The 57,671-nt window shown below is 34.5% G+C and carries 55 protein-coding genes, 7 pseudogenes and 1 riboswitch (1 of these 63 only partly in view); of the genes and pseudogenes, 13 read left to right on the plus strand and 49 right to left on the minus strand.

Annotated features, from left to right (window positions below; all coding sequences use genetic code 11):
- Positions 1-116 precede the first annotated feature (116 nt).
- A complete protein-coding gene (locus CQ058_RS18640) occupies positions 117-1,400 on the minus strand; it encodes an aminopeptidase P family protein (protein WP_002012280.1) in 1,284 nt (427 codons plus the stop codon).
- 223 nt (positions 1,401-1,623) lie between these two features.
- Here CQ058_RS18640 and CQ058_RS18645 point away from each other — a divergent pair, with 223 nt between their 5' ends.
- Positions 1,624-2,616 (plus strand): F510_1955 family glycosylhydrolase, encoded by a 993-nt coding sequence (locus tag CQ058_RS18645; protein WP_002189218.1) that lies wholly within the window; start codon positions 1,624-1,626, stop codon positions 2,614-2,616.
- Positions 2,617-2,635: 19 nt separating this feature from the next.
- Positions 2,636-3,504, plus strand: a pseudogene (locus CQ058_RS18650) (urease accessory protein UreH domain-containing protein).
- Positions 3,505-3,558: 54 nt separating this feature from the next.
- Here CQ058_RS18650 and CQ058_RS18655 read toward each other — a convergent pair.
- On the minus strand, positions 3,559-4,431 hold the full coding sequence (locus tag CQ058_RS18655) for a LysR family transcriptional regulator (protein ID WP_002141303.1): 873 nt from the start codon (positions 4,429-4,431) through the stop codon (positions 3,559-3,561).
- A 142-nt stretch (positions 4,432-4,573) separates the two neighbouring features.
- On the opposite strand from CQ058_RS18655, the gene CQ058_RS18660 reads away from it, so the two are divergent.
- Complete coding sequence (locus CQ058_RS18660) at positions 4,574-5,281, plus strand: alpha/beta fold hydrolase (protein ID WP_002189214.1); 708 nt, start codon at positions 4,574-4,576, stop codon at positions 5,279-5,281.
- A 71-nt stretch (positions 5,282-5,352) separates the two neighbouring features.
- Here the strand turns inward: CQ058_RS18660 and CQ058_RS18665 are convergent, their stop codons facing one another.
- Complete coding sequence (locus CQ058_RS18665; RefSeq protein ID WP_142396372.1) at positions 5,353-6,267, minus strand: HPP family protein; 915 nt, start codon at positions 6,265-6,267, stop codon at positions 5,353-5,355.
- 246 nt (positions 6,268-6,513) lie between these two features.
- On the opposite strand from CQ058_RS18665, the gene CQ058_RS18670 reads away from it, so the two are divergent.
- Complete coding sequence (locus tag CQ058_RS18670) at positions 6,514-6,744, plus strand: DUF896 domain-containing protein (protein WP_002035023.1); 231 nt, start codon at positions 6,514-6,516, stop codon at positions 6,742-6,744.
- A gap of 50 nt (positions 6,745-6,794) precedes the next feature.
- Here the strand turns inward: CQ058_RS18670 and CQ058_RS18675 are convergent, their stop codons facing one another.
- From CQ058_RS18675 to deoC, 6 genes are all read right to left on the minus strand, one after another.
- Positions 6,795-7,277 (minus strand): CcdC family protein, encoded by a 483-nt coding sequence (locus CQ058_RS18675; RefSeq protein ID WP_002189212.1) that lies wholly within the window; start codon positions 7,275-7,277, stop codon positions 6,795-6,797.
- A 15-nt stretch (positions 7,278-7,292) separates the two neighbouring features.
- Positions 7,293-7,688 carry a DUF2871 domain-containing protein gene (locus tag CQ058_RS18680; RefSeq protein ID WP_000737878.1) on the minus strand — a complete coding sequence of 132 codons (396 nt, stop codon included), beginning with the start codon at positions 7,686-7,688 and terminating at the stop codon, positions 7,293-7,295.
- Positions 7,689-7,854: 166 nt separating this feature from the next.
- Positions 7,855-8,250 carry a cytidine deaminase gene (locus CQ058_RS18685; protein WP_000358532.1) on the minus strand — a complete coding sequence of 132 codons (396 nt, stop codon included), beginning with the start codon at positions 8,248-8,250 and terminating at the stop codon, positions 7,855-7,857.
- A 33-nt stretch (positions 8,251-8,283) separates the two neighbouring features.
- Positions 8,284-9,585, minus strand: a complete 1,302-nt coding sequence (locus tag CQ058_RS18690) for a pyrimidine-nucleoside phosphorylase (RefSeq protein ID WP_002189211.1) — start codon at positions 9,583-9,585, stop codon at positions 8,284-8,286.
- A 36-nt stretch (positions 9,586-9,621) separates the two neighbouring features.
- The gene (locus tag CQ058_RS18695) at positions 9,622-10,803 is read right to left on the minus strand and encodes a NupC/NupG family nucleoside CNT transporter (protein ID WP_002035026.1); all 1,182 of its coding nucleotides are present in this window, start codon (positions 10,801-10,803) and stop codon (positions 9,622-9,624) included.
- A gap of 105 nt (positions 10,804-10,908) precedes the next feature.
- Positions 10,909-11,580: a deoxyribose-phosphate aldolase gene (deoC, locus tag CQ058_RS18700; RefSeq protein ID WP_002012110.1), complete on the minus strand. Its 672-nt coding sequence runs from the start codon at positions 11,578-11,580 to the stop codon at positions 10,909-10,911.
- Between the two features lie 156 nt (positions 11,581-11,736).
- Between deoC and CQ058_RS18705 the strand changes: the two genes are divergently transcribed.
- The gene (locus tag CQ058_RS18705; protein ID WP_002086260.1) at positions 11,737-12,099 is read left to right on the plus strand and encodes a hypothetical protein; all 363 of its coding nucleotides are present in this window, start codon (positions 11,737-11,739) and stop codon (positions 12,097-12,099) included.
- Positions 12,100-12,147: 48 nt separating this feature from the next.
- Here CQ058_RS18705 and CQ058_RS18710 read toward each other — a convergent pair whose 3' ends face one another.
- The 6 genes from CQ058_RS18710 to CQ058_RS18735 all read right to left on the minus strand — a co-directional run bounded on the left by CQ058_RS18710 (position 12,148) and on the right by CQ058_RS18735 (position 18,554).
- A complete protein-coding gene (locus CQ058_RS18710; RefSeq protein WP_000356572.1) occupies positions 12,148-13,095 on the minus strand; it encodes a DNA-binding transcriptional repressor DeoR in 948 nt (315 codons plus the stop codon).
- Positions 13,096-13,749: 654 nt separating this feature from the next.
- Positions 13,750-14,640 (minus strand): Vgb family protein, encoded by an 891-nt coding sequence (locus tag CQ058_RS18715; protein ID WP_002189210.1) that lies wholly within the window; start codon positions 14,638-14,640, stop codon positions 13,750-13,752.
- Positions 14,641-14,755: 115 nt separating this feature from the next.
- Positions 14,756-15,151 (minus strand): DUF3224 domain-containing protein, encoded by a 396-nt coding sequence (locus tag CQ058_RS18720; protein WP_002141295.1) that lies wholly within the window; start codon positions 15,149-15,151, stop codon positions 14,756-14,758.
- Positions 15,152-15,702: 551 nt separating this feature from the next.
- Complete coding sequence (locus CQ058_RS18725) at positions 15,703-16,233, minus strand: GNAT family N-acetyltransferase (protein WP_002126830.1); 531 nt, start codon at positions 16,231-16,233, stop codon at positions 15,703-15,705.
- Between the two features lie 241 nt (positions 16,234-16,474).
- On the minus strand, positions 16,475-16,918 hold the full coding sequence (locus tag CQ058_RS18730) for a carboxymuconolactone decarboxylase family protein (protein WP_002189207.1): 444 nt from the start codon (positions 16,916-16,918) through the stop codon (positions 16,475-16,477).
- A 685-nt stretch (positions 16,919-17,603) separates the two neighbouring features.
- The gene (locus CQ058_RS18735) at positions 17,604-18,554 is read right to left on the minus strand and encodes a nucleoside hydrolase (RefSeq protein WP_002189206.1); all 951 of its coding nucleotides are present in this window, start codon (positions 18,552-18,554) and stop codon (positions 17,604-17,606) included.
- Between the two features lie 340 nt (positions 18,555-18,894).
- Between CQ058_RS18735 and CQ058_RS18740 the strand changes: the two genes are divergently transcribed.
- Entirely contained in the window at positions 18,895-19,161 is a 267-nt protein-coding gene (locus CQ058_RS18740) for a hypothetical protein (RefSeq protein WP_002189205.1), read from the plus strand.
- A 144-nt stretch (positions 19,162-19,305) separates the two neighbouring features.
- On the opposite strand, the pseudogene CQ058_RS18745 reads toward CQ058_RS18740, so the two are convergent.
- The 6 genes and pseudogenes from CQ058_RS18745 to CQ058_RS18775 form a co-directional block, all read right to left on the minus strand.
- A pseudogene (locus tag CQ058_RS18745) lies at positions 19,306-19,536 on the minus strand (GNAT family N-acetyltransferase); the annotation flags it as partial.
- 223 nt (positions 19,537-19,759) lie between these two features.
- Positions 19,760-20,386, minus strand: coding sequence for a LysE family translocator (locus CQ058_RS18750; RefSeq protein ID WP_002031156.1), 627 nt, complete (start codon positions 20,384-20,386; stop codon positions 19,760-19,762).
- 234 nt (positions 20,387-20,620) lie between these two features.
- The gene (nheC, locus tag CQ058_RS18755; RefSeq protein ID WP_002189203.1) at positions 20,621-21,700 is read right to left on the minus strand and encodes a non-hemolytic enterotoxin subunit C; all 1,080 of its coding nucleotides are present in this window, start codon (positions 21,698-21,700) and stop codon (positions 20,621-20,623) included.
- 107 nt (positions 21,701-21,807) lie between these two features.
- Positions 21,808-23,016 (minus strand): non-hemolytic enterotoxin NHE subunit B, encoded by a 1,209-nt coding sequence (gene nheB / locus CQ058_RS18760; protein WP_000162968.1) that lies wholly within the window; start codon positions 23,014-23,016, stop codon positions 21,808-21,810.
- Positions 23,017-23,053: 37 nt separating this feature from the next.
- Positions 23,054-24,214, minus strand: a complete 1,161-nt coding sequence (nheA, locus tag CQ058_RS18765; protein ID WP_002031160.1) for a non-hemolytic enterotoxin NHE subunit A — start codon at positions 24,212-24,214, stop codon at positions 23,054-23,056.
- A 604-nt stretch (positions 24,215-24,818) separates the two neighbouring features.
- Positions 24,819-26,645: an APC family permease gene (locus tag CQ058_RS18775; protein ID WP_002141290.1), complete on the minus strand. Its 1,827-nt coding sequence runs from the start codon at positions 26,643-26,645 to the stop codon at positions 24,819-24,821.
- 144 nt (positions 26,646-26,789) lie between these two features.
- Positions 26,790-26,936, minus strand: a riboswitch (cyclic di-AMP (ydaO/yuaA leader).
- Positions 26,937-27,075: 139 nt separating this feature from the next.
- On the opposite strand from CQ058_RS18775, the gene CQ058_RS32330 reads away from it, so the two are divergent.
- A complete protein-coding gene (locus CQ058_RS32330; RefSeq protein WP_000031870.1) occupies positions 27,076-27,204 on the plus strand; it encodes a hypothetical protein in 129 nt (42 codons plus the stop codon).
- Between the two features lie 61 nt (positions 27,205-27,265).
- Here CQ058_RS32330 and panE read toward each other — a convergent pair whose 3' ends face one another.
- Positions 27,266-28,210, minus strand: a complete 945-nt coding sequence (gene panE, locus CQ058_RS18780; protein WP_002189202.1) for a 2-dehydropantoate 2-reductase — start codon at positions 28,208-28,210, stop codon at positions 27,266-27,268.
- Between the two features lie 175 nt (positions 28,211-28,385).
- On the opposite strand from panE, the gene CQ058_RS18785 reads away from it, so the two are divergent.
- A complete protein-coding gene (locus CQ058_RS18785; RefSeq protein WP_002189201.1) occupies positions 28,386-29,861 on the plus strand; it encodes a hypothetical protein in 1,476 nt (491 codons plus the stop codon).
- Positions 29,862-29,909: 48 nt separating this feature from the next.
- Here CQ058_RS18785 and trhO read toward each other — a convergent pair whose 3' ends face one another.
- On the minus strand, positions 29,910-30,869 hold the full coding sequence (gene trhO / locus CQ058_RS18790; RefSeq protein WP_002086277.1) for an oxygen-dependent tRNA uridine(34) hydroxylase TrhO: 960 nt from the start codon (positions 30,867-30,869) through the stop codon (positions 29,910-29,912).
- 493 nt (positions 30,870-31,362) lie between these two features.
- Between trhO and CQ058_RS18795 the strand changes: the two genes are divergently transcribed.
- A complete protein-coding gene (locus CQ058_RS18795) occupies positions 31,363-32,658 on the plus strand; it encodes an Nramp family divalent metal transporter (protein ID WP_001030684.1) in 1,296 nt (431 codons plus the stop codon).
- 59 nt (positions 32,659-32,717) lie between these two features.
- On the opposite strand, the gene CQ058_RS18800 is transcribed toward CQ058_RS18795, so the two are convergent.
- The 3 genes from CQ058_RS18800 to CQ058_RS18810 form a co-directional block, all read right to left on the minus strand.
- Positions 32,718-33,578 carry a M23 family metallopeptidase gene (locus tag CQ058_RS18800; protein WP_002165971.1) on the minus strand — a complete coding sequence of 287 codons (861 nt, stop codon included), beginning with the start codon at positions 33,576-33,578 and terminating at the stop codon, positions 32,718-32,720.
- Between the two features lie 82 nt (positions 33,579-33,660).
- On the minus strand, positions 33,661-34,728 hold the full coding sequence (locus tag CQ058_RS18805; protein ID WP_002165972.1) for a sensor histidine kinase: 1,068 nt from the start codon (positions 34,726-34,728) through the stop codon (positions 33,661-33,663).
- Positions 34,718-35,416 (minus strand): response regulator transcription factor, encoded by a 699-nt coding sequence (locus tag CQ058_RS18810; protein ID WP_002141282.1) that lies wholly within the window; start codon positions 35,414-35,416, stop codon positions 34,718-34,720. The genes CQ058_RS18805 and CQ058_RS18810 overlap by 11 nt, the downstream gene beginning before the upstream one ends.
- 143 nt (positions 35,417-35,559) lie before the next feature.
- Here CQ058_RS18810 and CQ058_RS18815 point away from each other — a divergent pair, with 143 nt between their 5' ends.
- Entirely contained in the window at positions 35,560-36,084 is a 525-nt protein-coding gene (locus CQ058_RS18815; RefSeq protein WP_002189200.1) for a GNAT family N-acetyltransferase, read from the plus strand.
- Positions 36,085-36,250: 166 nt separating this feature from the next.
- Here the strand turns inward: CQ058_RS18815 and CQ058_RS18820 are convergent.
- The 15 genes and pseudogenes from CQ058_RS18820 to CQ058_RS18900 form a co-directional block, all read right to left on the minus strand.
- A pseudogene (locus tag CQ058_RS18820) lies at positions 36,251-36,397 on the minus strand (radical SAM/SPASM domain-containing protein); the annotation flags it as partial.
- A gap of 27 nt (positions 36,398-36,424) precedes the next feature.
- Positions 36,425-38,470: a class I SAM-dependent methyltransferase gene (locus CQ058_RS18825; protein WP_078176846.1), complete on the minus strand. Its 2,046-nt coding sequence runs from the start codon at positions 38,468-38,470 to the stop codon at positions 36,425-36,427.
- Between the two features lie 327 nt (positions 38,471-38,797).
- Positions 38,798-39,178 (minus strand): BA_1872 family lipoprotein, encoded by a 381-nt coding sequence (locus CQ058_RS18835; RefSeq protein ID WP_002189199.1) that lies wholly within the window; start codon positions 39,176-39,178, stop codon positions 38,798-38,800.
- A gap of 59 nt (positions 39,179-39,237) precedes the next feature.
- Positions 39,238-39,447: a hypothetical protein gene (locus CQ058_RS18840; RefSeq protein WP_002189198.1), complete on the minus strand. Its 210-nt coding sequence runs from the start codon at positions 39,445-39,447 to the stop codon at positions 39,238-39,240.
- 14 nt (positions 39,448-39,461) lie between these two features.
- Positions 39,462-39,575 (minus strand): annotated as a pseudogene (locus CQ058_RS32735) (WXG100 family type VII secretion target); the annotation flags it as partial.
- Between the two features lie 315 nt (positions 39,576-39,890).
- Positions 39,891-41,519 (minus strand): peptide ABC transporter substrate-binding protein, encoded by a 1,629-nt coding sequence (locus CQ058_RS18860; RefSeq protein WP_002189197.1) that lies wholly within the window; start codon positions 41,517-41,519, stop codon positions 39,891-39,893.
- Between the two features lie 182 nt (positions 41,520-41,701).
- Positions 41,702-41,924: pseudogene (locus CQ058_RS18865) on the minus strand (replication-relaxation family protein); the annotation flags it as partial.
- A 170-nt stretch (positions 41,925-42,094) separates the two neighbouring features.
- On the minus strand, positions 42,095-42,259 hold the full coding sequence (locus tag CQ058_RS32880) for an N-acetylmuramoyl-L-alanine amidase C-terminal domain-containing protein (RefSeq protein WP_369811979.1): 165 nt from the start codon (positions 42,257-42,259) through the stop codon (positions 42,095-42,097).
- A gap of 99 nt (positions 42,260-42,358) precedes the next feature.
- Positions 42,359-42,868 (minus strand): annotated as a pseudogene (locus CQ058_RS18870) (N-acetylmuramoyl-L-alanine amidase); the annotation flags it as partial.
- Positions 42,868-43,144, minus strand: a pseudogene (locus tag CQ058_RS18875) (phage holin family protein); the annotation flags it as partial. The pseudogenes CQ058_RS18875 and CQ058_RS18870, both read right to left, overlap by 1 nt.
- Entirely contained in the window at positions 43,141-43,275 is a 135-nt protein-coding gene (locus CQ058_RS32335; RefSeq protein WP_255256129.1) for a hypothetical protein, read from the minus strand. The gene CQ058_RS32335 and the pseudogene CQ058_RS18875, both read right to left, overlap by 4 nt.
- Before the next feature lie 284 nt (positions 43,276-43,559).
- Positions 43,560-44,885, minus strand: a complete 1,326-nt coding sequence (locus CQ058_RS18885; protein WP_012260737.1) for a bifunctional S-methyl-5'-thioadenosine deaminase/S-adenosylhomocysteine deaminase — start codon at positions 44,883-44,885, stop codon at positions 43,560-43,562.
- A gap of 53 nt (positions 44,886-44,938) precedes the next feature.
- On the minus strand, positions 44,939-45,298 hold the full coding sequence (locus CQ058_RS18890; RefSeq protein WP_002189193.1) for a YunG family protein: 360 nt from the start codon (positions 45,296-45,298) through the stop codon (positions 44,939-44,941).
- 122 nt (positions 45,299-45,420) lie between these two features.
- Positions 45,421-46,026: a pentapeptide repeat-containing protein gene (locus CQ058_RS18895; protein ID WP_002189192.1), complete on the minus strand. Its 606-nt coding sequence runs from the start codon at positions 46,024-46,026 to the stop codon at positions 45,421-45,423.
- A gap of 56 nt (positions 46,027-46,082) precedes the next feature.
- Entirely contained in the window at positions 46,083-47,006 is a 924-nt protein-coding gene (locus tag CQ058_RS18900; RefSeq protein WP_002189191.1) for an alpha/beta fold hydrolase, read from the minus strand.
- 209 nt (positions 47,007-47,215) lie between these two features.
- Between CQ058_RS18900 and CQ058_RS18905 the strand changes: the two genes are divergently transcribed.
- On the plus strand, positions 47,216-47,977 hold the full coding sequence (locus CQ058_RS18905; RefSeq protein WP_002189189.1) for a DODA-type extradiol aromatic ring-opening family dioxygenase: 762 nt from the start codon (positions 47,216-47,218) through the stop codon (positions 47,975-47,977).
- Between the two features lie 55 nt (positions 47,978-48,032).
- Here CQ058_RS18905 and CQ058_RS18910 read toward each other — a convergent pair whose 3' ends face one another.
- The 3 genes from CQ058_RS18910 to CQ058_RS18920 form a co-directional block, all read right to left on the minus strand.
- Positions 48,033-49,247 carry a multidrug efflux MFS transporter gene (locus tag CQ058_RS18910; protein WP_002086285.1) on the minus strand — a complete coding sequence of 405 codons (1,215 nt, stop codon included), beginning with the start codon at positions 49,245-49,247 and terminating at the stop codon, positions 48,033-48,035.
- Between the two features lie 116 nt (positions 49,248-49,363).
- Positions 49,364-50,230 (minus strand): GNAT family N-acetyltransferase, encoded by an 867-nt coding sequence (locus CQ058_RS18915; RefSeq protein ID WP_002126793.1) that lies wholly within the window; start codon positions 50,228-50,230, stop codon positions 49,364-49,366.
- A gap of 14 nt (positions 50,231-50,244) precedes the next feature.
- Positions 50,245-50,964 (minus strand): DUF554 domain-containing protein, encoded by a 720-nt coding sequence (locus tag CQ058_RS18920; protein ID WP_000236011.1) that lies wholly within the window; start codon positions 50,962-50,964, stop codon positions 50,245-50,247.
- Between the two features lie 213 nt (positions 50,965-51,177).
- On the opposite strand from CQ058_RS18920, the gene CQ058_RS18925 reads away from it, so the two are divergent.
- Positions 51,178-52,281, plus strand: a complete 1,104-nt coding sequence (locus tag CQ058_RS18925) for a CapA family protein (RefSeq protein ID WP_002189184.1) — start codon at positions 51,178-51,180, stop codon at positions 52,279-52,281.
- A 52-nt stretch (positions 52,282-52,333) separates the two neighbouring features.
- Positions 52,334-52,561, plus strand: a complete 228-nt coding sequence (locus CQ058_RS18930; RefSeq protein WP_078176844.1) for a hypothetical protein — start codon at positions 52,334-52,336, stop codon at positions 52,559-52,561.
- Between the two features lie 99 nt (positions 52,562-52,660).
- On the opposite strand, the gene ilvA is transcribed toward CQ058_RS18930, so the two are convergent.
- The 5 genes in view from ilvA to ilvB are tightly spaced (at most 46 nt apart) and all read right to left on the minus strand, a layout consistent with a single transcriptional unit that may run on beyond the window.
- Complete coding sequence (ilvA, locus tag CQ058_RS18935) at positions 52,661-53,923, minus strand: threonine ammonia-lyase IlvA (RefSeq protein WP_002189182.1); 1,263 nt, start codon at positions 53,921-53,923, stop codon at positions 52,661-52,663.
- A 32-nt stretch (positions 53,924-53,955) separates the two neighbouring features.
- On the minus strand, positions 53,956-55,629 hold the full coding sequence (gene ilvD, locus CQ058_RS18940; RefSeq protein ID WP_002012150.1) for a dihydroxy-acid dehydratase: 1,674 nt from the start codon (positions 55,627-55,629) through the stop codon (positions 53,956-53,958).
- 46 nt (positions 55,630-55,675) lie between these two features.
- Positions 55,676-56,683 carry a ketol-acid reductoisomerase gene (gene ilvC / locus CQ058_RS18945; RefSeq protein WP_002189180.1) on the minus strand — a complete coding sequence of 336 codons (1,008 nt, stop codon included), beginning with the start codon at positions 56,681-56,683 and terminating at the stop codon, positions 55,676-55,678.
- Positions 56,684-56,697: 14 nt separating this feature from the next.
- Positions 56,698-56,928: an ACT domain-containing protein gene (locus CQ058_RS18950; RefSeq protein WP_002165980.1), complete on the minus strand. Its 231-nt coding sequence runs from the start codon at positions 56,926-56,928 to the stop codon at positions 56,698-56,700.
- Positions 56,925-57,671: the 3' portion of an acetolactate synthase large subunit gene (gene ilvB, locus CQ058_RS18955; protein WP_002189179.1), read on the minus strand. It continues 969 nt past the right edge of the window; only the last 747 of its 1,716 coding nucleotides appear in the window; its start codon lies beyond the right edge, outside the window — the gene reads right to left on this strand; its stop codon occupies positions 56,925-56,927. Before ilvB ends, CQ058_RS18950 begins: the two co-directional genes overlap by 4 nt.

The following is a 57,671-nucleotide window of genomic DNA, read 5'->3' on the forward strand; positions in this document are numbered from 1 at the left end:
AAAATCCCTCCTTTTTCTTTTTCAAGATTATTATAGAAGACAATTTTCAAGAAAATATGGAGGTTTAAAATGGCCCAAATAAAAAGACGCCCAAAATTGAGCGCCTCTTCTAATAATTATTTCGTAACAACTTCATCTTCTTTTACATTCACATTATTTTCACTCATAAACTCTTCAATCTCTTCAACTTCTCTAATGATATCTTTTGACAAGTTTTCATACCCATCTTTTGTTACAAGGATATCATCCTCAATACGAATTCCAATTGATTCTTCTTCAATATAAAGACCAGGTTCGATTGTTATAACCATACCTTCTTCTAACACTCTATCTTTGTATGTTCCTACATCGTGAGTATCTAAACCAAGGAAATGGCTGACGCCATGATAATAGTATTTTGATAACTCTTCATCTTCTTGAATTAAACCAATTGCTTTACACTCTTCTGCCAGTACCTTTTTTGTATGCTCATTTAATGCAGTAAACTTTAATCCTGGCTTAATAAGCTCAGTTGTTTCTTTCAATGCTTTTAACACTATATTATATATTTGTTTTTGGCGACTAGAGAATGTTCCACTAGCTGGGAATGTGTAACTAATATCAGCGTTGTAGTAATCTTTTTGAGCACCTAAATCGAGCAGCACTAAATCACCATTTTGAATTTGTGCATCATTATCTTCATAATGAAGGACTGTAGCATTTTTACCACTCGCCAAAATTGTATTGAATGCATGATGTTTAATTCCAGATGATTTAAGCGTAAAATCAAAATGAGCTTCTAATTCATATTCCATCACATCTGCTTTTGCATGCTTCAGCACGTTATAAATACCCTCTTTAGTTACAGCAATCGCTTCTTTAATGATTTCAATTTCTTCTTCCGTTTTAAACACTCGTAATTCACAAATATGCGGATATACATTACCAATTAAAACGTGTGGATACTGTTCTCTTACATATTTAGCAAACGCTAACGTTTTCGTCTCAGTACCCTTCCACTCACGACGCTCTAAATCTAAATACAGATGCTTCACATTTTCTGTGAAAAGTGTATTTGCCATTGTCTTCTCAAAGCTTTCTATATATACAACTTTTTTTATGCCTGAAATTTGTTCTGCATCTTCTTTAGAAACTGTTTTACCGTCCCATTTTTCCATTACTGGATCTGATTTTTCAATGAAAAGAGTTTCTTCCACACTATTTCCAAACTTTTTCAACATGAAAATAACATTTGGCTCATCGATTCCCGTTAAATAGTAAAAATTTCGATTCGGCACAAATTTATAATGTGCATCGGCTGACATATGAGGTGCTTGCCCAGCAAATAAAATAGTAATAGATTCATCCGGTAATGTGTTTACTAATCGTTCTCTATTTTGAGCAAAAAATGTTGATTTCATAATAATCCCCCTAGCGTTCTATGTATAATTTTGAAACTGATTATCCAATATAATTCATTCTATTATTGTTATAATTTTTCGTCAATTAATAGTGCTCATAGAGAAAAGAAAATCTTCATTACTAGGGCCCCTTCCACTCTAAATTATGCATACCACTCCACAATTTATTGACATTTATTTCATATACTTAAAATCTCATATATATGGAAAGGAGTCTACAAAAGTGAAACATTATGTAGCAACAGGGTTAGCAATTACTTCTTTATTAATAATTACAGGATGTTCTAGCAATGCTGAAACAGCACCAGCTAAAAAAGAAACGGTGCAATCTCAGCCCAAAAATAAAGAAACAGCAAATACGATTCCGCAAAACTTCTATAAAGAAATTACCTCTGGAAAAATCGAGCACATTCATGGAATTGGCTACGCGGGAAATATGCCTGGGGTTTCTATCGCAACTCACAGTGGTATAAAAGTTTATCAAGATGGTAAATGGTTTGAAACTACGACTGAGCTACATGATTACATGGGATTTCAGGCAACAAAGAATGGATTCGTTGCCAGCGGTCATCCTGAACCAGGTGCAAATTTAAAAAATCCTTTAGGGCTAATGAAAAGTTCTGATGGCGGTAATACCCTTGAAAAGCTAGCGTTTTATGGAGAATCTGATTTTCATAACCTTGCTGTCGGATATAATACGGAAGCAATTTATTTATACAATGAGCGTCCAAATTCTAAATTACAACAAGGTTTTTATTTCAGTACGAACAACGGACAAGATTGGAAAAATAGTAAATTAAACGGTCTTTCAAGTACAATCCATTCCTTTTCAGCACATCCAGATCAATCTAGTGTAGTCGCGGTAAGTGCTAAAGACGGTGTATATTTGTCTACAGATTATGGAAATACATTTGAACTATTTTCTAAACCAGTTGAATCGACCGCAGTTACATTAAGTAATGAAGACATTATCTATGCCTCTATTAATAAGCAAACTGAGCAACTGATTACGAAGAAATCAATTGCTACAAATGAAGAAACAAACTTACAGATTCCATCTTTAGATTCTAAAGATACAATTATGTACATATCACAAAATTCTCAAAATTCAGCTGAAATAGTTTTTGCTACAATGAAAGCAAATGTCTTTCTTTCTATGGATGACGGTAAAACGTGGAAGCAGATTACTAAAAATGGAACATTACAATATAACTAGTTAGAAAGGTGAATATAACGTGTTTTCAACAGTTAGCGAGTGGAGTTATCAACTCATGTCTCCTTTAATGGATATCGCGAATGCTACGAAATCAATTCCTCTTTTATTTGCGTTTTTATTAGGCATTGTAGGTACCCTTGCTCCTTGCCAATTAACAGGAAACATTAGCGCTATTACACTTTATCCCGCATTAACGGGCAGTAAAACTCCCACCTCAAAATTCGGATAGTACAAAGAAGTTAGGTGGGATATCAACTGCCCGTAAATGCCCGATTGGTTCAACTAATAATCAGTGGGGGATGAACAAAACCCCCACTGATTAAAGTTTCACTTTATGGCAATCAATCTTTACAAAAGGGACATGCATGGAAACATATATTGTTATTCATTTTAGGAAAAATAATAGCTTTTACGACACTTGGACTATTAGTATGGTTCTTAGGAAAAGAGATTCAGCAAATATTAACTTTGTATTTCCCATGGTTACGAAAAATAATTGGACCTTTATTAATTTTAATGGGGCTAATGTTGGCAGGTATTATAAAAGGAAGAAGTTTCTTCTCAATCAAATTTATACGAAAACAAAATGAGGTTGGCTCATTTTTACTTGGATTCTTTTTTTCCTTAGCCTTCTGTCCGACTATGTTCGTTCTATTTTTCGGAACGTTAATCCCTTTATCTTTCTCATCTAATTATGGATACTTGTTTCCGACATTCTTTTCGATAGGAACTGCTCTACCTATCGTTGTACTTATGTTCATCATCTCCTACCTTGGATTAAATGGGACTTTACTGAAAAAGAGCCGAAAAATAGGAAAAAACATTCAGCGTATAGCCGGTGTTCTCCTTATATTAATCGGGCTTTATGATACTGTCCTATATTGGTAATACACACAAAAGGTAAGCTTCAGTGAAATGAGCTTACCTTTTGTATCATTTTATTCATTTTTTCTTTTGTTGTAGTTGGCTTAGTAAATTCGTAACAAACGCCAGAAACAGTGAGTCATTTTCTTTTTTAGGTGACCATTGCATAATAAGTTGTCGTGCGATTTTAATTTCTATCGGTTGCACAATGAATTCATGAATAATTTGCTTATGTAGTCCTGATACTGGAACAATTGTTATACCGTTAACCTGTAAGGCAAGTGCTAATGCTGAACTAATGGTCTCTGATTCCATCACTTTATTAACTACTATTTCATTTTTCGTCAAATATGGTTCAAGTACTTCTTTACAACCAGAGAGCGGCATTATAAAAGGATAATTTTTCAACTCTTTCATTGTAAGACCAGATGGAACTGACTTAGAAGAAACCATAACATACGGATCTTCACCAATTACATCATAATGAAATCCTGGTATTAAATTTTCTTTTATAGAAATAGAAAAATCTGCACTTCCAGAAGACAGCCAATCTAACACTTCTTGATAGCTTCCTTCTCGAACTGCAAGCACATACTGACTTTGATCAAAATTACCTAGTTCGATACACTCCGCCAAACAATATACAGTAACTGAAGGATATGTAGCTAATACAATCTTATACAAGTTATTATTTTTTAATTGTAAAGCTGTTTCTTCAAGGTTTTCATACTCCATTAGAAGTCGATCTACACAAACTAAAAATTCTTTTCCATTTTCAGTTAAAACAGTTCCTTGTCTAGAGCGATCAAATAATGTTATAGCATATCGTTTCTCTAATTTGTTTACGATATGAGTTATAGCCGGCTGTGTCATATGTAACTCCTTAGCTGCTAAACTAATGCTGTTCAAACGAGCCACGTATTTAAAAACTTTAAAATCAAAAACGTTCATTCTGTTCTCCTTATATAAAAGTTATTTATATCATCTATAAATAAGCTTCATTATATTTATCAACCCACTTCATATACACTAATTATACATCATCAATATTACGAAAAAATAAACATATAAACATTAGAGGAGTGTTGATTAAATGAGTACTTACGTTTTAGTACATGGAGCATGGCAAGGTGAATGGGCATGGGATTTAGTAAAACCTCAACTAGAGGCTTTCGGACATACAGTTATTACACTAGACTTACCTGGAAGTGGGAAAGATACAACTCCATCACAAAATATAACATTAGATTCCTATGTTAATGCAGTAACAACTATTATAAATCAACAAAATGAAAAAGTTATTCTTGTTGGACATAGTATGGGGGGAATTGTGATCACTCAAACCGCTGAGCTTATACCAAATAAAATCGATAAATTAGTATATCTTTGTGCATTCTTGCCACAAAATGGAGAAAGTCTTGGTAGTAAGTTAGACGGAGAAGCTGGCCCACAATTCTCTATAAATGAGAATGACATGACCGCAGAACTTATACCAGAGTTGATTGAACAAACATTTTTAAATGCTACAGAAGACGGTTCTATTAAAGGAGCATCTTTTAATCAAATGCGTCCTCAACCACTAGGACCGTTCCAAAAAGAGCTGAAAATATCAGAAGAGAACTTTGGAACTGTAAATCGTATTTATATCGAAACAACTCTAGATAGAGCGATTCCGATTGATTTTCAGCGCCGAATGCATACAGAAACTACTTGCACAAAAATAATTACTTTGGAAGCTGATCATTCACCATTCTTTTCTAAAACAACAGAACTTGTGAATTGCTTAAATGAGTTAAGCTAAATTTCATTTAATGAAAATAGACACCCGCGGGTGTCTATTTATTATGCTAACTAGGGATTGTATTTTCCTCTCTACATTTGCGTTCCCTTTTTCTTCATCTCCCACTTTTTATACAGTAGTACTGCCCCAAATAAGAATACCCCCGCAATGAATGAGCCTACAAGTAACATTTTTATCATTTCATCAGGAAATACGAGCGGAAGTAATGGAAATGCATAAGCTGCTGGAATACGTACTCCAACGATTTTTAATAAAATTAGCATTAATATCATATTTAATAAAGTAACTACAATCCATGAATCCATCGCAAAGTACAATAACGTTCCAACAGTTGCTGATGTAGTTAATACTAGTATTTGTTTAAATGCCATTTTTTCATTGTACATCGGTTTTTGAAGTGCTTCATACACAACGACTAGAATTGGCGGAATAACCGCTAATTGTTCATAACCAGTTATCCAACATAAACTGATCCATACAAAATTTAAAAATAGAAATACAACCATATATTTATATTGGATTTTAACTTTTCTCTCAATACCGTTATTCAATTTAAAAATAAGAACACCAATCATTAAAATAAATGTCAAAACGAAGACTGAGATAACAAATGACCATTCCGTCGCATTTGTTACTAATGGTAATAAACCTGTCGCAATAGATGGTGCTAAATTGGATTGAATAACACGTAAAAACAACATCATTAATATAAGTGTTAAGCTAACTTTTCCTATATAGGAAATATCCATTTGATTCACTGCAAAACCAATAACAGCTGTTATTGACGGCGCAATAAAGATTTTTTCTGGTTGTCTTAGCCATCCCGGCTCACGATATACCCATAAAGCTATTGCCATCGCAGCTATTTCCGGCAAAATTACTTCTGGATCATCTAATAGTACACCAGCTGTAACCATCGCTAATATAAATAGAATTGCAATGCTATATGATATGATTGTTTCTTTCCTTGAAATTACTGAATTCATTATTACATACTCCTTTTTGCTTATTACTCTCATAAAGTAAAACAATACCCTATATACCCTACTTAGGTATTGTATATTAACATCTTTTCTATTTCAAGTATTTGTAGTTTTTTCATTCTTTATCACCACATACACTTACAAAACAAGGCATGTTTACAGGCATTGACACTTATTAAAAGATACGTTACAATAACTATACATTAGTAAGTAACTAATGTAATTAAATCTAACTAGAGGTGAAAACAAATGAAAAACATTTTATTCCGTATTAACGAATTATCAAAAAAAGAAAGAACATCTGGATTAACAGTTGATGAAAAACAAGAACAACAAATGTTGCGTCAAAACTATACAAAAACATTTCGCGGGAGCTTAGATTCCATTTTATTAAACACAAAAATCGTTGATCAAAATGGTCTTAACGTTACACCAGTTGCATTACAAGATGCTCAAATCCGTTTAAAATTAAGCAAATGAAATCAAAGCTAAAAAAACAATCGTATAAAACATAAAAAGAGCTGAAATTCCTATATAGAAATTCCAGCTCTTTTTATTGTCTTTTCTAATTTAGTAAACGAGCGATACATCGCAATTCTCCACGATACAATCATCGCAAAAGCGAGTAAGAAAAACATTCCACTTAATTGGGTTAAATCAATCGACTGACTTAAATATGATTTCAATGCTACCCGAATAGCTAATAAACCAACTAAAATAAATATGAACGCTTTTGATGGTTTCATATATATGTCTTCGCCTCTTATTTCGAACTTAGATGTTTTAATAAGAAATATAGAGAAAATAAGTCCTACGCTAATTGCCTCTACTATTTCTAAAGACGTTAATCGAAACTCTGGTAAGAAGTACATCATTGCACCAGTGCTCATAAAAATTGGCGGTAATATAATTTTCTTTTTCGTTACCGGTTTTTTCGCTGACTTAAAGCGAAGAAACATAACTCCAACGGCCATACAAACCGCTACTATACTTGATAAAAGTGCTAAACTCATACTCTCCACTCCTATCTATTTAAAAGATTTTTTGAGCAAAATCATAAACCAAACGAGCCCAACACTTATAATGACATGACCTAAACCAGCCATATGGCTTAAACCATTAAAGTCAGTTCCATTTACTTGTAGAATACCTCTAAATACCATTGTAGCAATAGTAAAAATTAATCCTACATTATAAACAACAAACCACGCACGAAAACTTTTTGTTTCACGGACATTAAATACTTTAAATAGAGCTAAAGCGACCAAAAAGAATACAAAGCCGAGCACTAATACGTGTGTATGCACTAATTGCAACATAGTGGATCCTTTAATGCCTTGCGCTTTCGTATACTCTCTTGCAAATACACCTGATAATAAACCAATAATTAAGTAAATGAATGCTGCATTATATAATTTCTTCATCATATTCCTCCTGCTGTAGAACGACAATTTATATCGTCACTTTCCATATTCACTGCAATCATTTTACGCAAAGTTTATGAACGGAATATGAACAGATTATTACATTCTATTATTGAAAATAAAAAAGGCCATTCCACAACTATTAATTGTGGAATGGCCTTTTAACTTATTTTAAATCTTCAATTGAGAAAGCACCTGGCAGTAACTGTTCCACAGTCACTTCTTTTTCATCACCTTTTACATTCGTTAGTAATACAGGCATTTTCGGATCACAAAATTCAGCAATAACTTGTCTACATGCACCACATGGTGAAATCGGTCCGTCTGTTTCGCCTGTAATGACTAAGTAACTAAAATCGCGCTCACCTTCTGATACTGCTTTAAAGATCGCTGTTCTTTCTGCACAGTTACATAAACCGTAAGAAGCATTTTCTATATTACAACCAGTATAAATTTTACCTTCTTTCGTAACTAGCGCTGCACCAACAGGAAATTTAGAATACGGAATATACGCTTTCGATAACATCTTATTTGCTTCTTCGATATATTTTTTCTTATCCATATTATTTCCTCCTCAAAGTAAATGTAATTATGATTAGTCAGTAATAACTGTATGAACTAATTTAGGAGCCACTGCTGTTTCAGCGATAGAAATGTTCTCATAGATTTTTGCTTTTACATCTTCTACATTTTCGCGATTTGCATAGATCGTTACGAACGGCTCGCCTTCTTTTACTGCATCGCCAACTTTTTTACGTAACATTAATCCTACCGCTAAATCGATTTCATCTTCTTTTGTCGCACGACCTGCACCTAATAACATAGCTGCGATACCGATTTCATCTGCAACAATGTTTGAAATCACACCTGAAGTTTTTGCAGGTACATCAATTACATACTTCGCTTGTGGCATTTTTTCTGGATTGTCTACAATCGAGCTGTCTCCGCCTTGGTTGCTTAAGAACTCTTTAAATTTCTCAGTTGCTTTTCCATTTTTCATCACTTCAATTAGCATTTCACGAGCTTCTTCTAATGTATTTGCTTTTTTCGCAAGTACGACCATTTGGCCTCCTAATACAAGTACTAATTCTGTTAAATCTTCTGGACCTTCGCCTTTTAAAGTATCAATTGCTTCCTTCACTTCTAGAGCGTTACCAATCGCAAAACCAAGAGGTTGTGACATATCTGAAATTACTGCCATCGTTTGACGTCCAACATTATTTCCGATACGTACCATTGCATGAGCTAATTCTTTTGCATCTTCTTCGGTTTTCATAAATGCACCAGCACCTGTTTTTACATCAAGTACGATTGCATCAGCACCAGCTGCAATTTTTTTACTCATAATTGAACTTGCAATTAGAGGAATTGAATTTACTGTTCCTGTTACATCACGTAATGCATAAATCTTTTTATCAGCAGGTGTTAAGTTTCCTGTCTGTCCGATAACAGCCACTTTGTCACGGTTTACAATATCAATGAACTGTTCTTTCGTAATTTCAACGTGGAATCCTTCTACCGCTTCTAATTTATCAATTGTCCCGCCCGTATGTCCTAAACCACGACCAGACATTTTTGCTACTGGTACATCTAAAGCAGCGACTAATGGTCCTAATACTAATGTTGTTGTATCACCAACACCGCCAGTTGAATGCTTATCTACTTTAATGCCTTCAATTGCTGATAAGTCAATTGTTTCTCCAGACTCAACCATTGCCATCGTTAAATCTGCACGTTCACGATCCGTCATATCTTTAAAGAAAATTGCCATTGCAAGTGCACTCGCTTGATAGTCAGGAATACTTCCGTCTGTATAACCGTTAATAAAGAAATTAATTTCTTCAGTTGTTAATTCTTTTCCATCACGTTTTTTCGCAATAATATCTACCATTCTCATTACAATCACCATTCCTTTTTATATTATATGAATCTGTTAAAATAATAAGCCAACGATTGTTGCTGATAAGAAACTTACTAATGTTGCACCGAAAAGTAATTTCAAACCGAATCTTGCGACTACATTCCCTTGTTTTTCATTTAAGCTCTTAACTGCCCCTGCAATAATCCCGATTGAAGAGAAGTTTGCAAATGAAACTAAGAATACAGATATAATCGCTGTCGTTCTATCTGAGAAATTAAAGTTTCCTTGTGCTAAATCTGTCATCGCAACAAATTCATTTGATACAAGTTTTGTCGCCATAATATTCCCTGCGTTAACTGCTTCATGCCATGGAACACCCATAATAAATGCAAATGGTGCAAATACATAACCAAGAATTTCTTGGAATGAGATACCGATTACACCTTTAAATACTGCATTAATGAATGCGATAAGAGCAACGAAACCAATTAACATAGCTGCCACTGTAATCGCAACTTTAAATCCATCTATAATGTATTCCCCTAATACTTCAAAGAATGTCTTTTTCTCTTCTTCTTGTACTTCTAACATATCTTCTTCTTCAGTAACTTCATACGGGTTAATGATAGAAGCAATAATGAAGCCACCGAATAAGTTAAGCACTAAAGCGGTTACAACATATTGCGGTTTTAATAACACCATATATGATCCAACGATAGACATAGATACTGTAGACATTGCAGATGCACATAATGTATACATTCTTTTCTCTGGCAATAATCCTAGTTGTTTCTTAACTGAAATAAACACTTCAGATTGTCCTAAAATCGCAGAAGCTACCGCGTTATATGATTCGAGTTTCCCCATCCCATTTACTTTACTTAATACTAGACCGATAGATTTCACAATAATAGGTAATACTTTAATGTGTTGCAAAATACCTATTAAAGCTGATATAAATACGATTGGCATTAATACACTTAAAAAGAATGAAAACTCTTTTTGATTTACTAATCCACCAAATACGAAATTCACACCATCAGCGGCATATTTTAATAATTCTCCAAAACCATCTGCTATTCCGCTAATTAATATATTCCCTACGCTTGTATTTAATAATAAAAACCCCAAAATGAATTGTAATATAACCATCGTTATGATTGGGCGATATTTGACTTTCTTTCTATCATTACTAGCAAGCCAAGCGATACCTAAAATCAATACGAGGCCTAAAACACCGATTAAGTATTTCATAAGCCGTCTCCTCCCATTCGTATCCGCTTACATTCTTTTCAATTGTTAAAGCAATAGATACACTTTACTTTAAACGTGTATCTATTGCTTTTCACACTTTATTAATTAGTAATTATCTGTAGCACCTTTTGCATCATTTAATACGATTGCAACACTAGCACTTGCTCCAACGCGAGAAGCTCCAGCCTCTACCATTTTGTCTGCATCTTCACGTGTACGAACGCCGCCAGATGCTTTCACGCCAACGTTTGGTCCAACTGTTTTACGCATTAATGCGATATCTTCTGCAGTTGCTCCGCCAGTTGAGAATCCAGTTGAAGTTTTTACGAAATCAGCGCCAGCTTTTACTGATAATTCACAAGCACGAACTTTTTCTTCATCTGTTAGAAGGCAAGTTTCAATGATTACTTTTACAAGAGCTTTTCCTTTTGCTGCTTGTACTACTTCATAAATGTCTTTTTCAACGAACTCATTGTCGCCATCTTTTAAAGCACCTACGTTGATTACCATATCAACTTCAGTTGCACCTTTTGCGATAGCATCTTTTGTTTCGAATGCTTTTGTTTCAGTAGTGCTTGCTCCTAATGGGAAACCGATTACAGTACAAACGTCTACATCATGTCCAGCTAATTCTTCAGCAGCTAGCTTTACCCATGTAGGATTAATACAAACTGAAGCAAATTTGTATTGCTTTGCCTCTTCGATTACTTTCATAACATCTTCTTTTGTAGAATTTGGTTTTAAAATTGTATGATCAATTAACTTTGCAATGTTCATTATCTTCACTCCTCATATCTTTTAACAACTTCATTCTAACCCTTAGTTGAACAAATGTAAATACACTTTTGAACTTTTGTTCATTCTTTTTTAGAAGGGAATTTCTAGTAATACATTGAAAGTAGTATAAGCTTGTAAATAAAGGATGTGAAACACTTGTTTAAGTCAAAATTCTTTATATTCACATTGCTAGTATGCACCTCACTATCCATATTTATTTTTTATAAAAGGGATGTTATTTTCCAAGAAGGAAACCCAGTTCCATTTGCTTTAGCTATGTCTAAGATGGTTATTCAAGATAAAGAAATGGTGGAAGTAGAACCGATAGATAATCAATACCCCTACTTAGTAAAGCGCGGAAAAATGGAACCTTTTATCGATATGATGGAGCAAGATGGCTGGAGTTTTGTAGATAGAGATATTATGGCTAACTCACTAATTTTTGAAAAAGGAGATCAATCAAAGAGCGTTCCTTACAAATACTTTACAAGGTACTACACATTGATTTATTCATACTAAAAATAAAAGGCTTTCTCAAAATTAATATTTTGAGAAAGCCTTTTATTTCTAACCTTTTTGATAATGTAACAATTCTTTCGCTGTATGCTGATCTATAATTAGTACATTTGCATACCCGCCACGTAACGCACCGTCAATTGCTTTTATTTTTCTATTACCACCTGCAACTAAAATAGAACGTTTCTTTAACTTTAACTCTTCTAACTCAATTCCAATTGTACGCTTATTAATTTCTTCGCTACTAATATTTCCGTCTCCATCAAAGAAACGTGAACAAATGTCACCGACAGCTTGTTCTTTCAAAATGTTCGTTTCATCCTTATCTAAATATCCTAATCGGAATAATAACGCTTCATCACGCACTGTTCCGACAGTAAAAATTGCAATATTCGCTTGTTTTCCCATTTCAATAATGTGATGAATATGTCGATCCTGCTCCACTAATTCTTTTGTCACCGCATTATCAAATATAACTGGAAGAGGTAGATTTCTTGGCGTCGTTTGAAAAGCATCTGCAAATAACGCGATCGTTTCATTCGCATATGTATTTACACTTGAGTGACTAATGCCACCTTTTAACTGGACAACCTCTACACCTTTCACATGTTGCGGTACGATTTTTCTAGCGATTTCATACATCGTCATTCCCCAGCTTACACCAACGATATCACCAGTTTTCACTGTCTTTTCCATATACTCAGCTGCATATTTACTAATATACTCCGTAATCGTTGCATATTCTGGCACTGGAGAAAATACAACATGCGCCTCTAACAAGTTGTACTTTTCTTTAAGTAAGTTCCCGACGTTATCTAAATCAGCAAATGGATCCGCTATACTAATTTGAACAAATCCTTTTTCTTTCGCGTACTTTAATAATCTAGAGATTGTCGGTCTTGAGATATTTAATTTGTTAGCAATTTCTTGCTGACTATAATCTGATTGATAATATAATCTTGCAACTTCAACGCTTAATTGTTGTTTATCCTTATCCATAGTAACTCATTACAAACCCTTTCCTGTATTTCCCTTTCGTTACAAGCATTATACAGCTTTATGCAAAAAAATTCGACTCCCTTATTTATCAACCTAAACTTCTACTCCACTTAGGATTTACAATGAAACTTTTATTTTTCAGCTTCATACACTCGATACAAATGATCTTGAATCAGATAAAGTGAAACTTTAATCAGTGGGGGTTTTGTTCATCCCCCACTGATTATTAGCCCTCACCAATCGGGCTTTTACGGGCAGTCCGACTCCCACCTAACTCCCTCGTATTCGCCGAATTTTGAGGTGGGAGTCTTACTGCCCGCAAATAGCGGGATAAATCGATTCATATTTAATTCATTCTTTTTGTTCTTTCTGTAGTAACAATAACAAACATTAAATATCGTTTATGGAACTTCCTTAACGTACGGTAAAGCCAAGTTTTTTAACATAGAAATTCCTTAGCGTGCGAAATTCACGTTTTGATGGCGAGACCCCATCGCCATCAAGCTAAAATTTTATAGTACCCCCAGAACGAAATTTTGTGCTACTTGTAACAAAAAAGCACATTTTTTCGTTTTGGGGAGCAACCAAATTCTTAACTTGATGGTGATGGAATATTTACTTTTCTGAGCTTGATAGCGATGGATGATATCCCTATTACGTAATGATTGTTAGACGTCCAATTTGATTACACTCTTCAGCGAACCAAAGATCGCCATCCGGACAAAACGTGATACCATGTGGCTCTGCATTATTTGTAGGTATCGTATATTCCGTAATAACTCCTTCAACTGTAATACGGCTGATTTGGTTACCTCCCCATTCTGTGAACCAAAGATCTCTGTTCTTCCCAGGTATTATGGCATGAGGACGAGCGTTCGGCGTCGGTATAACAAATTCTTTGATCTCACCTTCGAACGTAATTCTACCAATTTTATTGCCTATGATTTGCACAAACCATATTGCTCCATCTGGGCCGCTCGTAATTCCAACTGGCCCGGAGTTGGGTGTTGGGATTGGATATTCTTTGACCTCACCTTTAGTGGTTATTCTCCCAATCCTATTGTTCTGATTCTGTGTAAACCATAATGCACCGTCTGATCCCAGAGTAATAAAAGAGGGAAATGATTTGGAGTTAGGCAATTCAAACTCGGTGATTTCCCCTGACTTTGTTATTCTTCCGATCCTACCATTATTCATTTCTGTAAACCATATTGCTCCATCTGGGCCTTCCGTTATGCCAAAAGGTGCAGCGTTCGTTGTAGGGAGTACATATTCTTCAAAAAGACCGTTCATCGACATTTTACCGATCTTGCTTGAGTTATATTCCGTAAACCATAAGTCACCGGTCTGGTCCGAGATAATTGACATAGCTCCTGCATTTGCTGTCGGAATGGGAAAAGAATTTATTTCACCAGTAGCATTTATTCTACCAATTCGATTCCCTTTCTGTTCCGTAAACCACAATGCTCCGTCTTTTCCTACGGTTATTCCATATGGTCCTGAATCTATTTCATTGACCACATATTCTTGTATCGTGATCCTCATATCATTTCCTCCCATTGAAAATTTCGAGTCTTGTTTTTCGGTATAATTTAGTTTAAAAAAGGACATTCCTGGTATTACAGTGGATGGCCTTTTTGCTAAATTATAAGATATTTTGTTAGAATTCAAAGTCTAGAATCATTTTACTGGTTTGACCTGTAAACTTATAATTATAGGACCCTTTCAGGCTTTCTAATTCACCAGTAGCTTTGATGATTGTTGCAGGGGAATCTAGATTTCCTTTATCAAATATCCCTTGCTCTATAGCTATAAATGTCCCTCGTTTTCCCTTATAAATTCCTTCGAAATGTAAAAATCCAGAAATTTTAGCAGTAGCCAAGTGACCATCATCTATAGTTGATTCTAAATAATATAATAAATATTCAACAAAAGCTTTTCCTTTTAATTCACCGTCAATATCATATTCGACATGGGCAATATTAATAGGGAAATCTTTTCTAGTGTCATTGACTGGCTTTTCATCCCATTTACTTACTGTAAATGTTACTTCCATACGCGTAAACCTCCCTTCATCATTAGATGAGTAATCTACCTCCAGTATATCACCTAAAAAGTACCATCAATAATTATATCTCATAGGAGTGTTTCTAAAGTAACGGATGCTGCTGGTAAGACCCTGTTAAGAGCAAAAGACGACTTATTTTTTGTTCTTCTTATATGACATTGAAAGTAAATTTTTATTTAACAGTTTACTTTCATTTTTATTAAAAAAGAACACGTAGAAATTACTACATGTTCTTTATGAGACGGTTCATTTTTAAATATTACGTATCTTCTAGATTTTTCTTATTATATAGTTGTGTCCTTCTATTTCTTTTCCCTCATTTCAACAGCAAAGTTCATGATCTCTTCCTCTGTTAATTTTTCTTCAGTGGTTAAGATCGGACGGATTACTCTATACGTTTCTTAATTATTTCAATTGTACTAGAAATTGTGAATTAAAAAAGAGAGCCGTAGCCCTCACTTTCAATTAATAGCAATTAAGGATGCTTCGAGGGTATTTAATAGTCTACATTTTAAGGAATGTAGGCTAAGTAATATAAGTTAATCTGTTATTAATTTTGAATAAATACTTAGATCAATAAACTTTTCATTAGATTTTTCACACTTTCTCATTGTCCCTTCGAATGTAAAGTTTAACTTTTGTAAGACTTTTATTGAATTGATGTTTTCAGATTCAACTTTTGCTTCTATTCTATTGAATTCTAAAGTACTAAACGCATAATCCATTAAAGAGAGAATGGCTTCTGGCGCATACCCCTTACCCCAAAAAGCTTTACTAATATCGTAACCAATTTCTGCTTTGGCGTTTTTGAAATCAAATGAATTATAACCACAAGAACCGATAATTTCATTTGATTCTAATTCAATTATTGAATAACGAATAGCTCTGTTTTCCCGAGATAACTTATCAAGCATTTCAATCATATCTACCGCTTGGCTTTCATCAGTAAAACTATTGATATTCATAAATTTTGTAACTTCTGGATCCGCCCAAATTGTAAACATGCTAGCTGAGTCTGATACTTTCATTTTTCTTAAAACTAATCTTTCGGTTTGTAGTTCTGTAATCAATATTTTTACCTCCATTATGTTTTTATTTTGGGGTCAAGATATTGATATCTGCGCATAGTTCAGTCCCTTCGTGTTTCAAGATAATATTATTATAAAAGCTATAAAGGATGAACCAATAAATTTCAAAAATTTGGTTATGTTACAGTTTATGATAACTGCGTAATAAAGAAAAATGAAACAATTGTATTGTGATTTTTAAACATCTTTAATTTTATTCTTATTTACCGTTCGTTGAGAGCAATTATTTTTTAGTTGCTGTATTTCCCATTGCAATAGAAATTCTATTCCAACTGTTGATTTGATTAATTACCAGAACAAGGTCAACATATTGTTTCTCGTCATAGTGTTCACGTACTCGCTTATATAGGTCTTCAGGAACTCTTTTAGTGGGAATTAGAGTAATATGCTCAGATAGTTCAAGAGCAACTTTCTCTTCAGGTGTATAAAAATCACATTCATTCCAAGCATTCAAGCAATAAATTCGTTGTTCGGTTTCACCTATCTTACGGGCATCTAATGTATGCATATCCATGCAGAAAGCACAACCGTTAATTTGAGAGACTCTAATCTTTATAAGTTCTCTAGTAATTCGATTAATTGTAGATTTCTTAGTGTACTTCTCCATATCCATCATAATTTTCATGCCATCAGGTGCAACATCATAGTAGGAAATTCTTTGACTCATAAGGCAAGACCTCCTTTGATTTTAAGATACTTATAATTATACCTTAATACGAACATTCGTGCTATTTTTTTGTTTGTAAAGCATTCGAAATCAAAGAGAATTTCAGTTATAGACAGTGTAATTAGTTGTTTCATGGTACGTAAATATCGCAAATGAGTAACCGTATTTTCCAAACAAATATTTTCACTTTTTAATTACTTTATTATTACCGTCAGAATAAATTGAATAACTCTATTAATTTTTAAATGATTTTATTATAAATGAAACAATTTTATTATCACCAAACAACTACATAATTTTGATCAAACTTTATTCGAAAGCTACAGTGTTTTTATCTTCCTATAGTTATTTATGGGGATTTAGTTAATTTTTTCGTTTTGGAGAACAACTAATTTCTTAGCTTGATAGGCATGTGACGAGACCCCCTGCCCGTCAAGCTAAAGTTTTAATGTACCCCCAAAATAAAAATTTTCTTTCACTACAGTTAATTACTTTGAGAAGTCAGCGGATTTTTTCATTTTAGGGGGATTTTGTTTTGTTAGCTTGATAGTGATGGGATACAGCCAACATTTTGGAAGTTTTATATGCTAAGCGAATTTTAACCTAAAAAAGTCGAATTCCTGTACGTTAAGTGAAGTGGCATTTCATTCACATAATCCCTATTATCTGAAGTTAATAAAGTCTGTTACACTCTCTTCTTTAAAAACGTTTCCATAATATCCTTCTTGAATCTTTTATAATCAAGCTGAAAAGCTACATTATGCGTTTTATAGCCTGGATTAGTAGCAAAACGAAAGTCTGCAATACTTTGACCAAATCCTTCTCCTTGATCAGGAATTACTTTAATGGGTACTCTTGAAAGGCCAACAGCCTCTTGATTCAGCAAATACCACACTGTTACAAAATCATGCATAGGGCTTCCACTTATACCAGGATTAGACTTAGAGTAGAATTTATAATAATAGTCTAACATAGGTTTGATGATGAGTCCTGCAAGATCCTGTGTATTCCGATGAAATGCATCGATTTGCTGGACCATTTCGGGTGTAACAATCGCATGTTGAGTCACATTTAAAGGAATAATTGTCAAGTTCTTTGCATGCTGCAGAATTAAGTTTGCTGCATAAGGGTCTGAGTAAAAGTTAGCTTCAGCCACAGCAGTTACGTTACCTGGATAGAAAAAAGCTCCCCCCATGCAAATACATTCTCTTACGTTTCGCATTGTTTCTAAATTCAACACAAAAGTCGTAGCTAGCGAAGAAAGTCTTCCTAAATTGATAATTGTAAGATCTTCTAAATTTGATTCTATAATTTGATAAATATCATTTAAAGGATACACTGGATATGAAATTTCAGGGGGAATGATAGGTCCTAATCCGACTTTTCCATGTACCTCAGGGAAATACTGAATCAATATACCTGTCAGCGGTACAGAAGCACCAAGGAATACAGGTATCTCTTCTTTTCCCGCAATGTACTTCAAATAGTTAATATTTCTTATTACATTTTCTCTGGATACATTTCCATAATCGGCTACAATTCCTACAAGTTGAATGTCTTTACGAAAAAAGGTGTACAGTATAGCAAACGCATCATCAATCCCCAAATCTGTAAACAGGAGAACCTTTTTTTTCATATCTCTTCCTCCAAAATCTATAGAATCCTACTTTCACTAATGATGTAGTGATCAGGCTAAGCTTGTATGTATATATTTTATGTATTCTTAAAGAGTGGATTCTATTCACTTGAAATAGCTTTGCTCATCTAAATTTGATATTATGTTCAAGCGTAAGTTTCTGTTCTTAAGTTCATAGGCATGTTGTGCTATCCCATGCCCATCAACTTAAGAATTTTTTAACACCCCAAAACGAAAAAACAAGTTAAATTCTCATAGATAACTATCTTATAATTAATTATATAATTTATTTCGCAATATAACAATATAAAGATATTACACTTAAAAGAGGGGATTCAAATTGGTTAAAAACTTACCTTTACTAATAGTTATTTTAATACTAGATGTAAGTTCTTCTACATTAAGTACGAACGGATACTTTTCTCCAGTTATAGAATGGTCTTTAATGCTTATAAGTATTATTTTAAACATTACTGCAGTTATAGGCTTATCACTACACGTCTTTGTATATCAACCTATGAAAAGATTTGAAAAAATTAAAATGAGACCTTCAAATAAAATAATTATATTTGAGGTAACACCACATCGCCATCGAGTGTTGGTTTAGAAAAAAGTTTGATTATAAATTACTCGAAACCCTTGATTTTACTGTATATAAAAAGCTGTCGTTTTGAATAAAGATTGATCAAAATGACAGCTTTCTTTTATTTTTAATAACTGTTTTTTATAAAAAAGATTGATTATGATTATTTTAAATCTTTAGCTTTAAACCTTCGTGCGTTGCTTTAAAACCTAACCGTTCATAAAACCTTAACGCATCTGGTCTTTTTTTATCAGTTGTCAGTTGTACCAAATGACAACCACGTTCTTCTGCACGTTGAATTGCCCATTTTATAAGTTCAGTACCTACACCCTTTCCTCTTACAGAAGCAGATGTTCTCACTCCTTCGATAGTAGCTCTCCATCCACCTTGATGTGTTATATTTTATGATATTCAATAAATTTAACTTATAAAAATATTTTTATTCTTATTCAACTATCCTGCCCCGTTAGTTTAAGTACATTTCTTCACAATTTTTACAGTGATAGTAACATAAATACCCAACAAAAAATCATCTCACCTCTAGAAATCTATAATGATAGTTTTAGAATAAGTGAATAAGAGAAATAACCACCATTGATTATTTCTCTTTTCATATACATATTTATTTTTGGAAAAATAACCTAACTCCAAATACTAACAATACTGCGCCAGTAATACCTTCTATTGTACGGTTCACTTTTTCTTTTCTTAAAAAAGTTCTTAATTGACGTATTAGTGAGATATAAAGTAAATACCATATTGCTGTCAAAGTCGTAAATGTGAGTCCTAACAAAAGAAATTGGAAGAGATGACTTTGATTGTTCACAATAAATTGGGGTAGAAAACTAAGGAAAAATACAGCAGTTTTTGGATTTAAGATTGCCGTGGTAAATCCTTGTCTAAAACTTTTAATCGTTCCAATATCCTTAGAGTTCATTCCCACTGAACCTGACATATCTTCTTTTTTAGAAAAGGCACTTTTAATTGACTTTACAGCTAAGTAAATTAAATAAAAAGCCCCAGCATATTTTATTAATGTAAATAGCATAGCAAATTTCATTAGGATAGCAGAAAGTCCTAGTGTAGCCATTATTGTATGAATCATCATTCCAGATACCGTTCCTAAGACGGTCTTTATCCCACCATTTTTACCATGCGAGATAGTGTTTTTTGTAACTAAGGCAAAACCGGGACCAGGCATTATTATGATTAGGATTGCTGTAAGGATAAATAACAAATAATTTTCCATGTTCTAGTATTTCCTTTCCAATTTTTAGTTTTGCCTATAGTATAGCTTTTTTACTTAAAATATTAAATATAAAAAGCGTGATCAGGAGTTTATCGAGTTTATTAGTATCAATTTGACCAAACATTATCCTAAAGTTACATTGATAAAATGCACGGCAAACTTATGGGTAAAATTACAAGATCGGCTCTCACAAAAAACGGGATAAAAAAATAAACAGTGGAACTACTCCGCTGTTTATTTCGCCACGCCTTCATGTAATTTTTCTGTATAATCTTTTACATCCTTCCAGCTATCTTTCGCTGTATTTAAATCTTCTTTTATAAAGGTAAATTCTTCAGGACTGATTCCTTTTACGTTTTGTAGTAAATTATTATATTTCGCACCTACCGTATACCACTGATTTGATATGTTTTGCAGTGCTGTAATTGCTGCATCAATTGTTTCTGTCATATTAGTCGTTTTATTTTTCACATCTGTCAAAATTGCCACTTCTGCTTGTGCTCCTGAAATTCTATTCTTTAAACTGGCTATTTCTCGTTCTGCATTTGCAATATCTTTTTTCGCAATCGCAATCATCGGTCCGCCAGCAAGACATGTTATTAGCGCTACGCAAAGTACACCACCAGCGATAACCATATCATTACTCTTTTTAATCGAATCATTATATGTATTTATTTGTTGCTCTAATGCTGGAATACCAGCATTCGTACTTGCCAAAATCGCTGTTAATTGATTTGTATCCTCTTTAAAACTATTTGTGTCTTTCGCCATTCTATCGCGAAAAGCTTTCAAATTCCCTAATAATACATCTACCTCATTTTGATTCTTTAAAATGTCCGCATACAACTTTTCTAAATCTGCTTTTAACTTTACGCTATCTTTTTGATCAATCGCTAATAGCATGTCACTATAGTACGCTTGAAAAGTATTGTTGTAATCAATAATATTTTGATCCGTTTTCATAATTTGAGGCTTCATATTATTTAACCAATACGCCGCATTAATTTTTGCATCTTTTTGATGCTGAATCATATTCCCTCTTAAATTACCATTAATTGAACTTATTTTACTCAAATCAGTCTCTTGTTGATTTTGAATTAATTTTGCATATGAATCCATTGCGAATATGCTCGATGTCGTTTGCGCCATTACATCTTGGAGCCCTGCTGGTCCGAGAGAATAATTTTTTGCACTCTCTTGTAATGTTTTTATGTTTTGTTCTGCTGCGAAAGGATGTAAAGGAAATGCATTACTCGTTGCCACTCCAGCAATCATTATCGTTAAAAGGCATTTCTTATAAAATCTTTTCTCCATACTTTTCACCTATTCTCTTTATAAGGATATCAAAAGCTCCTGCTCACAACTGAACAGGAGCTTCAACTCATTCATTAATACTTAACGCTCTTACGATTCTTATTCAATTATGCTTTTTTCGTATCTACTACTTTAATATCTTCAGCATAAATCTTTTCTGCATAGTCTTTAATGTTTTTCCAGCTATCTTTAGCTATATTCAAGTCTTCCTTAATGAAAACAAGGTCGTTTGGACTAATAGAGTCTACATTTTGAAGTAATGAATTATATTTCGATCCCATTGTATACCATTGGTTTGAAATATTTTGCAACGCTGTAATTGCTGTATCAATTGTGTTTGTTAAATACTCAGTTTGTGTTTTAATGTTCGTTAGTCCTGCCACTTCTAATTGGGCAGTTGTAACTTGTCCTGTTATCTTTTGAATTTCTGCCTGTGCATTATCAAGCTCTTTCTTCGCTAATACGATTCCAGCTGTTCCACCACCTACAGCTGCTGCACCACCTGCAATTAACGCGACTCCTAGCGGCGTTCCTGCACCTGTAGCAATAACTACTGCACCACCGATAATTGCAATTGGCCCTAGAGCTGTCGCAACTGATGAACCGATAATAATTGCATTATATTTACTAATCGCTTCATTGTACGTTGTAATTTGATTTTGCAGAAGCGGGATTCCTGCATCTTGACTAGCTAATATAGATGTAATTTGATTTGCATCACCTTTGAAGTTTTGCGTATCGGACGTCATTTTGTTTCGGAATTTTTTCAAGTCTTCTACTAACTGATCTACTTGCGCTTTATTTTCATTAATACTACTTGATAATCTAGTTAAACCTTTCGTAAGAGTCGCTTTATCTTTTGCATCTACCGCAGCGACTAAAGTATCATAATAGTTTTGGAATTTCGTATTGTAATTAATAATATTTTGATTCGTTGAAATAAGCTGTGGTTTTAATACATCTAACCATTGCTTCGCATTTCCTCTAGCTGTATCCTGGTGCTGAATCACTTTCCCTTTTAAAGCCGCATCAACAGACGATACATTACCAAAGTTAACATTACCTTGTTTAATAATTGTTAAAGCGTACAGATCCATTACTAAAGCGTTTGAACCCGTTCTTTCCATTGCATCTTTTAGGCCTTCTGGTCCTAATGAGTATTCCTCATAGTCATTATAAGCTTTTGCTACAGCATGAACTGGAGCTTGTTTCACTGTACTTTCAGCTGCATACGTATGGGCCGGCATAATATTCCCTGCTGCAAATACTGCCATAAGTGCTGATAGAGCCATTACTTTATAAGGTTTTTTTGTCATTTTTCTTCTCTCCCTATATCGCTAATTATTTTTCTGTTTAATGTACTTCAACGTTTGTAATGTAATCTTCAAATTGATTTGTTTGCTTATTCATTTCATCACTTACTTTTTTAAGTTGATTGAAATGTTTTTGAAGTAAACTACTGTCTGTATACGTGCCTTCTTCAATATTCGTTTGAATTTGGATCATATTATTATTTAAAACTTTCCAATCCGTTAATAACGTTTCTAAAGTTGCGATTTGGCGATCAATCAGTTCCGTAAAGCTACTTACTTGATCTTCAACGAATGTGATTTGAGTCGCCTCTGATTCAGTTTGTGATAACTTTTGAATAAGTGGTAGTAGCTCTTTTTGTTTTTGCTGAATACGAAGAGCTGCTTCCCTCGTTTGACTATCTGCTGCATTTACAATTTCATTACTTAACGTACCGATAGAAACAAAATCGATTGTTTTCGTTTGTGCAGTTTGATTTGTGATTGTAAATACTTGTTTACCGATATTAATAGAACCTTTAATAATTTCTTGTGGTCTATTCAAAATAGTAGTTAGTTCAGCTTGAATTTCCCCTTGAATTCTTTTTATGTCTTCTCTTAATTTCACAATATCTCCACTTGATCCTTGCAGTGTTTTTATTGCTTCATCAGCTTTAATTGATAAGTTATTACTATCTTTGTCTAATACCGTTTTAAATCGATTTAACTCTAATAAATCTTGCTCCATACTCTCTTGAATGCTTTGGACTTGCAATTGTAATTTTCCATATGCGTTTGTAAAATCTGCTTTTGCCTGTTCATCTTCATTTACTTTTCCTGCTAGTTCATAGAGCTTATTATAATAACTATTAAATCTTGTGCTGTATCTCATCATTTCTTGATTTAAGTCGATTAGCTTCGGATTATATTCATCAATCCACTCTCGCACATTCGTTTTTGCAAATTTTTGATGATTCGTTAAACTACTCATAGCGTTTACCTTAATGTCTGGCTGTTGCAAAATAACTAATCCGTATGCTTGTATAAGCGGTGACTGTGATCCTAACATTCTAATTGAATTGGATAATGTATTTGGAGCAATTACATTTTGCGCATATACTGTTTTCACTTCTGTTTGCCCCTCCTTAGCGTAAGCGCTTACAGGAACGAAGCAACTCGTAGATACTGCTGTAACCAATAACCCTGTAATTAAAGTCTTTTTCACTTTAACTCCTCCTATGTATTAGAAACTATTACTATCGCATTTTAGTATTCTATTTTCTTGCAAATGATTTGAGATGGTTAAAAATAGAGAACGTTCTCACTGTGAGTCATGTACGAACCACCTCTCTCAAACTTTATTTCTACAGTACTTACTTATTGTTATAAAACACTTCATAACTTTTCATATGTGCTTAGTATGAATAAAACTGTATAAATTTTCTATTTTATTGCGATTTCCACATTCACACAGTGAATATATTACATGAAAATATTATTCATTTTAAACTAATTAACGTGTGAAAGTATGAAATTTCGTTTTGTTTTCATGTAAGTTTTGTACTGTAAGGTCATTTAAACACAGCTATTTATATAACGTAAAGAAGTATTTTAATTCCCTTTATTTTCAAGCTCTCATGTCCTTATCCCAAAATAAAATTCAATTCACTTTCTCGATTAAACTATCTATATACCACAACAGGAAACACTACATATTCATAACCATTAAAATTATACTAATATATTTTTTAAATCCATATGCAATTATGCATAGCATATACACAAAAAGGATAATTTCACTTTCGTGAAGTTATCCTTTAAAAATCCCCTTACTTTTTCAAATGATACGGTACTGTCGTAATAACAACATTTCTTTTATAGAGTAAATACGCACGAATGAGTAAACTAGACTGATTATGAAGAATGTTATGCCAACCTTTTTTCGGAATAAACTGTGGTATAACGACCGTAACTCGGTAATTTGATTCACTCGCTTTATATTGCACTGTGTCAATAAATTTTGTAAGCGGCTGAATAATGCTTCTATAATGAGAATGTAATGTAACAAGCCTTACTTCAGGTTGCCACTTCTCCCATTTCTCTTCAAATTTCTTTTCCTCTTCTCTGTCAAAAGCAACATATACAGCGATAACTTGATCTGCAGAAAGAGCCTTAGCATAGTTCAGTGAATTTTCTACTACATGAGTCATACCTGCTACAGGAACGACAATTACATTCCCTTCAATCGGAACAAGTGGTTCACAAGTTTTTAAACTTAATTGATCGCCCACTGCATCATAATGCTTCTTAATTCGATGGAACAAGAAGATAATGAAAGGTAAGAAAATAAGGATTGACCAAACTTGTGCGAACTTAGTTAAAAAGAACATGCTCATAACGATAAAACTAATGACTGCACCAATTAAATTAACCGTTAATCTTAAAGCCCATCCTTCAGGCTTTTCACGAAGCCATTTTAGTACCATTCCAGTTTGAGAAAGTGTAAACGGAATAAATACCCCTACTGCATATAGCGGAATCAAGTGTTCTGTTTTCCCCTGAAAAGCTACAATTAAAATAATCGAAGAAATCCCAAGTATAATAATACCGTTTGAATAACCTAGGCGGTCTCCTCTAATCGTAAACATTCTCGGTATGAACTTATCTTTTGCAAGATTAACCGCTAATAGTGGAAATGCAGAATAACCTGTGTTAGCCGCAAGAATTAATATTAAAGCTGTTGTACCTTGTATGAAATAGTACATGAAATTACGTCCAAAAGTTTGTTCAGCAATTTGTGAAACGACTGTTACTTCCTTACTTGGATTAATTCCGTAATAATAAGCTAAAAAGACAATTCCAGAAAATAAAACTGCAAGTAATGCACCCATTGCAAGCAATGTTTTCGCTGCATTGTTAGGTGCAGGATCTTTAAAGTTTGGAATTGCGTTAGATATCGCCTCAACACCCGTTAAAGCAGAGCTTCCTGAAGCAAATGCTCGTAACAGTAAGAACAAACTAATTCCTGCAACTGGCGTTCCAATTGGCGAATGCAAAGCCTGCGAAACGTGTCCCGTTAAAATATTGTATATCCCTACACCAATTAATATAAATAGTGCTAAAACGAATAAATAAACAGGATATGCTAAAACGGAAGCTGATTCCGTTACGCCTCTTAAATTTAAGATGGTAATCAATATGACAAATATAATCGCAATGATTACATTATGTGCATGTAAGCTAGGAAAAGCAGATGTGAGCGCATCTGTACCCGCAGATACACTTACTGCAACCGTTAAAATGTAATCAACTAATAAAGATCCTCCTGCTATTAAGCCTGGATTCATCCCTAAATTCTCTTTTGATACAACATATGCTCCGCCGCCATGAGGGTAAGCAAAAATAATTTGTCGATAAGATAAAATAAGAGCTGTCAATAATACTAATACCCCAATTGCAATCGGAATGGAATACCAATAAGCTACCGCTCCAAGGCCTGCTAGTGCAATTAATATTTGCTCTGGTCCGTATGCGACCGATGACAATGCGTCAGAAGATAAAATGGCTAGCGCCTTTGTTTTATTAAGTTTTTGCTCTCCTAACTCAGTTGATTTTAACGGCCTTCCAATTAAAAACCTTTTGATAGATGAAACCAACGCTGTCCACTCTCCAATAATTTTGCACGAATTTTTCTGCTAATTACAGCGGATAAACTATTTCTTCAGAAAACAAAAAATGTCTACAAGCCATAACGAAATAGACTTGTAGACATTATTTTTTTTGTCGCACAAGCTCCACCTTCCTTCTCAATATAACGCTTACGAGGTTAGCTGTCGGATTCGGGCCTATGAGTAGCCCTACCTTTTTCAAGGATTCACCCCATTGGATTATGTACTAATCCATAAGAACGGGTTCCCCGCACCATGCGGCTTCAGCGATTTAGAAAATTGAAACTGTGGATTATAATACTCCTTTATTTTCAAAAAGTAAACAAAAATTTTAAAAAAGAAAAAAATTAAAACGATTGCGCATAATCCACCGAAAAATATACATAATGAATACTAAAAATCCACAAAGGAGACCCGTATGTCTAAAGAAAAGAAGCCTATTTTTTCCGATTCCTATTTAGATGCATTAGCAAATGAAATTAATCAGTTGTATGGGAAACGCGAACAAGAAATAAACTTGACAGAAAGAGTTAAAAGAAATAAATAATTTGTCATAAAAAATAAAAAAGAAAGCAATACATTTATATATTGCTTTCTTTTTTATTTTTTCATACATCCAATTCTATTGCCGATTTGTTAAAGACCATTTCTTCATACACTTTTAAATTTTGATATACTGCTCCTAATAATGGTGCTTCTTTAGAAAATTGCTCTGCTAAATCCAGTAAATATCCTTGTAAGTACTTCGCTTCAATGGACGAACCTTTTTCCATATCACGCTGCATCGATGACTTCATATCATACGAAATTTTATCAATTGTTTTCATATGTTCCTCAACAATGTTCTCCTTTACCGGAGCTCCTAATGCCCTCATGATTTGCACAGATTCTTCAAATAAGTTTTGGATAAAATCGCGTCCACCTTCGCTTTCGCGAATCGGTCCTATTGGTGCACGCATTAATGTTGTCACACCTGACATTACAGTAATAAATAAATATTTATGCCACATATCTTGCGTAATATTTTCACTTAAAACAAAACTAGATTTCGTACCTGCAAATGCTTTGGAAATATGATTGATTCTCTCTGAATCTTGAGACTTAATTTCTCCAAATACAAGTCTGTTGGCAGCACTCGTTTGTACAATTTCTCCCTGATCGTTTAATGTCGTCTCGATAAAGCATAGACCGCCAATTACTTTCTCTTCACCGAATTCCTTTTGTAATAGTGATAAATGAGCGATACCATTTAACAATGGGATTATTACAGTATTTTTACCTACAAACGGCTTTAAATCTATGGTCGCCTCGTGTAAATGATACGCTTTTGTTGAAAATAAAATCACATCAAATGGAGTCGTTCTATCTTCTTTCGTTACCAATTTCGGTTGAAATGAAAAATCTCCATTAACACTACGAATAACAAGGCCTTTTTCTTCTAATTGCTGTTTTCTTTTGCTGCGAACGAGAAATGTAACATCTTCTCCCTTTTCTACTAATCGGCCACCGAAAAATCCGCCAACGCCCCCAGCTCCTAATACTAAAATACGCATACAACATCCCCCTTTTTCTAACACAATTATACTAATTTTAGTATACATAACATTATACATGTCCCTTGTTAAATAAGCTGAATTTTCATTCTTAATCTAATGAACAAGAGAGGTTATTTTCAAGAAAAATTGGGCATGTTGTTTCTATAGCTTATACGGAAAGGAAACAATGTAAATGGAGGCAATACAAACAATCGAGGAAAAAGATGTAACAACAGCTATATTTCAATTTATATTCCCGTTTTCGTTTAAAACTGGATATGAACAAAATATGTTCCCTTTCTTACAAAAAAATGATTTTCGACCTTTTCGACTCGATCATCTTGAAGATGAAAATACATATTACGGGAAATTTCAAGTTTCACATCAAAATATGGAAGCATACTATCTTTCCTTTACAAATAAAATTCTCTTTCCTCATTCAGAACATCAAAAAGGATTACAGCGCTATTCTAAAGACCTTAATTTAAATGGACATTTAACAACTAACCTTATTTCCGTTCCATTCAAGATACATTCTATTGATGTAACACTTTGTCCTTATGAGCTTGGGTTCTTAACAATTCGGACAGAAATAAAAACCGCTCCTAACATGACATTATCAGAAGCGATTGAATTCGCGGCTCGCTTCCGTGTACTTGAAACTAAAAGTGATACGACTGAGACTATTTGTATTGAATGTGATGGAAAAAAATATTCACAAGTAGAAAAACTTATATTCGGTGATTTATTTCATGGTTTAACAGACTTCTTTGAGAACAAGAGATTGCGGAGTTCTTACTTTCAAACATTCCCTTTCTTTGAAGACCAGCGAATGTATGTACAAACTCTATTATCCATAAACAAAGAGTCAGACCTTCATATAATCGATGTATATCGAGCTTCCAGTCTTTCCGGATTATCAGATGATGGTAAGCCATATATTAGTGCAAATAATGTTCCTTATATTCACGATTATTTAACAAAACATTCTTATCAAAGATGGGCTCCTAACCGTTACTTTATTATGGAAGAACATATTTTCACATGTATTACAAATGAAGGTGAACAAGCAGTCACTAAACTTGCTAGTCAAATGTACGGGGAGTTTTATTACGCTTTATTATTAAATTTATTTCATAAAGTTGTTTTATTAAAGATGGCAAACGCTTATGCTGAACTAAATATTGAACAAGATACAAATGAGATAGAGAAATTAATTTATTCAATAAATTCGTTTACAGCTAATTATTTTTCTTTAGAATTAGTATCCCAATCACAAAGTGAAGATATTTTCTTTCGTCTAAGAAAACTTTTTAACATTGAAGTACTGTACACGAACGCGAAACAAAATCTCGATAGTTTATTTAAATATCAAGAAAATGTTGCTTCAAAAAAAGATAGCCTCTTATTATTAATTTTAACGCTCTATTCTGTTGTAGGCCAAATGTTAGGGTTTACTATGATTGATCTTTTAAGAAACACCGACTCAAACAAAATATCATCGCCTTTTGAATTTTTTGCTCTATTAATAGCGATTAGTGGCATAGTCATTTCACTTATTTTAGGTATACAAAGTTTATACCAATGGAGTGTACAACATAAACGAAGAAAAGCATGGGTAAAACAAACTGTACTTTCTGCTGTGAAAGAGAAGGAAAGTACAAAGTAACTAAAAAACAGATGGCAGCACGATGCTACCATCTGTTTTCTATTATGCTTACTTACCTGCTTCGATTTTTTCTAATGTAGCAGCTACTTGCTCTTCTGTTAATTCGTGTTGCACGATGTAACGGTTACGTGGGTGTACACGACATTCATGAGAACATGCACGTAAATGTTTTGCTTCACTTTCTTCAGAACATAAAATTTTCTTGTTACATTCAGGGTTTGCACAGTTTACATAGCGCTCGCAAGGTTCACCTGTAAAATGATCTTTACCAACGATAACGTGCTCTTTTTGGTTTACTGGTACAGCGATACGCTCATCAAATACGTAACATTGACCATCCCAAAGTTCACCTTGTACTTCTGGATCTTTTCCGTACGTTACAATTCCGCCATGAAGCTGGCTTACATCTTCATAACCTTCACGAACTAACCAACCTGAGAATTTCTCACAACGAATTCCCCCTGTACAGTACGTTAAAATCTTTTTACCTTCAAGTGTTTCTTTATTTTCTCTAATCCAATCTGGTAATTCACGGAATGATTCAATATCTGGTTTAATCGCACCTTTGAAGTGTCCTAAATCAAATTCATAATCATTTCGTGCATCAATGATAACTGTATCTTCTTGTTTCATTGCCTCATAAAAATCTTTTGGTTCTAAATACTTCCCAGTAATTTCTTTCGGGTTAATGTCGTCTTCTAGACGAAGTGTAACTAACTCTGAACGAGGACGTACGTGCATTTTCTTGAATGCATGTTCATCTGCCTCATCAATTTTAAATACGATTCCAGCAAAACGTGGATCATTATTCATCGCTTCCACGTATTTTTCTGTTTGTTCAACAGTTCCAGAACAAGTTCCGTTAATTCCTTCTGTCGCTACAAGAATTCTTCCTTTTAACTCAAGTGATTTACAAAATTCTAAATGCTGTTCAGCAAATTCTTCTGGATTTTCAATTGTTGTGTACATGTAATATAGTAATACTCTATATGGTTTTGTAGTTGCCAATGTATTTCTACCACCTATCTAAATTTTAAAATCATGTATAAGTTAACGTTCATATCAAAACATATATAATAAGAAAATATATACAAAATTATACGTAGCCTATTTTCTTCTATTTACAATTTTTTCTATAAGTTAACAGAAATAAAAACAAGATTACAGAACAAAACACTACGGTTAGGTTGTAATCCCAATATATTATATATCATACAATTTCATTTCCATCAATTAATATGCTGTAATATAGGCTGTATGTTCACATGAATTTCAAAAACAACCCTATAATTTATTATCTTCTCCCTTATTCAACAACCATAAACTCCCAAAATATTTTTGCATCGTCACACCATTCATTGCACACAGTCATATAATTTGCATTAAGGAAACTTTTATGTTCAAATGAAATTGCCACATCATATATCTAAATGTATTGAAATAATGAGTAAAAATAAAGTGAAACTTTAATCAAGTTAAGATTTCAAAGGGGAATACTACTATGAATAAAGATATAACAAAAGATGAACAAGTCCCTTCTCAAAGTACAACAGTTCAATCAGCCCATTTAGCGTTAAGTGGACAAACAAAAGGCTTTAAAAGACTGTTACCATTCTTAGGACCTGCTTTTATCGCATCAGTTGCTTATATTGATCCTGGGAACTTCGCTACAAATATCGCAGCTGGATCACAATATGGGTATTTATTGCTTTGGGTAATACTCGCTTCTAATTTAATGGCTGTATTAATTCAAACTTTATCAGCTAAATTAGGAATCGCTACTGGGAGAAATCTTCCTGAAGTAGCTCGCGAAAACTTCCCCAAACCAGTTTCCATCGGTTTATGGATACAAGGGGAACTCGTTATTATGGCTACAGATTTAGCTGAATTTATCGGGGCAGCACTTGGCTTATACTTACTATTTGGAATTCCGATGTTACCAGCTGCTTTAATTACAGCAGTTGGATCATTTATTATTCTTGAATTTCAACGCAGAGGCTTTCGTCCATTAGAAGCTATCATAACAGGTATGATTTTTATCGTTGTTATCGCTTTTGGTATCCAAGTCTTTTACGCAAAACCGGAATTAAGCCCTCTACTCTCAGGACTTTTCACTCCAAAATTCCAAGGTGTAGATAGCATCCTTTTAGCAGCTGGAATTTTAGGTGCGACAGTAATGCCGCACGCGATATATTTACATTCGGCCTTAACGCAGCGCCGTGTAGTCGGAACAAATGATGAACAAAAGAAAAAGATTTTCCGCTTCGAATTCATCGATATTATTATTGCAATGGTTATCGCTGGAGCAATTAATGCAAGTATGTTAATTGTAGCAGCTGCACTATTCTTTAAAAACGGCTTGCACGTTGAAGACCTTGATGTTGCTTTTAACCAGTTCAGTAATTTAGTCGGTCCTGTATCGGCTGCATTATTTGGGATTGGACTTTTATCAGCAGGTTTATCTAGTTCTTCTGTTGGTACGATGTCTGGTGATATTATTATGCAAGGATTCATTCGAATGCATATTCCGTTATACTTACGCCGATTTATAACAATGATTCCGCCTCTCGTTATTATCGCTTTAGGTGTAAATCCAACTTACGCTCTCGTTATGAGTCAAGTTGTCTTATCTTTCGGTATTGCCTTTGCATTAGTACCACTTATTATGTTTACAAGTAATAAGAAGATTATGGGCGCACTCGTCAACCATCGCATTACAACATTTATCGCGTGGTTAATCGCTGCACTTATTATCGTTTTAAATATTTTCTTACTGTATCAAACATTTGTAGGGTAATGAAGAAGGGTATTCCAAATTTGATTTGGAATACCCTTTTTGTATGAAATGATTTCCTTCTACTTACCACTTATGCATGTCTCTCTTTCTGGCATTATCGCACCTTTTTCAGTTCGAAAATAAAGTGGCAAGCCTTCCGTGAAAAACATACTCACCTTGGATGGATCCTGCCTTTGATGATGGATATGTAAATGTGGTTCACTTGAACTTCCTGAGTTACCGACTTGGGCAAGAACCTCCCCTTCATTTACACGTTCGCCTTCCCTCACTTTAATTGATCCTTTCTTTAAATGGGCAAGAAACAAAAATGTACCTGTTTCATCCAGTCGTAAATAAATATGATTTCCCGCCATCGATTGAAAATCATCCGATCCCGGAACTAAATCTATTTCATCATTTTTAATTGATACAACTGTCCCAGAAGCTGGTGCCATTACTTTCGCTCCATATATTCCATAATCCTCTAACTTACTACTTTTCACTTCAGCTGGTGGAATGAGAATATCGTATGCCCATCGTTCATTTGGTTTTATAACGTGATAGTTCGTTTCTAATTTATCGCCGCCCCAACCTATCAATGCTCGTTCATTCAAAGGAAAACGAACGACTACTTTAGGACTCATAGACTGTACATCTACTGGGTATGCAATTCTCCCAATGTTAGCGAACCATCCCACGGGCCAAGCTCCAATGGTAGAAAACAGAACTATTAATAGTAGCGTTCCATCTATCCGCTTTCTAAAAATGCCTTTCCAAACAAACATTACTGCTGAGCCTATTAAGAGAAAAACTGAAATTACACTAAAAGCCTGTATAATCCACCAAACAAAGACTGATGTAACGCCATTACCTAAATAAACTAAACTCCAACTTATAATTAAAAAAGCAACTATACTCGCTAATAAAAATCTCTTCCACATGCTGTATCCCTACTCTCCTATCTTTGTTCCCCATGATACGAAGTAAAAATTACGACATATGAAAGAAATACTTACGACTTTCTTACATTTCTTTATACTGCGGTAAAACGATAGTGAAAACCGTTTCTTTATCGTTACTACGTACAGTGATATCTCCTTTATGAAGTTCCGCTATACTTCTCGCAATTGCAAGCCCCATTCCTTTTCCACCCGTATGAGAGCTACGTGATTTTTCACCACGATAAAACTTTTCAAAAACGTAAGGAAGGTTCTCATTCGGAATGCATTGTCCAAAATTTTTAATTTCTATTTCAACATTCATATCTCTTTTAGAAACTTGAATTAAAAGCTCCTTTCCGTCTTTCCCGTACATAATACTATTACTAATTACATTTTCGAATAGCCTCACCATAACCGCTACATCCATTTCCACATGTAACACCTTATCACCTTTAATACAAAAGCTCATATCAGCATCATCTAGTTGTGGTAAAAAATCAATCATGATTTGTTCAATGAACGCTTTCATATTTATTACACTTTTATGTAATTCGATCTCTCTATAATTTATTTGACAATATTCTAATAAACCATCTACTTGATTTTTTAATTCATAACTTTTTCGCTTTAATATACTTACATACTGTTCACATTCTTCTCTATTTGAATGAAGCTGATTTCCTAACAGGTCCGCGTAACCTATTAGGGATGTTACAGGTGTTCGTAAGTCATGAGAAATATTACTAATCATTTCATTTTTCATTTCTTGCGATTTTTTTTCATTCTCGATAGACTCTTTTAAACTTTTGGCCATTCTATTAACATTCGCTGCTAATTCACCAATCTCGTCATTTTTTGAAATAAGTATATGTATTTCAAAATTACCATTACTTATTTCCTTCAGACTCTTGTTAATTTCAGATAATCTTTTCATCATTGTTTTTGTCATGAATGCAAAGTATATTGTAGTAAAAATTAAAAAAACTATTAAATATAAAAATGAATATTTTTCCTCTAACGCAGTAACATGACTATATATATTTCCAATTACAATTTGAAACGCTATTATACTTACAGTTGCTAACAAAATGCTACATATGAATGCGATAAAAAACTTAGCTCTCATGCCTTGTAATGATTTAATCTTCAATTTTATATCCGACTCCCCAAACATTTTGAATAAACTTCGGCTCTTTTGGATTCTCTTCAATTTTATTTCTTAATCTTGCAATATGAACCATTACTGTATTATTACTTTCATAGGCCCTTTCTTTCCAAACGCTTTCATATATTTCTTCAATAGTAAACACACGATTCATTGCAGCGGCCATTAAGTACAAAATATCATATTCAGTTTTCGTAAGATTGATTGTTTCTCCATATAACATCACTGTTCTCGACACTTCATCTATTTCTAAACCTCTAATGTTTATTTTCTTTTCTATTACTTGAACAGCATTTTGATTGAAGTATGTATACCTTCTTAATTGAGCTTTCACTCTTGCTATAAATTCAATTGTACTGAACGGTTTCACAATATAATCATCTGCCCCAGTACTAAATCCAACGACTTTATCTACGTCCGATGATTTCGCGCTTAAAAACATAATTGGTAAACTATATTTCTCTCTTATCCTTCTACACAATTCAATCCCATCCATTTGAGGCATCATAACATCAAGGATAGCAAGTTGAACATCATTATTATTCAATACCTCTAACGCCTCTTCTCCGTTGTCAGCACTAAAAACACTAAAACCTTCTTGTTTTAAATTTTCATTAACGAATCGAATAATATCTCGATCATCATCTACAATTAAAATTGAGTTTTTCTCCATATACAAACCTCTTTTTGAAATATATTCCACAATCAATTTTATCACAAATCAAAACCATACTTCCCTCTTGAATAATCTTTATTTTCAGATTAAATTATATAATAACAAATACATTCTAGTTTCATAAGAAATGGAGTGAAAATATGTTTCCTATATTAAAAACCAACCGACTCATTTTACGAGAACTTACCGAAGAAGATGCACCGAGTATACTACAATGCTTTTCTAATACTGATGTCCTGCGCCATTATGGCCAAAAACCATTGCAAAATTTGGATCAAGTAAAACAAATCCTTACTAATTTTAAGTTGGGGTACAACGCAAGAAGCGGCATTAAATGGGGAATCGAATTAAAAGACAAGAAAGGGCTCATTGGAACAATTGGTTTTCATGATTGGTCTTCCGAACATAAACGAGCAAATATAAGTTATGCCTTTTTGCCTGAACACTGGGGAAATGGATATGCGACTGAAGCGGTTTCTGGAGTTATATCATACGGTTTCCACACACTTCATTTAAAACGGATCGGAGCAATTGTATTTCTTGAAAATGAAGCTTCCAATAAAGTGCTATTAAAATTAGGATTTGAAAAAGAAGGCGTTCTAAAAAATTATATGTATCAAGATGATATCCCATATGATACGAATTATTATTCTTTATTAAAATGAGTTTAATAGAAATTATACGTAAAAACTCGTTTCAGCATAATGAATCAAGATAGTGGATTTTTAACGAAAGATGGGAAACCGAGCGTTTTTCATTTCTTAGATCATCATACGACTGATGCGAAGTACAATAAATTATATAATCTAAACAAAGGGCATGAGCATATTCTTACTCATGTCCCTTTTTTACGTTCTTTTTCTGTTTTCGCAATGCTTTTGGAATGTATACACAGAAAGGTTCGCTTTCCATGTAATCTCCCGTCATTGCATATGCTTTAGAACGAGATCCTCCACAAACATATCGAAACCCACAAACTAAACTTTTTATAAGTTTTCAATATCATTACCTCTTTTCTAAAACCATAAAGAACGTACTATCCGGTAGCACAACCGCATTCCCAGACTCATCTTTAAAATCGATTTTCTCGCTAAGATGTTGTGTATATCCATCCTGTAAATAGTTCATAGCTTGAACGATGTTTACTTTATCTCCAAAGATACCCTTTACGAAATCCTTATAGTCGTTTGGCGTAAAGATTCCAAACTGCTCTTGCACCTCGTGAACGAAGGAATCCTCACCCCATGTATACGTATATAAGAACTCCATCGCATCGTTAACAGGCATTTTGACTGTATTGTCTGCAAGTACCTCATATTGGATTATACGCCCCTTAAATTCACGGACATACTGCTCTAAGAACTTCATTCCACCTGCATCTTTAAAATGAATCACACGCATTAACATTTTATCTTCAGTCATGATGCCATCACGAATGATAATACGACCTCCTGGCTTTATCACCTCGTAAGCACTCTGTAACCCCTTTTTAATTACTTCATGATTGAATTTCTTACCTTCATACTCAATATAAGAGAACAGCTCATGAAGGATAGAAGAATACACAATCGTATCAACCGATTCTTTATCAAACGAGCTACCTAAGTTGATAGCATCCCCTTTAATGACGTCCCAAGAACGACTTTCGTCCTGTTTCTTCTTTTTCAGCGTATCAATCACATTTTCGGAAATATCGATACCGTAGATTCGTTTATCCTCGGTCTCTTCTTCAATCATGTCTAGCATAACACCACCACCGGATCCGACATCTACAATCGTATCTCCCTTTATATAATCAAGAATAATTCGTTTATCATCAGCCGAACTATTCATATGCTCCAAATACACTTCTTCGTTATGGAATCTATCATATGCATCCTTTCGTAACCCGAAGAAATCAAAGAGCAGTACATTTGCCCGAGCATGCATCATATCTATCTTTTCTGCCTCTACACAGAAGATGATTAACGCTTCACCTACAGCAGAAAACTGAAACGACACATACGCAGTCTTCATATCTTCATCGACTTTAACCTCAAAAGAAACATGTGTTGTATTCGGCTTCTCGTTCTCACGGTACTCCCGTAGATACTTCTCAATAACCCGCTTACGATACACGTTGTCCTTCTTCTCGCCTTTGAAATCATAGTGCAACTGCTGCATCAATTTCTCGAAATGGATATGCTGAACCTTTCTAGTGCCTATCTCGTTCTTTAACATAACAAAAACTGTCCAAATATCCTCGAAGCTAAGGGCATGCATAGACGGTTCTACATACCACAAATCCTTATCAGATAAAAATGTTTGAACGTCTCTCTTCTCGCTCCCCATAATTATATCTTTTTCAAATACTGACTCCTTATGTTTTGGCGTGAGTCTATGTACACGAGAAGTAAATGGCTCCACATAACCATCAAATAGCCCATCAATTGTAATCTTCACATCGTTCTTTACTTCGCTCCACAAAGATTTTGATACACCTTCAATAATACATTGATTAAGATAGTATAGAATCTCCTTTAACCTAACGTCTCCGTATTCTTCTTTATATGTGTCAATTAAATCAATATGAGAGTTCAAACGAGCCTCTCCGCGGATATACTGCCCTATTAATCCATGTGTTCTAATTAAATCTCGAACAAACAAATACTCAGTAGAGTTTAAGTTTGTCTCTATATGTTCGATAAACTGAATATCACTAAAGATATCAGCAGAACCCTCGTTATGTACCAATAGATTGATTCCGTTCTTCTTCCATTTCTCTCGCTGTTTTAAAGAGCCTACCTTTGCAAGCTCACTATACGTTAGTACTTTTTCAATAATGCGATACGCTTCTTCATCTAAAGACAATCCATCTAACACTTGCAGCGTACGGTGTACATAGTACAACACCGCATCTGTTTTTAATTCACCAAGTACTTGTACATTCTCATAGTTTTGATGTATCTCCTCTGCCTCGATTAGATACTTTAACCACGTAGGGAGAGTATTAGAAAACCCTTCAATGTATTTATTTAGAACCTCAATATTTTTCAACTTATTTACCCCCATATATAATCAATATCAGTAGTATGGTCTGGGACATCTTCTCTAAAAAGATTATCACCTTATGCCCCCTTTACCATCTATATCTCTTTCAAATACAAATGCATCAAAACCAGTCTTTTTATCATGTAAAAGAGAGTTATCAATTTCGTTTCTAACATGCCAAGTTTGTAACACATTCTTTTGTTCATCTCTTATTTTAACTTCATCAGGAATTTCGGCGGAATAAACAGCAGGACTCAGCGAAGCATTTCTTAAATTGATAAACATATGTTGTGATAGAATCAACCGAAAATAGAAACGGCAAGCGGGTGCACTCCACTTGCCATTTTTTCATAGATTAGTATGTATTTGAATTTCTTTTGCTTTCTCTTTTTCACCCTTCACTCGTACAATTAAATCATATGATCCGGATTTTGGCGCTTCAAAAGAAAGCAGACCTTCTTGTTGAGAAGTGACTTCTTCTTCATAAATAACCTTATCACCTTTTGTAACTTGCAATAAAATCGTACCTTCTTCAACGGCTGCTTCATAAGGAATTTCCACATTTCCTTTTTCAGCTTTAATCGTTTGCACATCGTAATACCCTTGCAACGAACCAATTTTCAAAGTCGTTTCGCCATTTTTTTGAACCTTTGTGACTTGTGTTGCTGTATTGCATGCGCTTAACAATACAACAAGAGTGAAAATCATAAATAAACGTAGTAATTTCATAGAAATTCTCCTTTTTTATGTATATGAATTAAAATTCTAACTCTAAATTTTGTACCATCTTATTTCCCACCTCTTAAAATAGCTGTTTTTATAATAAAATAAGTAATAGAAAATAATAAACAAGTACCAACTATGCCAAAAACTGCAATTGAAATTTTACCTGCTAATGTTTCATTTGGATCTAATGCATTAGGTAAAATTGTACCAAAAATTGCAATACAGGCTAATACAACCATAAAATATTTAAATCTTTTTACTTTCTTATTCATACTAATTATCCCCTTTATTCCTTAACATTAACTTCTAAACCAAATCCCCATAAACCTACACCAGGACCTAATGGTACATGGAATTTGACTCTGCTTTTTCTAGCTTCAAAGGATCCCCCGAGATTCCCAAATTAATATCCCCAAGTATTATACATACCAATTAATTCATATAGAAAAAGCCCCGTTCAAATCAAACACTTAAGCTCCCTTATTTTTATAATACTCAAATAATTCTACACAAACATCTCTATCGATTCATCTTAATACCTCAATTACCTTTTAAGTATATCAATGACAAAATATATAATCTAATATTTTTTATATAATTAAAAAAAAACATAGTTACAACAAGAGATTGTTTGTATGCTGATTTGTACTGTATTCCCTTATTCCATGTACTCTTTAAAAAAACCTTACTTTTTAAAAAGTAAGGTTTTTTGTATTTATTCATTAGCGATATAAGCATTCTTATACGTATAAACACCACCAAATTGATGCTTCTCAATTCCTTTTACATAATCCTTTTGTACGTAAGCTGATCCCATTTGATAAAGCGGTGCAACTGCAGCATCCTCTAGCAGAATTCGCTCGGCCTCTTGTAATGCTTCCCATCTTTTATTCTGATCTAGTACTAGATCGCTTTTCGCTTTCTTTATTAATTCATCGTAGTGAAGGTTAGAATAATTCATTTTGTTATTCGGATTATCCGTCGTAAATAGTTCTAAATAACTAATTGGGTCTTTATAGTCAGGTCCCCAATTTGCCATAGATATATCGTAATCTCCTGTTTGTTCTAACTGTAATTTTTGCTTAAATGGTTGTTGTTTAATTTGTATCGTTAATCCTTGCAAATGCTTTTCTAAGTCACCTTTTATATATTCTGCCATACGTTTTGCATTATCTTGTTCATATGTTAAAAATTCGAGTTTTACTTCGTCTACTCCCAGTTCTTTCTTCGCTTCTTCCCAAATCTTTTTTGCATTTTGCAAATCATATGGAGAAAGATCTCCGTTTTCTTTTCTAAAATCTTGACCAGTCTCTTCATTTACATGACCAACTGGTACAAGTCCACTTGCAGGTTTTGCCCCGTTATTAATAAAGTGAGCAACAAAATCCTTCTTATTTAACGCTAATGAAATAGATTGACGTACTTTCTTATTTGCTAACGCATTATTTTTTTCATTAAAACGGAGCATAGCAATCCCAGGATCGCTCGACATATGTAATTCTTTATTCCCTTTATACTTGTCTACAAATTGAGAATTAATAGGCACTCGATCCAAATCACCAGCTTGGTATAAGTTAACAACTGTCATTGTATCCTTTACAATTTGAAAGTTTATCTCGTCTAATTTCACTTTCTTTTGATCCCAATATGTAGCATTCTTCTTTAATTGAAACTCTTGTTCATGCTTCCACTTCTCTAATACAAATGGACCGTTATATATGAGATTACTAGGTTCCAATGCATAATTCTTTCCTTGTTCTTTTAAAAATGATTCGTGCTGTGGTAAGTATATAGGTAACGCTAACAACTGTAAAAAATACGGAATTGGCTGTTCTAGTTCCACTTCTAACTTATAATCATTTATAACTTTAACCCCAAGTTCATCAAGAGGCATTGTTCCCTTATTTATCTCTTTCGCATTTTTCACGTAAAAGAGCATATACGCATATTGAGACGCTGTTTCATGACTTACCGCCCGTCTCCACGCAAACATAAAATCATTGGCTGTTACACTGTCTCCATTTGACCATTTTGCATCTTTACGCAAATCAAATGTATATTTTTCACCATTTTTACTTCTTTCAAACGATTTTGCTATAGCGGGAGTTGGATTATCTTGATCATCTATCACATACAATCCTTCAAATATGTTTTGCATAACGTGTGCTGATGTACCATCCATCGTTTTCGTAGTATCAAGGGAAGGAATTTCTTCTGATACTGTTACATTTAACACTTGTTTTTTAGCTTCTACATCACTTTTATTCGCTTTATTATTACAAGCTGTTAAAAATAAAGATGTAACAAGTGCCATTACCATTAAACGGCTCTTTTTTCGCTTCATGAATTGCTCTCCTTAAATATAAAATATTATAAAACGTTATATTTTGTTGCTTCCATTATAATAAACCATTATTCATTATTAGTCGTTAATTATTCTCATTTTATTTAGCGACGTATCAGCGATATTTTATGTCTATTTCGTATAGGTGTTAGCAAGTTCGTTTGCAAAATTGTTAACGCTTTTTATATTTCTTCTATTACATACAATTTCACAAACACATCATACTTAGCTGGTAACTGTAAAGAAATGAATGACTGGCATCTTCCCGTTATATTTCTGCTTATATATTTGTGTGAACTCTTCATACTTTTTTAACTTCTCTTCATTCACTTTCATTTTCTGTGACCGATCTACTTCGACTCCATGAAGTATCCCTTCTTCGTCACGAAATTTCACATCAGGAATATAAAAAAATATGGGGTAACATTGAAATCATCATTCCAGATGAAATAAAGAAAGAACACGAAAAAAGAATAAAAGAGAATGGAGATAGCTCATCCTCAAAAATAAAAATAAAAGCCGTAATTAACGGCTTTTATTTTTTGTCACCAAACTATTCTTTTGTTAAAAAATTATTAATTCACTTTAATATATTCATACCACCACTTACCACCTGGTCGAGTATCCATCCACCAAGTGATTTTATCTAGTTCTGAATTAGGCAATACCTCAGTTTGGATATAAGCAAGACCTGTTAATGGATTAACAACAACTTTTCCCTTTGTTCCTCGTTCAACCATAGCTTGAATCGCTTCATTTAGATAGTTTGTCCCGAATTCACCAGACTTAACATATTGATATCCACCATTAGAACCTCCGTTTCCTCCACCATCCCCAACAGTTTGTCCCGTTAGAGCATATACGATAGAATTTGCGATTTTATCAACATTCCATTTAGCCATGTCGGATTCGTTATCGATGAATCCTAATTCGATAAGAATAGCTGGTGCTTTAGTTCCATTCAATACGGCTAAATCAGTACGTTGTTTCGCACCACGATCACGCCATCCAATATCTTTTGCTAGTTGAGCTGAGATTTTAGCCGCCAGCTCTTTCTGATCATAATACAGAACTTCCACACCCTGCCCATTCCCATCACTTGAATTAAGATGAAAAGAAACAACCAAATCCACATTATGGGAATTACTATTACGAACGATATTATTTAAATTTTGCGCTTGAGTGCTTCCTACTTCGTCTGTATCATCATAGACTGTGTGTCCTAAAGCTCTTAACTTAGCTGCCACCGCATCTTTCACCTGACGGTCCATAATATGCTCTTTTCGATTTCCGGAATTAGCCCCTTGTACAATACTGTTGTGCCCTCCGTGTAAACTATAACGTGTCATTATTCAACATCTCCTTTCTTATTATCATATTCAGAACTTGTCTTATTGCTCTTGCCACCTAAAATTTCAACTGCATTCGTTAGTGCTGAAGGTAGCGGAATTCCCATACGACCAGCGTTTTCTAAAAGTGAAAGCAACTCATTTCCGATAAAAAATTGTCGCTTCACGAATAGCACTATTACCTCCAAGTGCTGTACCTAATTTGGTTTTCACTCCACTCAAAAGAAAAAGCACCACCTTTTTGGCGATGCCTTTGAAGCCAACTTTACTTTTTAACCTGCACACAGGACGTTCAATGCTCCGTAAAAAGCACCTGTATCTACACTGTTTATTGTTCCCAGTGTAACCGTATTCCCGTAATCATTTGTACCTCCGAAAACAGTAATGATATCTGCGTCATCGGTCATGTTTGCATATCTTGTACACATTGGCCGGTCGTGTCCTTCCCACACTGCTATACGAAACCCCGAAATACCATAGTAATTATATTATTAGCATTACTAATCACTTTCCAATAAGGAATGTCTGCATAATTTAGTGATGTAATACTATCTCCTAATACAGCCCATATTGCAGCAGAAATACCAATAGAAAGATGCGACATTCTTTTGAATATTTATTCGTTCAATAAAAAAAGCTACCCTATTCTATTTTCTAGAAAGGATAGCTTTCTCAACTGGTATATAAATACCTATCTTTGTAAGCCTCGTTTATAACGACTTGCTTCAAATATAATACGCTCTTCATCTAACGTTTTACATTCACCATTCCAAACGACACGTTTACCATTAATAATTACATCGCTTATATCTTTTCCACTAGCTGCATACACAAGATGTGATAACACTTCATCTGCCGGTTGTAAATGTGGCTTATTAGATGGATCAATCGTAATAAAATCAGCACACTTACCAACCTCAAGTGATCCCGTTTGTTTCATACCAATTACTTCCGCAGCTCCTTTTGTCGCAAGAGAAAGAGCTGTTTCAACTGGTAATGCTGTTGCATCTTGATGAATACCTTTTTGTAATAAAGTCGCTATACGCATTTCTTCAAACATATCTAAATTGTTGTTAGACGCCACACTATCTGTTGCAATTCCTACTTTTATTCCTGCTTCTAGCATCGCTTTTACATTCGCTATACCAGAACCTAGTTTTAAATTACTATTTGGGTTATGAGCTACTCGAACATCATGTTCTGCTAAAAATGCACGCTCATTTTCATTTAATACTACACCGTGCGCAATAACTGTTGGGCGTTTAAACAATCCGCAACTTGCTGCATATTCTACTGGACGCTTCCCATACTGTGCTTCAATATCACGTACTTCACGCTCTGTTTCAGAAAGATGAATATGAACCATCGTTTGATTTTCTACTGCAATACGAGCACACTCTTCTAACAGTTCTGTGGAACATGTATATGGACTATGCGGTGCAACCATCGTAGTTAACATACCACTTTCGTTATAGTAACGCTTCACATATTTCTCAGCTTCTTCAATTGCTTTCTTTTCATCGTCTTTCGTTCCGAAGCTAAATAAAGTTCTTGAAACAGCAGCACGCATTCCACTTCTTGATACCGTTTCCATAATTGCATCTTGGTCTACTCCAATAGGATTAAACATATCAGAGAATGATGTTGTACCACTTTTCACCATTTCAAGTAATCCTAATTCCGTGCTAGCGACCGCAAGCTCTGGCGTAAACTGACTTTCAAGTGGCCAAATTCTCGTCTCAAGCCATGGCTGCAATAACATATCATCTCCGATACCTCTCAAAAGGCTCATAACAACATGTGTATGTGTATTGACAAGCCCTGGTAAAACCCACTTTCCTTTCATGTCAATTACTTCATCTACTTCAAAATCGTTAGCGAATTCTCCGCTATTTACATCTATAATTTGATCATTTTCTACAATGATATATCCATTTTCTATCACTTCATTTTGTTCATTCATCGTTGCAATTGTAGCGTTTACATAAGTTGTTTTCAAAAGTATTTCCCCTTTCAACTCTATGAAGTTCCCTTTAATTAGTTACCACCATTATAGTAACTTATTGAAGATTAAGAGTCAAAAGATAATTTTAATTCTTTCGTTGTCTTTTCCTTCAAAATGCTATATTGTTTTTCATTTGTATCTGCAAATGCTTCTTCACGGCTCGACTTCATGTCCATATAGTTTAATGTTTCATGAAATTGGGTCCTAGTAAAATCATACCTTTTCCCATCTACTTTATTGTAGAAATGCCATACTTCACCTATCTTCGTCTTTATTATCTCTCCCCCGCACAATTCTTGGACAATAAGGGCCGTTACACCACATTGTCCCTTTGCTGGGTTTTCGCTCGTCCACTTAGAACTCGTTTCTATTGACCAAGATTTTCTTAATGCTTCATATAGTTGTTTAATCTTTATGCTATCCATATTCAGCATCTCCTGACATTAGCAATTTCACACATCATATTATAAAAGCGGTAAAAGGCAATTTTTAAAAATCATTACTATTTGTAACACCGTTCAATATATTGAACGGTGTTACAAATGATTTAATTCACCTTTGCTCCATAACATCTCGCAACTGCAACCGCCTGCGCTATATCTAATTTCACGTTTTTTAAATCAAAAGCTTTAAAATCAACTCTATCAACTACAGCTCCTCTTAAATCCGCCCCACTAAGTTTCACCTTACCTAATTGTGCGCCCGTTAAATCCGCTTCACGCAAATCTGCTTTTTCTAAATTACATTCATATAGGTCAGCTTCAATTAAACGAATACCCTTTAACATTTGTTTACTTAAGTTTGCAAACCTTAAATTCGTATATGACCAATCGCCTGATATAATTGTTATTCCGTCTAAATTCGCCTCTTCGAAATCCGAACCAGTCATTTTACATTCTTCAAACTTAGATACAAATAAATTCGCACCAAAAAACCTACAATTAGCAAACGTAGTTCCTTGATGGATAGAAGCATTAAAAAGAGTACCAGTAAAATCACATTCTATGAAATTACAATTTTTAGTAAAAACTTCTGATGCATCTATCCCTCTAAAACGGCATTTTATGAAGGTACAATTTTTCAATTCCTCTTCTTTTATCCAGACATCTTGAAAATCTATTTCTACATATTCTTTATTTACAAATTCACTCATAATCAATCCTCCAATTTTTCAAAAAACCTCACTTCAGCATGAAGTGAGGTTTCTTCTTATACAATATGCTCATCTAACCATGAAATCAAATCTTGAAATACATCTTCTCTATTCACTTCATGGAACATTTCATGTCTACCATTTTCATATAAACGAAGTGTTACATCTTTCACACCACATTTTTTATAGTTCTCGTATACTTCTTTTACACCTTTCCCCATATCCCCAACAGGATCACGATCACCAGAGAATATATGTATTGGAAGATTTTTTGGTGTCTTCTTGTATTCTTCTATTTTATTTACTTCTAGAACTCCATGAAACAATTCTCGGTAAAAACTAGTCGTGCAAATGAATCCACATAACGGATCCGCAATATAATTATCAACTTGATGAATATCTGAAGATAACCAATCAAATTTCGTACGATTTGGCTTAAAGTGTGAGTTGAAGTTTCCGAAAGATAAGAAGTTCAGCATCGGACTTTTCGTTTTCTTTCCGCGAAGTTTCATCTCAATTGTCGCTACTTTATGACCGATACTTCCTAAAAGCCCTGGATTTCCACCAGTTCCTGAAATAAGGAATCCATCATATAATTCACCTTTAAGTTGTACAGCACGTCTTGATAAAAAAGAACCCATACTATGTCCAAGTAAAAATAACGGGCATGTCTGCTCTTCTTTTATCATTTCCGAAACAAAGATAACATCAGACACAGCCTGATTCCAACCTACATTTGGTTCAAAATGACCATAGTCTTCTTCCCTTTTCACTGTTTTTCCATGCCCTTTATGATCATGAGCATAAACACCATATCCTGCTTCTAATAAAGCATCAATAAATTCTGTATAAACACCTGCATGTTCTGTCATACCATGTGCAATTTGAACAATTCCCCGCGGATTTCCTTCTGGTAACCATTTACGCAAGTAAATTTCCGATTTATCCAATGCCGTAACGAAATTTTCCTGTATGCTCATTCCGACAGCCTCCAAATCTATTATGTATATCTTTTTTTATAATGAATAAACATTCATTATTCTTATTATGTATTATATGCAATTGCTTTCATTATGACAAATGATCTATTTTTCCGATTATATATTAAACTATTATCTTGACGGATTTAAAGTAAAATTATATAGTTACTCACATAAAGTAATTAATATATTTTTAGGAGGTTTTAATCATGATGCCCTCACTATTTTTAGCACATGGATCACCTATGCTTGCTATTCAAGATACAGACTATACACGCTTTTTAAAGACACTTGGAGAAACATATAAACCGAAAGCTATTGTTATTTTTACCGCTCACTGGGAAAGTGAAGTATTAACGATCTCCTCTTCAGATGAAGTATATGAAACAATTTATGACTTTGGAGGTTTTCCTCCTGAGTTATACGAAATCAAATATCATGCGAAAGGCTCTTCTAGCATTGCGTCTATGCTAGAAACAAAATTTAAAAACAAAGGCATTCCAGTCCATCATAATATGACGAGAGGTTTAGATCATGGCTCATGGACACTCCTGCATCGTATGTACCCAGAAGCCAATATTCCTGTCGTACAAATATCAGTAAATCCATTCCTTCCTGCAAAAGAACAATTTGAAATTGGAGAAGCACTAAAAGGACTTGGACAAGAAGATATTTTAGTAATCGGCAGCGGAGTTACTGTTCATAATTTACGAGCATTAAAATGGAATGAAACAACTCCAGAACAATGGGCGATTGAATTTGATGATTGGATTATAAATCATATGCATACTAGCGATAAAGATGCATTGTTTAACTGGGAAAGAAATGCTCCTCATGCACAATTAGCTGTACCAAGAGCGGAACATTTTATTCCTCTATTTATCGCGATGGGTAGTGGTGAGAACGACGGTACGGTCATTCACCGTAGCTACGAGCTTGGTACATTAAGTTATCTTTTCCTTCAATTTTAATGAAAAAGGATGAAGCAATATTGCTTCATCCTTTTTCTGTTTTTCATTCACATAGTTAACTAACTTCCAAATGTCGTTTCTCTGATACCTCTTCGTTCTTACTATGAAAATAAACCCAAATGCACGCAATAAATAATAGTGATGATGTAGAGAAGAAAACATATTGGAAGCCTGCATGAGCTGCAATTTGTCCACCAAGTACTGGCCCAATCATATTTCCTAAAAACTGAAACGATTGATTATATCCAAATATTCGTCCCGTTACATGGGTTGGCGTATGTTGTTTTAGTAGAGTTTGTACGGAAGGTAATAGTCCTGCTTGTGCAATACCTAATAAAAAGCGAAGAATTAATAGTTGCCAAGCTGAGGTTACAAATGCTTGCGGAATAAAAATAATTCCTGCAGCAAACAACGCTACAACTAACGTTTTTTGAGGTCCAATATGATCTGATAATCTTCCTAGCTTAGGAGCTGCTAAAATAACTGCTAATCCTGTCGCAGACATGACTGCACCTGCAAGCATTTCAATATGATCCGTTCCTGGTCCTGCCAAATGCTTTACGTACAACGTAATAATAGGTTGAATCGACATATTTGCAAGCTGAATAATAAACGTTGCTACAAATAAACTTATTATTAAATGTTTTGCAGGGACCATCGTCCATACTTTTTTCGGCTGTGCCTTTTTTTCTTTAGCAGAATGTTTCTCCTCATGTAAGAAGAAAAAGACGATAAGAAAGGACAGGAATAAGAAAGCTCCTGTAACTAGAAAAACATGGCGCATTCCGATTAACTCTGACAAATAACCTCCGAGTATCGGCCCAAGTAATGAACCGCTCACGCCTCCAGTTGAGATTGTAGAAATTGCCCAACCTGAATGTTCTTGCGGAGTTTCTGCAGCTATAAGTGTCATCGCTGTAGAAAGGAAACCTGATACCGATCCCATTAAAAACCGAAGTGCGACTAATTGATACACATCTGTCACAAACCCCATAAGCGTCATAATTATCGCCATACCAAGGCTCGCACGTATAAGCATCAATTTCCGACCATGTATATCACCAAGCTTGCCCCATATTGGTGATACGATCGCACCCATTAAAAATGTCACACCAAATGCAAGTCCCGACCACTGTGCAATACTAGAAGTGCCAGTCACTCCTAATTCCTCAATATAAAAAGATAAAAAAGGAATTACTAAACTCATACCGGCTGCAGTGGTAAAACAACCTAGCCAACAAATCATTAAATTTCGTTTCCAGCTGGCCATTTTCACACCTTCTTTCATTAGATACCCATTCTACACCGTTTCCTGGAAAAAGTTTAGTAATTTGATTTATACATAATAAAACTCTATCCCTTTGCATTCTTTGCAAAGGGATAGAGTTAATTATCTCCTATGGGTATTAAACGTGCATTACAGCATCGCTCGTAAAACTCAATCGGACCTGCTTGTCCTATAATTGCATACTCATATCCGCTTTTCTTCATGTTATATAAACAATGATTCAATAACGTCTTCCCAACACCGTTCACACGATTATGTTTCGCTGTACCCATCGGGCCAAACAACCCTTTCTTTCCTCTCACAACATCATAACAAGCGAAACCAATGATTTCTCCTCCTTGTTCAGCAATAAAAATAGGTAACTCTTCTTTATATGTCCGAAATCCATAATCTAAAGATTTTAACCAACGCTCACCAAATTCATCCTTAACAAAACGTGCCAACTTTTCAAAATCAGAAGAGATCGCTTTTCTAATATTACAGCTTAAACTATTACAAATAGGATCAAATATTGTTAATGCAACCGTCAAGTCTCTTGGTTCAGATGTAATTTGCAATAGATCTTTTTTCATCTTTTCACTTATAACCTTATCAATAACTGTATCCCCTTGAAAAATTGCATATAAAACATGCCCTTCATTTATTACTATTTGCTGAAAACGTTCCATCCGTTTCTTCGCTACTTTTAAAACTTCTATCGTCTTATTTGAAACTTTAAACTCCCCAACATTTATGTATTCTATTTCATTTGCATAATATTGTTGGAGTAACGATATCTTTGCTAAAAAATCCATACCCACCGTGTGAAATAAATACATATGTAACTCCGCGCAAACTCCAGTACCTTCCTTACAAGCTCCTATAAATAGATGAACTGGATGGATAATACCTTTACTACACTCAGCCTCTTCTGCTGCAATCTCCAATATTTTATATGCACGTTTTGTAAATTGGAATTCCATCATCTATATCCCTTCCCCTAATGACTTATTATCAAACCATAACCGTATATAATAGAAACAATTACTCCAACCATTAATATGCCTGGAAGTAAATTTGCCACTTTAATTTTAATAAATCCAAGTAAGTTTAATCCGATTGCGAATATCATAATACCGCCAGTAGCCGTCATTTCCACTATAAATTGATTCATTAATTCTTTTGGAACAAAACTATTAATTTGTGTTGCAAAAACTGCAATACCTCCCTCATATAAAATCACTGGAATCGCTGAAAATACTACGCCAATTCCTAGAGTTGTCGTTAATATAATAGAAATGAATCCATCGATAATCGCCTTTGTAAATAAAATATCATGATTTCCGCGAATCCCACTGTCCAATGCACCAAGTATCCCCATCGCTCCGATTGCAAAAATAAGCGTGGCTGTTACAAAGCCTTCTGATATGCTCCCTTTCCCTTTCGATCCAACTTTATTTTCTAGCCAATCCCCTAACAGTTTTAACCTTTCTTCTAATTGTAGCCATTCTCCGATTACCGTACCAATAACTAAACTTAGTATGACAACAAGAAAATTTTCACTTTTTAATGCCATTTGAAGTCCAAGTACAGTAACCGCTAAACCAATTGCATGCATAATTGTTCCCTTCATACTTTCTGGAATCGCACTAAATAATTTACCAAGTAAAGTACCAAATATAATACAAATCCCATTTACAACTGCTCCTAATATAACCATTTCTCATTCTTCACCCTTCGAATTCTTTATTTCTATATTTTGGTTTATACATTGATTTACAGGTTACCTATATGTTAACGTGATATTGTGAATATTAACAAACGTTTTTCACTACATAACCCGCTATTTTTTTGTAACTATACAAAGACCGATTGCCTTTAGTAGATTCATTGTTAATCTAATTGCGGGATAAACTCAAAAGGGAAGGTATTTATGAAAACTTTACTAAAACGATTTCTGTTAATAGCCTTTTTCATTACACCAATTGTTTTATTAATCAACTACTCTTTTATTTCAAAAGCGAAAGACAAACCTGATATGCAAAACAAATCTAGTAAAACAGCTTCAAAAAGCGAAAAGAAAACCGAAGACCCTGAAATCACACTCACCTTCTCTGGTGATACAATGTTCGATTGGCAATTACGTCCCGTAATCGAAAAAAATGGGGCTGATTATCCATTCCAACACGTAAAAGAAGAAATAACGAAAGCTGATATTTCTTTTGTTAATTTAGAGTCAGCATTTACAACGAGAGAAAAAAAAGTATCTGGGCAACAATTTTGGATTAAAAGTGATCCATCCACACTACAAGCCATTAAAAACACCGGATATGACATCGTGAACATTGGCAATAACCATACGCTTGATTATGGGCAAGATGGACTACTAGACACCATTTCTCACGTCGAAAAATTAAAACTACCTTACACTGGAGCCGGAAAAAGTGCTGAAGATGCTTATACTGCTCGTGAACTAACTGTAAAAGGAAAAAAGTTTAAATTTCTTTCCTTTGTACGCTTTATGCCTAACTTTAATTGGGTAGCTGGTGACAATAAACCTGGCGTTGCAAACGGATATGATCTAGATCTTGTAACAAAAACAATTCAAGAGCAAAAGAAAGATGCTGATTATGTAATCGTCTATATGCATTGGGGCGTCGAAAAATCTAATCGTCCAATAGAATACCAGAAACAATATGTTCCGAAAATGGTAGAGGCGGGTGCTGATGCAATCGTTGGAAGTCACCCGCATTGGTTACAAGGATTTGAGTATTACAATAAAGTTCCTATCGCATACTCGTTAGGAAACTTTTTATTCCCGAATTATGTAAATGGAAAGAGTGCCGAAACAGGCGTATTAACTTTAACCTTTAAAGGTAAGGATGTCCAAATGTCATTCAATCCTTACATCATTCGCAACAACCAAGTTTCTCCTGTAAATGAAGAAGAAAAGAAAAAAGCACTGCAATATTTACAAACGGTTTCAACTGATGTAGAAATTGATGATACTGGAAAAATAATCAACAAACGCAACTAAACAGCACGAAATTCATTTCTCTGTAACATACATTACGGGATAGGTGATGAATATGCTGAAAAACTTATTAGAAAATATAAGTCTGTTAGAAAACGTGTATAAAATATCTATATCGATCCTGCTTTTATGTTCATTTTTTTCTGTTAGACTTCTAAGAAAAATAAAGCGAGAGAGAAAACTTACTCCCTTTGAATTTACAATGTATGTAATCATTCGTATTGCAATACTTTTTTGGTTAACTAGCTTTATCCTTCTTGAATATGGAGCGTATTTCGTTTAACTTTCAAAGAATAAAAAAGATAGAATAAGCAGGATTTCCCTCCGCTTGTATCTACCTTTTTTATTTCAAGTAGAATTGTATGTTAAGTCTTTTCTTTTATTAAATAAGTAAATCAAACAGCACAGGATTTTTATTAAGCTCCACGAATTGAATGTTATTTTCTTGAAAACGAGTAATTAAAGCTTCATAGTCTTCCTTATGCTTTAATTCTACCCCCACTAAAGCTGGACCATTTTCTTTATTATGTTTCTTAATATACTCAAAGCGAGTAATATCATCTTCCGGTCCTAATCCTTTATCAAGAAACTCTCGTAGTGCTCCTGAACGTTGCGGAAATTCAATGATGAAATAGTGCTTTAATCCTTCATGAATAAGGGATCGTTCTTTCATTTCTTGCATTCTATCAATATCATTATTTCCACCACTTAACGTGCATACAACTGTTTTTCCCTTTATTTCATCTCTGTATAGATCAAGTGCCGCAATAGAAAGCGCACCAGCTGGCTCTGCTACAATCGCATTTTTCTTATACAGTTCTAAAATCGTTGTACAAACCTTTCCCTCCGGTACTAAAACAATATCATCAATTACATCTTTACATGTTTCAAAAGTTAACTTTCCTACCTTCTTAACTGCTGCACCATCAACAAAACTATCAATCTTATCTAATGCAACATTTTCATTTTGAAGAAAGGCTTCTTTCATAGATGCAGCTCCCATCGGTTCTACACCGATTACCTTTGTAGTAGGACTAACCCCCTTTACATATGTACCAATACCAGATGCTAATCCACCACCGCCAATTGCTGTAAATATATAATCAACTGGTTTCTCCATATCATGCATAATTTCAACAGCGACTGTTCCTTGACCAGCAACGACATACGGATCATCAAACGGATGTACAAATGTCATCCTATTTTCCACACAATAGCGCTGCGCCTCTTGGAAAGAACTATCAAATGTATCACCAACTAATACAATGTCTGCGAAATCACCACCGAAAAATTCAACTTGTGATACTTTTTGCTTAGGTGTCGTTGTCGGCATGAAAATTTTTGACGGAATCTTCAATAAATTACACGTATAAGCAACTCCTTGCGCATGATTACCAGCACTTGCACAAACAACACCATTTTGTAACTTTTCTTTCGGTAAACTTTGAATTAAATTATACGCACCACGAATTTTGAAAGAACGAATAACTTGTAAATCTTCTCGCTTAACATATACGTCACATTCATATTTCTCAGATAAAACTGAATCTCGTTGTAACGGTGTTTTAATAATGATATCTTTCATGCAATTATGAGCCATTAAGATATCTTCAATTTTCACTCTCTCCTTTACATTTTGCACCATTTTATATCATCCTTATCTCTTTTTATATTGGCTCAATCAAAATTCGGGATTTTCAGAACTGCACCTGTATTCGCCGATGTTACCATTTGTGCATAACGTCCAAGCCACCCAGTTTTCACTTTTGGTTCTGGTCGTTTCCACCCTTTTTTACGCTTCTCTAATTCCTCATCACTAACTCTCACTTCTAACAAGCGTTCCTCAACATCAATACATACAATATCTCCTTGTTCAAGAAGTGCAATCGTTCCGCCAGCTGCTGCTTCTGGTGAAATGTGCCCTACCGAAATACCACGTGAAGCACCAGAGAAGCGACCATCAGTTAAAAGTGCAACATCTGCTCCTAATCCCATACCAGCAATTGCTGATGTTGGTGCTAACATTTCCGGCATACCAGGTCCGCCTCTTGGTCCTTCATAGCGAATAACAACTACATCTCCTTTCTTAACTTTCCCAAGCATAATGCCGGCAAGCGCCTCATCTTGTGAATTAAAAATAACGCAAGGTCCTTCAAATCGTTTTACTTCTGTTGCTCCGCTTTTAATAACCGCTCCGTCTTTCGCAAGGTTTCCTTTTAATATACGTAATCCTCCTTCTTCACTATGAGGATTTTCTAGAGAATGAATAACTTCCTTATCTTGAATCTCTGCATGAGCAATGTTTTCTCTTAATGTTTGCCCAGTAGCAGTTATACGATCAAGGTGAAGTACCCCTTCTTTTCGGCTCATCTCTTTCAAAATTGCACTAATCCCGCCTGCGCGATCGATATCTTCCATATGCCAATTAGAAGCTGGACTTACTTTACATAAATGCGGTACACGCCTTGAAACTGCATCAATGCGGTTCATATCGTAATCTAACCCCGCCTCTTGTGCGAGTGCTAACGTGTGTAATACTGTATTCGTTGATCCACCCATCGCCATATCAAGTGCAAACGCATCATCAATTGCTTCTTCTGTTACAATGTCGCGTGGTTTAATATCTCTTTCAATTAAAATTTTCAATTTTTCTGCTGCTTGTTTAATTAACTCCTCACGTCTTGGATCAATCGCTAAAATACTCCCGTTACCAGGAAGAGCTAAACCTAACACTTCACATAAACAGTTCATAGAGTTCGCTGTAAACATACCGGAACAAGAACCACAAGATGGACAGCCATGATCTTCAATATCCTTTAATTCTTCTTCTGAAATTTTCCCAGATTGATAGGCTCCTACCCCTTCAAAAACAGAACTTAAATCGACAACTTCCCCTTTAGATGTTTTCCCCGCTGCCATCGGACCACCTGAAACGAAAACAGTTGGAATGTTTATTCGAAGTGCAGCCATCATCATACCTGGTGTAATTTTGTCACAGTTTGGAATACAAATCATTCCATCAAACCAGTGTGCATTTACAACTGTTTCTACTGAATCTGCAATGATTTCACGACTCGGAAGCGAATAACGCATACCGATATGACCCATCGCAATACCGTCATCTACTCCAATTGTATTAAATTCAAATGGAACCATGCCTGCTGCACGTACTGCTTCTTTAACAAGTTTCCCAAACTCGTTCAAGTGCTTATGCCCTGGAATAATTTCAATAAAAGAATTACAAATCGCAATAAACGGTTTATCAAAATCCTCATCTTTCAAACCAGTTGCTTTTAATAAACTACGATGCGGAGCTTTATCAAAACCTTTTTTAATCATGTCACTTCTCATCTTGTCAAATCCCCTCTTACATATTTTTCACTTATACTCTCGTAATCTATTTCTTTACTAATTCTTTCGGTGCATGAATCCAGCTCATCATTTCACGAAGCTCTGCTCCTACTTTTTCTAGCTGATGATTTTGTTCTGCTTTTTTCATCGCATTATACGTTGGACGCCCTGCTTGATTTTCTAAAATCCATTTCTTCGCAAATTCACCTTGCTGAATTTCTGTAAGAACACGTTTCATTTCCTTCTTCGTTTCATCTGTAACAATTCTCGATCCTGTTACATAATCTCCAAACTCTGCCGTATCTGAAATAGAATGACGCATATTCGTTAATCCGCCTTCGTACATTAAATCAACAATTAACTTTAATTCATGCAAACATTCAAAGTATGCAATTTCAGGACGATATCCACCTTCCGTTAACGTTTCAAAACCAGCTTTCACAAGTGCTGTTACTCCTCCGCAAAGCACTGCTTGCTCACCGAATAAATCTGTTTCTGTTTCTTCTTGGAATGTCGTTTCAATTACACCTGCACGTGTACAACCTACACCTTTTGCATACGCTAATGCTACATGTAGTGCTGTTCCCGTTGCGTCTTGATGCACTGCGACTAATGCCGGAACACCATTTCCTTCTTGGAAGACACGGCGAACGAGATGACCTGGACTTTTCGGCGCGACCATCGCTACATCTACGTAACTTGGCGGATTAATTTGCCCGAAGTGAATATTAAATCCATGTGAGAAAAGTAACATTTGTCCTTCACGAAGATTCTCTTCTACTTCTGTTTTATATACATACGCTTGCTGTTCATCCGGCAATAACATTTGTACAACTTGTGCGGTTCGAACCGCTTCTGAAACGGACATTACTTCAAACCCATCTGCTTTTGCTACTTCATATGATTTACCAGGACGAACACCAACTACAACTTCCACACCAGAATCTCGTAAGTTTTGTGCTTGTGCATGACCTTGAGATCCATATCCAACTACCGCAACTGTCTTCCCTTTTAATAGCTCTAAATTTGCATCTTTCTCATAATAAGTTTTCATATTCCATACACTCCTTATAATTTATTTACTTGCAGTACATTGATTAATTTTTTCAACTGACTGACAAGTAACGTTGCTTCATTTTCAGTACAAACTGCTGTTAGTTTCATATCAGAAACACCACTTGTATCTCTTTCGTTTAAATTTAAAGAAGAAATATAATAACCACGCCGAGCAAAAATTCCGCTTATACGTAATAAGACGCTCGGATCGTTATGAATAACTAATGAAAAAGTATGACTCATTCTTCCCACCTCTTCATAATCATTTCGTTATTCCCTTTGTTTGGCGGAACCATTGGAAAGACGTTCTCACCTTCTTCTACACAAAAGTCAACTACGACAGGACCTTCATGAGAAAACGCTTCTAACATTACCTTTTTCGCCTCAAACGAATTTGTTGCTCTTAACCCTTTTACACCATAAGCTTCTGCTACTTTCACAAAATCTGGTGACCCAATTCTCGATTCCGACAAACGGTTTTCATAAAACATTTCTTGCCATTGCCTTACCATTCCTAAAAATTTGTTGTTTATAATGAATACTTTGACAGGAATATTATTTTCAGCAATTGTTTGCAGCTCTTGAATGTTCATTTGGAAAGAAGCATCACCAGCAATACAGATGACAAGTTCTTCTTCTTTTGCAAGCTGAGCACCAATTGCTGCTGGAAAACCAAATCCCATCGTCCCTAATCCCCCTGATGTTAGAAAAATCCGTGGTTTTCTCGCTTTATAAAAGTGAGCAGCCCACATTTGATGCTGTCCTACCTCTGTCGTGACAATCGCTTCACCATTCGTTAATTCACTTACTAAGTTGATAACATGCTGTGGTTTTAACTCAAATTCTTTTTGCTTATATGAAAGTGGATATTCTTCTTGCCATTTCTTCACTTTCTGAAGCCATTCATCTGTTTGTGTATAAATAGACATATGTAACAGCATATGTAGCGCCTTTTTCACATCACCAACAATCGGATGCTCTACAGT

It is taken from the genome of Bacillus sp. MYb56 (assembly GCF_002976445.1).
GTDB classification, from domain to species: domain Bacteria; phylum Bacillota; class Bacilli; order Bacillales; family Bacillaceae_G; genus Bacillus_A; species Bacillus_A mycoides.

Coding starts and splice junctions, on each gene's coding strand:
- CQ058_RS18640 (WP_002012280.1), bottom strand. CDS start 1,400: ATGAAATCAACATTTTTTGCTCAAAATAGAGAACGATTAGTAAACACA.
- CQ058_RS18655 (WP_002141303.1), bottom strand. CDS start 4,431: ATGAACGTTTTTGATTTTAAAGTTTTTAAATACGTGGCTCGTTTGAAC.
- CQ058_RS18660 (WP_002189214.1), top strand. CDS start 4,574: ATGAGTACTTACGTTTTAGTACATGGAGCATGGCAAGGTGAATGGGCA.
- CQ058_RS18665 (WP_142396372.1), bottom strand. CDS start 6,267: ATGAATTCAGTAATTTCAAGGAAAGAAACAATCATATCATATAGCATT.
- CQ058_RS18670 (WP_002035023.1), top strand. CDS start 6,514: ATGAAAAACATTTTATTCCGTATTAACGAATTATCAAAAAAAGAAAGA.
- CQ058_RS18675 (WP_002189212.1), bottom strand. CDS start 7,277: ATGAGTTTAGCACTTTTATCAAGTATAGTAGCGGTTTGTATGGCCGTT.
- CQ058_RS18680 (WP_000737878.1), bottom strand. CDS start 7,688: ATGAAGAAATTATATAATGCAGCATTCATTTACTTAATTATTGGTTTA.
- CQ058_RS18685 (WP_000358532.1), bottom strand. CDS start 8,250: ATGGATAAGAAAAAATATATCGAAGAAGCAAATAAGATGTTATCGAAA.
- CQ058_RS18690 (WP_002189211.1), bottom strand. CDS start 9,585: ATGAGAATGGTAGATATTATTGCGAAAAAACGTGATGGAAAAGAATTA.
- CQ058_RS18695 (WP_002035026.1), bottom strand. CDS start 10,803: ATGAAATACTTAATCGGTGTTTTAGGCCTCGTATTGATTTTAGGTATC.
- deoC (WP_002012110.1), bottom strand. CDS start 11,580: ATGAACATTGCAAAGTTAATTGATCATACAATTTTAAAACCAAATTCT.
- CQ058_RS18710 (WP_000356572.1), bottom strand. CDS start 13,095: ATGGATAAGGATAAACAACAATTAAGCGTTGAAGTTGCAAGATTATAT.
- CQ058_RS18715 (WP_002189210.1), bottom strand. CDS start 14,640: ATGAGGATCACGATACAAGAATATGTGGTCAATGAAATAGATTCAGGA.
- CQ058_RS18720 (WP_002141295.1), bottom strand. CDS start 15,151: ATGGAAGTAACATTTACAGTAAGTAAATGGGATGAAAAGCCAGTCAAT.
- CQ058_RS18730 (WP_002189207.1), bottom strand. CDS start 16,918: ATGAGTCAAAGAATTTCCTACTATGATGTTGCACCTGATGGCATGAAA.
- CQ058_RS18735 (WP_002189206.1), bottom strand. CDS start 18,554: ATGAAAAAAAAGGTTCTCCTGTTTACAGATTTGGGGATTGATGATGCG.
- CQ058_RS18750 (WP_002031156.1), bottom strand. CDS start 20,386: ATGGAAAATTATTTGTTATTTATCCTTACAGCAATCCTAATCATAATA.
- nheC (WP_002189203.1), bottom strand. CDS start 21,700: ATGGAGAAAAGATTTTATAAGAAATGCCTTTTAACGATAATGATTGCT.
- nheB (WP_000162968.1), bottom strand. CDS start 23,016: ATGACAAAAAAACCTTATAAAGTAATGGCTCTATCAGCACTTATGGCA.
- CQ058_RS32330 (WP_000031870.1), top strand. CDS start 27,076: ATGTCTAAAGAAAAGAAGCCTATTTTTTCCGATTCCTATTTAGATGCA.
- panE (WP_002189202.1), bottom strand. CDS start 28,210: ATGCGTATTTTAGTATTAGGAGCTGGGGGCGTTGGCGGATTTTTCGGT.
- CQ058_RS18785 (WP_002189201.1), top strand. CDS start 28,386: ATGGAGGCAATACAAACAATCGAGGAAAAAGATGTAACAACAGCTATA.
- CQ058_RS18795 (WP_001030684.1), top strand. CDS start 31,363: ATGAATAAAGATATAACAAAAGATGAACAAGTCCCTTCTCAAAGTACA.
- CQ058_RS18800 (WP_002165971.1), bottom strand. CDS start 33,578: ATGTGGAAGAGATTTTTATTAGCGAGTATAGTTGCTTTTTTAATTATA.
- CQ058_RS18810 (WP_002141282.1), bottom strand. CDS start 35,416: ATGGAGAAAAACTCAATTTTAATTGTAGATGATGATCGAGATATTATT.
- CQ058_RS18815 (WP_002189200.1), top strand. CDS start 35,560: ATGTTTCCTATATTAAAAACCAACCGACTCATTTTACGAGAACTTACC.
- CQ058_RS18825 (WP_078176846.1), bottom strand. CDS start 38,470: ATGGGGGTAAATAAGTTGAAAAATATTGAGGTTCTAAATAAATACATT.
- CQ058_RS18835 (WP_002189199.1), bottom strand. CDS start 39,178: ATGAAATTACTACGTTTATTTATGATTTTCACTCTTGTTGTATTGTTA.
- CQ058_RS18840 (WP_002189198.1), bottom strand. CDS start 39,447: ATGAATAAGAAAGTAAAAAGATTTAAATATTTTATGGTTGTATTAGCC.
- CQ058_RS18860 (WP_002189197.1), bottom strand. CDS start 41,519: ATGAAGCGAAAAAAGAGCCGTTTAATGGTAATGGCACTTGTTACATCT.
- CQ058_RS32880 (WP_369811979.1), bottom strand. CDS start 42,259: ATGGTTGAACGAGGAACAAAGGGAAAAGTTGTTGTTAATCCATTAACA.
- CQ058_RS32335 (WP_255256129.1), bottom strand. CDS start 43,275: ATGACCGATGACGCAGATATCATTACTGTTTTCGGAGGTACAAATGAT.
- CQ058_RS18890 (WP_002189193.1), bottom strand. CDS start 45,298: ATGGATAGCATAAAGATTAAACAACTATATGAAGCATTAAGAAAATCT.
- CQ058_RS18895 (WP_002189192.1), bottom strand. CDS start 46,026: ATGAGTGAATTTGTAAATAAAGAATATGTAGAAATAGATTTTCAAGAT.
- CQ058_RS18900 (WP_002189191.1), bottom strand. CDS start 47,006: ATGAGCATACAGGAAAATTTCGTTACGGCATTGGATAAATCGGAAATT.
- CQ058_RS18905 (WP_002189189.1), top strand. CDS start 47,216: ATGATGCCCTCACTATTTTTAGCACATGGATCACCTATGCTTGCTATT.
- CQ058_RS18910 (WP_002086285.1), bottom strand. CDS start 49,247: ATGGCCAGCTGGAAACGAAATTTAATGATTTGTTGGCTAGGTTGTTTT.
- CQ058_RS18915 (WP_002126793.1), bottom strand. CDS start 50,230: ATGATGGAATTCCAATTTACAAAACGTGCATATAAAATATTGGAGATT.
- CQ058_RS18920 (WP_000236011.1), bottom strand. CDS start 50,964: ATGGTTATATTAGGAGCAGTTGTAAATGGGATTTGTATTATATTTGGT.
- CQ058_RS18925 (WP_002189184.1), top strand. CDS start 51,178: ATGAAAACTTTACTAAAACGATTTCTGTTAATAGCCTTTTTCATTACA.
- CQ058_RS18930 (WP_078176844.1), top strand. CDS start 52,334: ATGCTGAAAAACTTATTAGAAAATATAAGTCTGTTAGAAAACGTGTAT.
- ilvA (WP_002189182.1), bottom strand. CDS start 53,923: ATGGTGCAAAATGTAAAGGAGAGAGTGAAAATTGAAGATATCTTAATG.
- ilvD (WP_002012150.1), bottom strand. CDS start 55,629: ATGAGAAGTGACATGATTAAAAAAGGTTTTGATAAAGCTCCGCATCGT.
- ilvC (WP_002189180.1), bottom strand. CDS start 56,683: ATGAAAACTTATTATGAGAAAGATGCAAATTTAGAGCTATTAAAAGGG.
- CQ058_RS18950 (WP_002165980.1), bottom strand. CDS start 56,928: ATGAGTCATACTTTTTCATTAGTTATTCATAACGATCCGAGCGTCTTA.